This is a genomic window from Caulobacter sp. 17J65-9, assembly GCF_010975005.1.
GTDB lineage: Bacteria > Pseudomonadota > Alphaproteobacteria > Caulobacterales > Caulobacteraceae > 17J80-11.
This window is the reverse complement of record NZ_JAAIVC010000004.1, coordinates 1-55,675: the sequence shown is the minus strand read 5'-3', so window position 1 is coordinate 55,675 and position 55,675 is coordinate 1. Positions and strand designations below refer to the sequence as shown.

At 71.2% G+C, this 55,675-nt stretch carries 52 protein-coding genes, 1 tRNA gene and 1 pseudogene (1 of these 54 cut by a window edge); 23 read left to right on the top strand and 31 right to left on the bottom strand.

Translation table 11 applies throughout. The features are described from left to right. Positions 1-79 carry the 5' portion of a hypothetical protein gene (locus G3573_RS01700; RefSeq protein WP_163259118.1) on the bottom strand. The gene continues 74 nt to the left of window position 1, outside the view, so only the first 79 of its 153 coding nucleotides appear in the window; it begins with the start codon at positions 77-79; its stop codon lies off the left edge, out of view. Between the two features lie 66 nt (positions 80-145). On the opposite strand from G3573_RS01700, the gene G3573_RS01695 reads away from it, so the two are divergent. Next, on the top strand, positions 146-1,042 hold the full coding sequence (locus G3573_RS01695; RefSeq protein WP_163259134.1) for an MBL fold metallo-hydrolase: 897 nt from the start codon (positions 146-148) through the stop codon (positions 1,040-1,042). Here G3573_RS01695 and G3573_RS01690 read toward each other — a convergent pair. The 4 genes from G3573_RS01690 to G3573_RS01675 form a co-directional block, all read right to left on the bottom strand. After that, positions 1,024-1,335, bottom strand: a complete 312-nt coding sequence (locus G3573_RS01690) for a YciI-like protein (RefSeq protein WP_163259117.1) — start codon at positions 1,333-1,335, stop codon at positions 1,024-1,026. The two genes, G3573_RS01695 and G3573_RS01690, sit on opposite strands and share 19 nt — an antisense overlap. Next, a complete protein-coding gene (locus tag G3573_RS01685) occupies positions 1,332-2,105 on the bottom strand; it encodes a DUF1499 domain-containing protein (RefSeq protein ID WP_163259116.1) in 774 nt (257 codons plus the stop codon). The genes G3573_RS01690 and G3573_RS01685 overlap by 4 nt, the downstream gene beginning before the upstream one ends. A 7-nt stretch (positions 2,106-2,112) precedes the next feature. Further along, on the bottom strand, positions 2,113-3,747 hold the full coding sequence (locus tag G3573_RS01680) for a long-chain-fatty-acid--CoA ligase (RefSeq protein WP_163259115.1): 1,635 nt from the start codon (positions 3,745-3,747) through the stop codon (positions 2,113-2,115). Between the two features lie 82 nt (positions 3,748-3,829). Continuing rightward, on the bottom strand, positions 3,830-5,218 hold the full coding sequence (locus G3573_RS01675; protein ID WP_163259114.1) for a bifunctional aminoglycoside phosphotransferase/ATP-binding protein: 1,389 nt from the start codon (positions 5,216-5,218) through the stop codon (positions 3,830-3,832). Positions 5,219-5,384: 166 nt separating this feature from the next. Between G3573_RS01675 and G3573_RS01670 the strand changes: the two genes are divergently transcribed. Both G3573_RS01670 and G3573_RS01665 read left to right on the top strand, forming a co-directional pair. Beyond that, positions 5,385-6,032, top strand: coding sequence for a TetR/AcrR family transcriptional regulator (locus G3573_RS01670; RefSeq protein WP_163259113.1), 648 nt, complete (start codon positions 5,385-5,387; stop codon positions 6,030-6,032). Between the two features lie 50 nt (positions 6,033-6,082). After that, positions 6,083-7,843 (top strand): hypothetical protein, encoded by a 1,761-nt coding sequence (locus G3573_RS01665; RefSeq protein ID WP_163259112.1) that lies wholly within the window; start codon positions 6,083-6,085, stop codon positions 7,841-7,843. 4 nt (positions 7,844-7,847) lie between these two features. Here G3573_RS01665 and pdxH read toward each other — a convergent pair whose 3' ends face one another. After that, positions 7,848-8,519 carry a pyridoxamine 5'-phosphate oxidase gene (pdxH, locus tag G3573_RS01660; protein ID WP_163259111.1) on the bottom strand — a complete coding sequence of 224 codons (672 nt, stop codon included), beginning with the start codon at positions 8,517-8,519 and terminating at the stop codon, positions 7,848-7,850. A gap of 282 nt (positions 8,520-8,801) precedes the next feature. Here pdxH and G3573_RS01655 point away from each other — a divergent pair, with 282 nt between their 5' ends. From G3573_RS01655 to G3573_RS01640, 4 genes are all read left to right on the top strand, one after another. Then, positions 8,802-9,035 carry a hypothetical protein gene (locus tag G3573_RS01655; RefSeq protein ID WP_163259110.1) on the top strand — a complete coding sequence of 78 codons (234 nt, stop codon included), beginning with the start codon at positions 8,802-8,804 and terminating at the stop codon, positions 9,033-9,035. Between the two features lie 154 nt (positions 9,036-9,189). Continuing rightward, positions 9,190-9,909 carry a DnaJ C-terminal domain-containing protein gene (locus G3573_RS01650; RefSeq protein WP_163259109.1) on the top strand — a complete coding sequence of 240 codons (720 nt, stop codon included), beginning with the start codon at positions 9,190-9,192 and terminating at the stop codon, positions 9,907-9,909. 30 nt (positions 9,910-9,939) lie between these two features. Then, the gene (aroC, locus tag G3573_RS01645) at positions 9,940-11,037 is read left to right on the top strand and encodes a chorismate synthase (protein ID WP_163259108.1); all 1,098 of its coding nucleotides are present in this window, start codon (positions 9,940-9,942) and stop codon (positions 11,035-11,037) included. Between the two features lie 79 nt (positions 11,038-11,116). Then, complete coding sequence (locus G3573_RS01640; protein ID WP_163259107.1) at positions 11,117-11,335, top strand: hypothetical protein; 219 nt, start codon at positions 11,117-11,119, stop codon at positions 11,333-11,335. Positions 11,336-11,494: 159 nt separating this feature from the next. Here G3573_RS01640 and G3573_RS01635 read toward each other — a convergent pair whose 3' ends face one another. The 3 genes from G3573_RS01635 to queC are packed head-to-tail and all read right to left on the bottom strand — an operon-like array spanning position 11,495 to position 13,263. Then, on the bottom strand, positions 11,495-11,866 hold the full coding sequence (locus G3573_RS01635; RefSeq protein ID WP_163259106.1) for a 6-carboxytetrahydropterin synthase: 372 nt from the start codon (positions 11,864-11,866) through the stop codon (positions 11,495-11,497). A 36-nt stretch (positions 11,867-11,902) separates the two neighbouring features. Beyond that, a complete protein-coding gene (gene queE, locus G3573_RS01630) occupies positions 11,903-12,538 on the bottom strand; it encodes a 7-carboxy-7-deazaguanine synthase (protein ID WP_163259105.1) in 636 nt (211 codons plus the stop codon). Beyond that, complete coding sequence (queC, locus tag G3573_RS01625; protein ID WP_163259104.1) at positions 12,535-13,263, bottom strand: 7-cyano-7-deazaguanine synthase QueC; 729 nt, start codon at positions 13,261-13,263, stop codon at positions 12,535-12,537. Before queC ends, queE begins: the two co-directional genes overlap by 4 nt. Before the next feature lie 53 nt (positions 13,264-13,316). Between queC and cutA the strand changes: the two genes are divergently transcribed. Beyond that, a complete protein-coding gene (cutA, locus tag G3573_RS01620; protein WP_163259103.1) occupies positions 13,317-13,661 on the top strand; it encodes a divalent-cation tolerance protein CutA in 345 nt (114 codons plus the stop codon). Between the two features lie 169 nt (positions 13,662-13,830). Then, positions 13,831-15,471 carry an ATP-binding protein gene (locus tag G3573_RS01615; protein WP_163259102.1) on the top strand — a complete coding sequence of 547 codons (1,641 nt, stop codon included), beginning with the start codon at positions 13,831-13,833 and terminating at the stop codon, positions 15,469-15,471. A 41-nt stretch (positions 15,472-15,512) separates the two neighbouring features. Here the strand turns inward: G3573_RS01615 and G3573_RS01610 are convergent, their stop codons facing one another. Both G3573_RS01610 and G3573_RS01605 read right to left on the bottom strand, forming a co-directional pair. Next, positions 15,513-15,797 (bottom strand): hypothetical protein, encoded by a 285-nt coding sequence (locus G3573_RS01610; protein WP_163259133.1) that lies wholly within the window; start codon positions 15,795-15,797, stop codon positions 15,513-15,515. Positions 15,798-15,812: 15 nt separating this feature from the next. After that, positions 15,813-16,046 (bottom strand): helix-turn-helix domain-containing protein, encoded by a 234-nt coding sequence (locus tag G3573_RS01605; protein ID WP_163259101.1) that lies wholly within the window; start codon positions 16,044-16,046, stop codon positions 15,813-15,815. Positions 16,047-16,270: 224 nt separating this feature from the next. Between G3573_RS01605 and G3573_RS01600 the strand changes: the two genes are divergently transcribed. Genes G3573_RS01600 through G3573_RS01590 form a run of 3 tightly spaced genes read left to right on the top strand, consistent with a single transcriptional unit; the run spans position 16,271 to position 22,175 of the window. Beyond that, positions 16,271-17,458 (top strand): efflux RND transporter periplasmic adaptor subunit, encoded by a 1,188-nt coding sequence (locus G3573_RS01600; RefSeq protein WP_163259100.1) that lies wholly within the window; start codon positions 16,271-16,273, stop codon positions 17,456-17,458. A 20-nt stretch (positions 17,459-17,478) separates the two neighbouring features. Continuing rightward, the gene (locus G3573_RS01595) at positions 17,479-20,766 is read left to right on the top strand and encodes a multidrug efflux RND transporter permease subunit (protein ID WP_163259099.1); all 3,288 of its coding nucleotides are present in this window, start codon (positions 17,479-17,481) and stop codon (positions 20,764-20,766) included. Further along, entirely contained in the window at positions 20,763-22,175 is a 1,413-nt protein-coding gene (locus tag G3573_RS01590) for an efflux transporter outer membrane subunit (protein ID WP_163259098.1), read from the top strand. The genes G3573_RS01595 and G3573_RS01590 overlap by 4 nt, the downstream gene beginning before the upstream one ends. 25 nt (positions 22,176-22,200) lie before the next feature. Here the strand turns inward: G3573_RS01590 and G3573_RS01585 are convergent, their stop codons facing one another. Next, positions 22,201-23,028 carry an alpha/beta hydrolase gene (locus tag G3573_RS01585; RefSeq protein ID WP_163259097.1) on the bottom strand — a complete coding sequence of 276 codons (828 nt, stop codon included), beginning with the start codon at positions 23,026-23,028 and terminating at the stop codon, positions 22,201-22,203. Between the two features lie 50 nt (positions 23,029-23,078). On the opposite strand from G3573_RS01585, the gene G3573_RS01580 reads away from it, so the two are divergent. Continuing rightward, positions 23,079-23,336, top strand: a complete 258-nt coding sequence (locus G3573_RS01580) for an Lrp/AsnC ligand binding domain-containing protein (protein WP_163259096.1) — start codon at positions 23,079-23,081, stop codon at positions 23,334-23,336. Positions 23,337-23,409: 73 nt separating this feature from the next. Continuing rightward, a complete protein-coding gene (locus tag G3573_RS01575) occupies positions 23,410-23,784 on the top strand; it encodes an STAS/SEC14 domain-containing protein (protein WP_163259095.1) in 375 nt (124 codons plus the stop codon). Between the two features lie 194 nt (positions 23,785-23,978). Here the strand turns inward: G3573_RS01575 and G3573_RS01570 are convergent, their stop codons facing one another. The 10 genes from G3573_RS01570 to G3573_RS01525 form a co-directional block, all read right to left on the bottom strand. After that, on the bottom strand, positions 23,979-24,365 hold the full coding sequence (locus G3573_RS01570; protein WP_163259094.1) for a RidA family protein: 387 nt from the start codon (positions 24,363-24,365) through the stop codon (positions 23,979-23,981). Next, positions 24,365-24,787: a thioesterase family protein gene (locus G3573_RS01565; RefSeq protein ID WP_163259093.1), complete on the bottom strand. Its 423-nt coding sequence runs from the start codon at positions 24,785-24,787 to the stop codon at positions 24,365-24,367. The genes G3573_RS01570 and G3573_RS01565 overlap by 1 nt, the downstream gene beginning before the upstream one ends. Continuing rightward, a complete protein-coding gene (locus G3573_RS01560) occupies positions 24,784-26,385 on the bottom strand; it encodes an AMP-binding protein (RefSeq protein ID WP_163259092.1) in 1,602 nt (533 codons plus the stop codon). The genes G3573_RS01565 and G3573_RS01560 overlap by 4 nt, the downstream gene beginning before the upstream one ends. Positions 26,386-26,398: 13 nt before the next feature. Beyond that, a complete protein-coding gene (locus G3573_RS01555) occupies positions 26,399-27,571 on the bottom strand; it encodes an acyl-CoA dehydrogenase family protein (protein ID WP_163259091.1) in 1,173 nt (390 codons plus the stop codon). Continuing rightward, complete coding sequence (locus tag G3573_RS01550; protein ID WP_163259090.1) at positions 27,571-28,380, bottom strand: enoyl-CoA hydratase family protein; 810 nt, start codon at positions 28,378-28,380, stop codon at positions 27,571-27,573. Before G3573_RS01550 ends, G3573_RS01555 begins: the two co-directional genes overlap by 1 nt. Then, the gene (locus tag G3573_RS01545; protein WP_163259089.1) at positions 28,377-28,877 is read right to left on the bottom strand and encodes a MarR family transcriptional regulator; all 501 of its coding nucleotides are present in this window, start codon (positions 28,875-28,877) and stop codon (positions 28,377-28,379) included. Before G3573_RS01545 ends, G3573_RS01550 begins: the two co-directional genes overlap by 4 nt. Next, positions 28,877-29,647, bottom strand: a complete 771-nt coding sequence (locus G3573_RS01540) for an SDR family NAD(P)-dependent oxidoreductase (protein WP_163259088.1) — start codon at positions 29,645-29,647, stop codon at positions 28,877-28,879. Before G3573_RS01540 ends, G3573_RS01545 begins: the two co-directional genes overlap by 1 nt. Beyond that, positions 29,644-31,923, bottom strand: a complete 2,280-nt coding sequence (locus G3573_RS01535) for a bifunctional salicylyl-CoA 5-hydroxylase/oxidoreductase (RefSeq protein WP_163259087.1) — start codon at positions 31,921-31,923, stop codon at positions 29,644-29,646. Before G3573_RS01535 ends, G3573_RS01540 begins: the two co-directional genes overlap by 4 nt. A gap of 153 nt (positions 31,924-32,076) precedes the next feature. Next, a complete protein-coding gene (locus G3573_RS01530) occupies positions 32,077-33,429 on the bottom strand; it encodes a 3-hydroxyacyl-CoA dehydrogenase (protein ID WP_163259086.1) in 1,353 nt (450 codons plus the stop codon). 83 nt (positions 33,430-33,512) lie between these two features. Then, on the bottom strand, positions 33,513-33,740 hold the full coding sequence (locus G3573_RS01525) for a helix-turn-helix transcriptional regulator (RefSeq protein ID WP_163259085.1): 228 nt from the start codon (positions 33,738-33,740) through the stop codon (positions 33,513-33,515). 242 nt (positions 33,741-33,982) lie between these two features. Between G3573_RS01525 and G3573_RS01520 the strand changes: the two genes are divergently transcribed. Next, the gene (locus G3573_RS01520) at positions 33,983-36,046 is read left to right on the top strand and encodes a S46 family peptidase (protein ID WP_163259084.1); all 2,064 of its coding nucleotides are present in this window, start codon (positions 33,983-33,985) and stop codon (positions 36,044-36,046) included. A 106-nt stretch (positions 36,047-36,152) separates the two neighbouring features. On the opposite strand, the gene G3573_RS01515 is transcribed toward G3573_RS01520, so the two are convergent. Next, positions 36,153-37,004 (bottom strand): dienelactone hydrolase family protein, encoded by an 852-nt coding sequence (locus G3573_RS01515; protein WP_163259083.1) that lies wholly within the window; start codon positions 37,002-37,004, stop codon positions 36,153-36,155. A 404-nt stretch (positions 37,005-37,408) separates the two neighbouring features. On the opposite strand from G3573_RS01515, the gene G3573_RS01510 reads away from it, so the two are divergent. The 4 genes from G3573_RS01510 to G3573_RS01495 are packed head-to-tail and all read left to right on the top strand — an operon-like array spanning position 37,409 to position 45,126. Next, positions 37,409-39,202 (top strand): non-ribosomal peptide synthetase, encoded by a 1,794-nt coding sequence (locus G3573_RS01510; RefSeq protein WP_163259082.1) that lies wholly within the window; start codon positions 37,409-37,411, stop codon positions 39,200-39,202. A 19-nt stretch (positions 39,203-39,221) separates the two neighbouring features. After that, positions 39,222-40,475, top strand: coding sequence for a cytochrome P450 (locus G3573_RS01505; protein ID WP_163259081.1), 1,254 nt, complete (start codon positions 39,222-39,224; stop codon positions 40,473-40,475). A 3-nt stretch (positions 40,476-40,478) separates the two neighbouring features. Beyond that, complete coding sequence (locus G3573_RS01500) at positions 40,479-41,114, top strand: 4'-phosphopantetheinyl transferase superfamily protein (RefSeq protein WP_163259080.1); 636 nt, start codon at positions 40,479-40,481, stop codon at positions 41,112-41,114. A gap of 28 nt (positions 41,115-41,142) precedes the next feature. Continuing rightward, on the top strand, positions 41,143-45,126 hold the full coding sequence (locus G3573_RS01495) for a non-ribosomal peptide synthetase (RefSeq protein ID WP_163259079.1): 3,984 nt from the start codon (positions 41,143-41,145) through the stop codon (positions 45,124-45,126). A 15-nt stretch (positions 45,127-45,141) separates the two neighbouring features. Here the strand turns inward: G3573_RS01495 and G3573_RS01490 are convergent. The 5 genes from G3573_RS01490 to G3573_RS01470 form a co-directional block, all read right to left on the bottom strand. Further along, a tRNA-Leu gene (locus tag G3573_RS01490) sits at positions 45,142-45,227 on the bottom strand. A 207-nt stretch (positions 45,228-45,434) separates the two neighbouring features. Continuing rightward, positions 45,435-46,910: a M20/M25/M40 family metallo-hydrolase gene (locus tag G3573_RS01485; RefSeq protein ID WP_163259078.1), complete on the bottom strand. Its 1,476-nt coding sequence runs from the start codon at positions 46,908-46,910 to the stop codon at positions 45,435-45,437. Between the two features lie 84 nt (positions 46,911-46,994). Next, complete coding sequence (locus G3573_RS01480; protein WP_205598004.1) at positions 46,995-47,897, bottom strand: fatty acid desaturase; 903 nt, start codon at positions 47,895-47,897, stop codon at positions 46,995-46,997. A gap of 164 nt (positions 47,898-48,061) precedes the next feature. Continuing rightward, complete coding sequence (locus tag G3573_RS01475; RefSeq protein WP_163259076.1) at positions 48,062-48,499, bottom strand: hypothetical protein; 438 nt, start codon at positions 48,497-48,499, stop codon at positions 48,062-48,064. 10 nt (positions 48,500-48,509) lie between these two features. Next, positions 48,510-48,767, bottom strand: coding sequence for a hypothetical protein (locus G3573_RS01470; RefSeq protein ID WP_163259075.1), 258 nt, complete (start codon positions 48,765-48,767; stop codon positions 48,510-48,512). Between the two features lie 162 nt (positions 48,768-48,929). Between G3573_RS01470 and G3573_RS01465 the strand changes: the two genes are divergently transcribed. Next, a complete protein-coding gene (locus tag G3573_RS01465; protein ID WP_163259074.1) occupies positions 48,930-49,205 on the top strand; it encodes a hypothetical protein in 276 nt (91 codons plus the stop codon). A gap of 311 nt (positions 49,206-49,516) precedes the next feature. Beyond that, positions 49,517-50,995, top strand: a complete 1,479-nt coding sequence (locus G3573_RS01460) for a DEAD/DEAH box helicase (protein WP_163259073.1) — start codon at positions 49,517-49,519, stop codon at positions 50,993-50,995. A gap of 72 nt (positions 50,996-51,067) precedes the next feature. Here G3573_RS01460 and G3573_RS01455 read toward each other — a convergent pair whose 3' ends face one another. Both G3573_RS01455 and G3573_RS01450 read right to left on the bottom strand, forming a co-directional pair. Next, positions 51,068-52,387, bottom strand: coding sequence for an outer membrane protein transport protein (locus G3573_RS01455; RefSeq protein WP_346427322.1), 1,320 nt, complete (start codon positions 52,385-52,387; stop codon positions 51,068-51,070). Positions 52,388-52,532: 145 nt separating this feature from the next. Next, positions 52,533-53,285 carry a molybdopterin-binding protein gene (locus G3573_RS01450; protein ID WP_163259072.1) on the bottom strand — a complete coding sequence of 251 codons (753 nt, stop codon included), beginning with the start codon at positions 53,283-53,285 and terminating at the stop codon, positions 52,533-52,535. Between the two features lie 103 nt (positions 53,286-53,388). Here G3573_RS01450 and sfsA point away from each other — a divergent pair, with 103 nt between their 5' ends. Together sfsA and map are read left to right on the top strand one after the other, a co-directional pair. Further along, positions 53,389-54,096 (top strand): DNA/RNA nuclease SfsA, encoded by a 708-nt coding sequence (sfsA, locus tag G3573_RS01445; RefSeq protein WP_163259071.1) that lies wholly within the window; start codon positions 53,389-53,391, stop codon positions 54,094-54,096. Positions 54,097-54,112: 16 nt separating this feature from the next. After that, positions 54,113-54,925: a type I methionyl aminopeptidase gene (gene map / locus G3573_RS01440; RefSeq protein ID WP_163259070.1), complete on the top strand. Its 813-nt coding sequence runs from the start codon at positions 54,113-54,115 to the stop codon at positions 54,923-54,925. A gap of 171 nt (positions 54,926-55,096) precedes the next feature. Here map and G3573_RS01435 read toward each other — a convergent pair. Next, a pseudogene (locus tag G3573_RS01435) lies at positions 55,097-55,675 on the bottom strand (DNA repair protein RecN); the annotation flags it as partial.

The following is a 55,675-nucleotide window of genomic DNA, read 5'->3' as shown; positions in this document are numbered from 1 at the left end:
GCGCCGCCATGAGACACAGGAAGGCCGCGGCGGCCTTCTGGAGCCGATTCGACACGAAAAGGGCGGCCGTGATCGCCATGGGAGCCTCCGCAGCTTGGTTTACGAGTCGTAAATGCAAGCCCGGCGCCGCGGCGGAGCGGCCGGCGTGATCCCCTATGTGCGCCAGTTCGACTTCGCCTACGGCCGGGTCGACCAGGTCTCGCCGCGCATCCGGCGGGTGGTGGCCGAGAACCCCGGCCCGTTCACCTTCACCGGCACCGGCACCTACATCGTCGGCCACGGCGAGGTGGCGGTGATCGACCCCGGCCCGGCGCTCGATTCGCATCTCGCCGCCCTGCTGAAGGCGGTCGAAGGCGAACGGGTGACCCACGTCTTCGTCACCCACACCCACCTCGACCACTCTCCCCTCGCCCGCCCGTTCGCGCGGGCGACCGGCGCACGGATCTACGCCGCCCAGCCGCCGGGCGAGGCCGCCCACGCCGAAGCCCCGACGCTCGAGGAAGGCGACGACGAGACCTTCCGGCCCGACGTGGTGCTGACGGGGGGCGAGCGGTTCTCCGGCCCAGACTGGACCATCGAGGCCGTTCCCACGCCGGGACACGCCTCCAACCACATGGCCTTCGCGCTGGAGGAGGAGAACGCCCTGTTCCCGGGCGACCACGTGATGGGCTGGTCGACGACGGTGATCAGCCCGCCCGACGGCGACATGGCCGCCTACTACGCCAGCCTGGAGCGGGTGCGGGCGCGCGGCTTCTCGACCCTGTGGCCCACCCACGGGCCGCCGGTGACCGAGGTCGCGCCCTTCCTCGACGCCTACCTCGCCCACCGCAAGGCGCGCGAGGCGCAGATCCTGGCGCGGCTGGCCGCCGGCGACCGGACGATCGGCGAGATGGTGCCGGTGATCTACGCCGAGGTGGACCGGCGGCTGTGGCCGGCGGCGGCGCACTCGGTGCTGGCCCACCTGATCGGCCTGGTCCGCACCGGCGAGGTCGCGGCCGACGGCGAGCCGGGGCCGGACAGCCTCTACCGGCTGGCGGGGTGAACCGGGCTGGCCGCGGCTTCGCCGGCCACCGTCGTCCATTCGCGAACGCGCCAGCCCGTCACCAGGCCCTCGACGACGTACGGATCGGCTTTTGCGAAGGCCTCGACCACCTCGCGCGTTTCGGCCCTGAACAACAGGACCGCGCCGTCGACCGGGTCGGCCAGCGCCCCGCCCAGCACCAGCTCGCCGCGTTCGGAGGCGGCCCAGGCCTTCTCCAGATGCGCGTCGCGATAGGCCGGGCGCCGGGCCAGATAGTCCGGCCCGGCCTCGTAAAAGAGAAGGAAGTGCTTCACTTCGACAGCGCCTCGACGATCTCGGTGACGCGCTTGCAGTTCATGCCCAGGTCGGAGACGCCCACGCGGCTGATCGAGCGCACGTCGGTGCGGGTCGGGCCCATGCGCACCACCACGTCGTCCTTGAAGCCGAACCAGGTGCTCTCGGCCGTGGCCTCGACCATCCAGGGAGCCGAGCCGAACACGGCCAGGCCCTTGTCCTCCAGCACCTGACGCACGCGCTCGGGCGGGACCATGCGCGGCACCGGCTTGGCCCCGGGACAGGTCTCGGCGTTGATCTCAGCCACCCGCCGCCCCGACCAGGGCGAGCCCGGCTTCTCCGGCGCGCGCGGATCGGTCTCGACCGGGTTGGGCGCGCCCACCCGCTCGAGCTTCATGAACTTCTTGCTGAAGCCCAGCGGCTCTTCCCAGTTGGTCGACACGTCGTGGATCGGCGGCACCGACTGGGCCGTTTGCTTGAAACGGAACAAACCACCCAGGACCGCGGCCGGCAGCAGCAGCGCGATCAGGGCCGGGATTCCCAGCCGGCGGAAGTCGGTGAAAGCCGCCAGCAGGGCCACCAGCCCGGTCGCCACGCCGACTATGGCCGCGATCGAGACCCAGCTGCGGGTCATCACGCCGAGCGCGAACTTCCAGTCGATCGCGCCCGCCTTGGCGCCGAGCGCGGCGACCAAAAGCAGGACCGGCGCGACCAGGCCGACCACCACCGCCAAACCGACGACCAGTCCGGCCGCCTTACGCCCCTTCGACTGTCGTTCGATCCGCGTCATGACCGCCTCACCTCACCGGTTCGGGAAGCCTGTGATCCTTGAACCGCTCCCGCAGAACCTTCTTATCGATCTTGCCGGTGGCGCCCAACGGGATGTCGTCGACGAACACCACGTCGTCGGGCGTCCACCACTTGGCGATCTTGCCCTTCAGGAAGTCGAGGAATTCGTCGCGGGTGGCGCTCTCGCCGTCCTTCAGCTTGACCAGCAGCAGCGGGCGTTCGTCCCACTTGGGATGCGGCACGCCGATCACCGCGGCCAGGGCCGCCTTGGGGTGGCCGACGGCGATGTTCTCGATGTCGATCGAGCTGATCCACTCGCCGCCGGACTTGATCACGTCCTTGGCCCGGTCGGTGATCTGCATGAAGCCGTCGGGGCAGATGTTGGCCACGTCGCCGGTGTCGAAGAAGCCTTCCTTGTCGAGGATGTGGCCGCCCTCGCCGTGGAAGTAGGCGCCGGCGATGAACGGACCGCGCACCATCAGGTGGCCGAAGGTCTTGCCGTCGTGCGGCAGCTTCTTGCCGGCGTCGTCGGTCAGCTTCAGCTCGACGCCCAGCGGCGGACGGCCCTGCTTCAGGCGGATCGGCATCTGCTGCTCGAACGGCAGGGACGCGATTTCCGGGGTCAGGTTGCAGACCGTGCCCAGCGGCGAGGTTTCGGTCATGCCCCAGGCGTGCACCACCTCGACGCCGTAGTCGTTCCAGAAGCTCTCGATGATCGCCGCCGGGCAGGCCGCGCCGCCGATGGTGACGCGCTTCAGCGTCGGCAGCTTCAGTCCCTCGGCCTGCATGTGCTGCAGCAGCATCTGCCAGACGGTCGGCACGGCGGCCGAATAGGTGACCTGCTCGGTGTCCAGCAGCTCGTAGATCGAGGCGCCGTCCATCCTGGCGCCGGGCATGACCAGCTTGGCGCCGACCGCCGGCGCGGCGAAGGCGATGCCCCAGGCGTTGGCGTGGAACATCGGCACCACCGGCAGCACCGCGTCCTTCACCGACACGCCCAGCACGTCGGCCTGCAGGCCGGCCAGGGCGTGGATGAAGTTCGAGCGGTGCGAGTACAGCACGCCCTTGGGATTGCCGGTCGTGCCGGAGGTGTAGCAGAGCCCGCAGGCGGTGTTCTCGTCGAAGCCGCCCCACTCGCACTCGTTCGACTGGTCGCGGATCACCCGCTCGTAGCAGTCGGCGCGCGGCAGCTTGGTCTGCGGCATGTGCCAGTCGTCGGTCATCACGACCACCCGCTCGACCGTCGGGCACTTGGCGATGATGGCTTCCAGCAGCGGCACGAAGGTCAGGTCGACGAAGATGACCTTATCGCCGGCGTGATTGATGATGTAGGCCAGCTGCTCGGGGAACAGGCGCGGGTTCAGCGTGTGGCAGACCGCGCCGATGCCCATGATGCCGTACCAGCACTCCATGTGCCGGTGGGTGTTCCAGGCCAGGGTGGCGACCCGGTCGCCCAGCTTCACGCCCCAGCCCTTCAGCGCGTTGGACACGCGCTTGGCCCGGTCGTGGACCTCGGCGTAGGTGGTCCGCACGATCGGGCCCTCGACCGTACGCGTCACGATCTCACGCTGGCCGTGCCAGTTCTTGGCGTGGTCGAGGATCTTGTCGACCGTCAACGGCCAGTCCTGCATCAGGCCCAGCATCAGCAACCTCCCTGGCGCCGTCTCAATCGCAGCGCTCCAGAGGCAAGCTAGTTAGCTTATCAGTGATAAGCAACGCATCGGATCATAGCCTTTCGCGACGCCAGCCGATCGCGCCCGGATCGCGGGCGAGCTGGGCCTCCAGCACGGCGGCGTCGGCGTCCGACGCGTCGCCGACCCGGGCGGCGACGCGGGCATGCATCACCTCGGCCGGGGCTTCCAGCCAGACGCCGTCGAAGTCGGCGCCGGCTTCGCTCGCCGCCGCCTCGGCCGCGGCCCGCTCGTACGGCCTGAGGAAGACCCCGTCGACCACGGCCGAGCGCCCGGCCGCCAGGCACAGCCGCGCCTCGTGGATCAGGCGCGCATAGACGCGCTCGCTCTGTCCCGCGGCGTAGGCCTCGGGCGGTAGGCGCTCGAGGGCGGCTGCGCCCCACACCCGCTTGCGGATCTCGTCGGAGCGCAGCACCACCGCCCCGGGCGCCGCGCCCAGGCCCGGCGCCGCCCGGCGCGCCCAGGTGGTCTTGCCCGAGCCGGACAATCCGCCCACCGCCGTCAGCGTGGCGGGCGAGGTCTCCAGCAGCGCGATCGCCGCGTCCAGATAGCGGCCGGCCAACTCGCGGTCGCCCATCTGCGCGGACACGTGGCAGCGCACCGCCGCCCGCACCGACAGGAACAGCGGCAGGGCGCGAAGCCCGGTGAAGGCGGCGTCGCCGAAGCCGCGGGCGGCCTCGTCCAGCCAGGCGTTCATCACCCGGTTGGCCGCCTCGACCCGGCCGCGGAAGCTCAGGTCCATCAGCAGGAAGGCCAGGTCGTACAGCACGTCGATCTCGCTCAGCACGTCGCTGAACTCGATGCAGTCGAACATCACCGGCCGCCCGTCCTCGACGAACAGGTTGCCCAGGTGCAGGTCGCCGTGACAGCGGCGCGCCAGGCCCGCGCGCCGGCGCTCGTCCAGCAGGCCCTCGCAGGCGGCGTAGGCCGCCTCGGTGGCGCCCGCCCAGCGCTCGATCCGCTCATGCCCCAGGTCGAGCGCGCGCACGATATTGGCGTTGGAATCCAGCACGTAGCGCAGGTTCGCCCCGCCGGGCGTGACCTTCGCGCCCAGGTGGAAGCGGGCGACCGCGCGGCCCAGCTGTTCGGCCAGTTCGCCGTCGACCCGTTCGGGGTCGCGCGCCAGCACCGCGTCCTCGTCGAACCGGCGCATCTCCAGCACCGGCTCGCCCTCCACCTCGTCCGTGGCCAGATAGATTTCCGGCGCGGTCTCGCGATTGAAGGCCAGCTCGCGGCCGATCGCCCAGCGGCGCTTCTCCAGGGTGGAGAAATCCAGATAGCCGAGGTCGACCGGCTTCTTCAGCTTGCGCGCGCGCCGGCCGGCCAGGAACACCACGGCGCAGTGGGTTTCGATGACGCGTTCGGCCTCCGCCTTCAGGCGGGCCTCGGCGCGGCGCCAGGCGGGATCTTCGACGAATTTCACGCCGGCGCACTTACACGGCGTGGCCCGTCAGCACCACCAGCGATGGTTTGAAACCCAGCGTGTGGACGGTCGCCTTGCACGCCTGAATGGGGAAATCTAAAAGCATGGTTAACAGGCAATAGGGAGGCCGCCTGCGGCGTGGGGAGCGCCGCGGCGGTTCTGGGGAATGCCGATCGAAGACGAGCGGGACGCCCGCTCCGAGCGCAAGCGCCAGGACGTCCTGGACGCCGCGCGCCGGCGCTTCATGACGGAAGGTTACGCCTCCACCGGCATGGAGGCGGTGGCTCGCGACGCCGGCGTGTCTACGGCCACGCTTTACGCTTATTTTCCAAGCAAGTCCGACCTCTTCCACGTCGTGGTCGAGGAGGCCGCCGAGGTGTTCATGCGCCGCGCCGGCGAGACCGCCCACGTCCAGGGCGACGGCGCGACCCAGCTGCGGGCCTTCGCGCTCGCCTATGCGCGGTTCATCAGCGATCCGTTCGTACGCGCCATCTTCCGCCTGGTCGCGGCCGAGCGGCGGCGCTTCGAGACCGTCGCGCGCCGCTTCCACACTCGCCTGAGAGACGAATTCGGCGGGGTGCTGATCGGCATCCTGCGTCGTCTGCACGCGGAGGGTCGGGTCAGCCTGACCAAGCCCTCCTGGGCGGCCGGGCAGCTGATGGGGATGATCGAGCACCCGACCTTCCTGGTCCCGCTCGTCGCCGGCGACGACGCGCCGGTCGAGCGGCCGCTGGAAGACATCTGCGAAGAGGCGGTCGAGACCTTCCTGGCGCGCTACGGCGTGCGCGACGGCGTGGGCGCGGAAGCCGCCTGACGGCGCGACGGACTTCGGCACTCTCAACTCGGCGATAGCGGGGGCTCGCCATGTGGAGATCGATCCTCATCCGGCGGCTGCGGCGGCCGCGTCCGGGGCTGACCGGCCTGGCCGGCGTGCTGTGCGGGTTGATGCTGGCCCTGGTCCTGCCCGGGCGGGCCGAGGCGGCCTTCGGCGACTGCGCCGACCGCAACTACATGGCCGGCTTCGACGAGCGCTATCGCGACGCCGACTTCCTCTGCGTGGAACGCCTGAACGTCGCCGTGCCGTCGGCGACCTCGGCCACCGGCGAGGGCCCGCCGCGCATCCGCATCATCCAGGACATCTCCGCCGACTGGGCCGCCGACGAGGGCCGGATGGCCGACTACCAGCGCGGCGTGCAGGCGGCGATCGACATGCTGGGCCGCATGGGTCCCTACCGCATGCACGACGTCACCATCCTGTTCGCCGACGACTTCGCGCCGCGGCGCGACGCCGAGCGGTTCAGCGGCATCGCCGGCTTCACCTACATGGACCCGCCCAAGTCGGACGAATGCCAGATCGTGTTCTTCCTGCTGGGCGCCGGCGCCACCCACGAGCGCGGCGCCGCCGTCGTCGCCCACGAGATCTTCCACTGCGTGCAGAAGGCCAATCTCAGCCCCGGCCAGATGACCTCCATGACCGAGGCCGGCGACGGCGGGGCCTGGTGGATCGAGGGCTCGGCCGCCTGGTTCGCCTCGGCCGCCCTGCCCGAGGCCGACGCCTACCTGCAGCGCCACCTCGACACCTTCGACGCGAGCTCGCCCGAGACGCCGCTGTTTCGCATGCGCTACGCCGCCGCGCCGTTCTTCTTCTGGCTGGCGGGCGATCGCGGCGAGGACCGCATGCTGAGCTTCCTCAGCGGCATGGCCGACCGGATCGACGAGCGGGCCCAGATCACCGCCATGCGCGAGGCCCTGCCGGGCGACGACTGGCTGCGCTTCGCCCAGGACTACCTGGACCGCCGCATCCCCGGCCCGCGCGGGACCCTGCCCATGACGCCCCAGGACGGCGCGACCTGGAGCTGGACCACGGCCCGGACCGAGCGGATCCCGCTGGAGCCGTTCGTGCTGGCGCGCGGCTGGATCGACTGCGACTGCGGCGACTGGAGCACCGACACCCGGCCCGACGTGCCCCACGCCGCAAGGCCGGCCGCCGGCGGCGACTGGGCCGACCTGCCCGGCCGCATCGCGGTCCCTTCAGGCGAGCACGAACGCTTCCGCTTCGCCGGCTTCAACACTGGCGGCAGGCCTGCGACGCTGGAGATCGAGGCGCGGCAGGAGGCGGCCTGCGCCGAGTGCGCCGCCATCCGAACCGTCGACGCCTGCCTGGTCGGGACCTGGCGGCAGACCGGCGGCGGGCCGGTCGAGTGGATGCGCCGCCACATGCCGGCCGGCGCGTCCATCCCCTCGGCCGAGCGCAGCGGCGACGTGTTCACCCTCAACCACGACGGCTCGTTCACCACCGGGACCTTCCGCGCGTCGGCGACCATCCTGATGGAGCACGCGGACGGCACGGCTGAAGGCCAGGGGCGCCTGGCGGCGCAGGCTGGCGGTTACTGGTCGGCCGCCGACGGCTGGCTCAACCTGTGTCCGCGCGAGCAGAGCCTGGCCGGCCAGGCGCGGGTCACCCTTCCCGCCGGGGGCACGCGCACGACGCCGATCGGCCCCGGCCGGCCGGTGCAGTCGACGCAGACCTACAGCTGCGACGAGACCAGCCTGATCACCTGGATGGACATGCCGGGCTCGGACCCGATGGAGACCAGCTACACTCGGGTGGCGTCGGGCGGCTGACGCCTCAGGGGAACAGCCGCTCGGTCAGCCAGGCGGCGTCGACGCTGTCGCGCCGGAAGGCCAGGCGGTCGTGCAGGCGGAACGGCCGGTCGCGCCAGAACTCCATTTCCAGCGGCAGCACCCGGTAGCCCGACCAGTGCGGCGGCCGCGGCACCTCGCCCAGCGCGTATTTCAGGCCGTACTCGGCGATGCGCTTTTCGAGCGCGAAGCGCCCTTCCATCGGACGCGACTGCTCCGAGGCCCAGGCGCCGATGCGGCTGTCGCGGGCGCGGGTGGCGAAATAGGCGTCGGCCTCCGCCTCGGTCACGCGCTCGACCGGCCCCCTCGCCCGCACCTGCCGGCGCAGCGACTTCCAGTGGAACAGCAGCGCCGCCTGCGGATTGGCGGCCAGCTGCCGGCCCTTGGCGCTCTCGGTGTTGGTGAAGAACACGAAGCCCCGGTCGTCGAGCGCCTTCAGCAGCACCATGCGCACGTCCGGCAGGCCGTCGGCGTCCGCGGTGGCCACCGCCATGGCGTTGGGATCGTTCGGCTCCTTGCGCTTGGCGTCCTCCAGCCAGGCCCCGAACAGGCCGAACGGCTCGTGCCGCTCGAACATCGCCTCGTCGGCGTGCTCGGCGTGAGCGCTCTCGTAGTCGGCGTCCGACGGGCTGGGCGGGATCAGGGTCGAGCGAGTCATGGCGGAGAGCATATAGCGGCTTGTCCGTCGTCCTGCAGGTCCGGCGAAGCACGCGATCCGCCTCAGGCCTCCTCCCGGTCCGTCATCCCGGAAAGCGCGCAGCGCTTATCCGGGCCCCAGCAAGCACGACGCCGACGCTGTGAAGAGCGGCCTGCAACAGGCGTGGCGCCGGCTGGGTCCCGGCTCTCCGCTGCGCTTCGCTCCGCTGCGGCCGGGATGACGAAATGGGTAAGCAATGTCTGCTTTCGCCTCATAGCGGACATCCCAAGCCCATGAGATTCAGTGGCGATGCGCCAATATCAACGACTGATGCGACGGGATGGGCAGACGCTTCACCCGACTGACGAGCAAATCGAGTTGCACGCGGTCTTAGGAGTCGCGCCCGGTGCAACAGATGTCGAAATCGTCGGAGGTCATCCGAAGGGCGGGTATCGGGTGACTTTCGATCTCTCGCCGGAGTGTATCGACGAGTTCATCGCTCATCTCGAACGGCACGGCTGGATGGCGGTGATGTGAGGTGACGCCATCGGGGGCTGCTCGCGCTCCCACTGTGATCCGCTCACCACCCAAAGCGGACATTTCCCGCCCACAGTCGCAACCCGCGATTCACGCTTAACGCGGCGTTGACGATCGCTGCCGCAAACCTGCGGGGATGTCGAAGACCTCCGGTATGACCGCGCAGGAAGCGCGGACCTTGCTCGGCCTTCCCGCTAGCGCCTCGCGCGAGGCGACCGCGGCGGCGTTCCGCACGGCGGCCAAGGCCGCGCGCCCCGACCAGGGCGGCGATCCGGAGCGTTTCCGCCAGGTCATCGAAGCCTACCGCACCCTGCAGCATCTCGACGACGCCCGCGCCACGGTCGCGCGCGCCACCACGTCCGCGGCCGAGCCGGCCTGCGAGGCGCTGGAGATCACCCCGCGCGAGGCCTATGCGGGCCTCGCCCGCAACATCCGCCTGCCCAACGGCCGCAAGCTGGGCCTGCGCCTGCCCGGCGGCCTGCGCAACGGCGCGCCCGTGCGCCTGAAAGGCCAGGCCAAGGGCGGCGAGGACCTGTTCCTGAAGGTGCGCATCACCGCCGAGGACGGCTGGTCGGTGACCGGCGACGACCTGTGGCTGAGCGTCGAGGTCGATCCGCGCACCCTGCGCGACGGCGGGCGCATCGAGGTCGAGACCCTGGCCGGCCCGCAGTCGGTCTGGGTGCCCAAGGGCCTGGCCGAGCCCGCGCGGCTTCGCCTGAAGGGCCTGGGCCTGCCGGCCTCCGGCGGCCACGAGCGCGGCCACCTGTTCCTGAAGCTCAAGCCGGCCGAAGCGGGCGTGATGAGCGGCGCGCGCGAGCGGCTGCGCCGGTTCGCCAGCGCCTGGGCCGACGTTCGCGCGGCGGCGTGTTTGTGAGCGACGCGCGCGTGGGCTAACGGTCGTCCCATGTCGCACAACACCTTCGGCCACCTTTTCCGCGTCACCACCTGGGGCGAGAGCCACGGCCCGGCGCTGGGCTGCGTGGTCGACGGCTGCCCGCCGGGGCTGGCGCTCACCGAAGCCGACCTGCAGGTCGAGCTGGATCGGCGCAAGCCCGGCACCAGCCGCTTCGTCACCCAGCGGCGTGAGCCGGACGCCGCGCGCATCCTCTCGGGCGTGCACGAAGGGCTCACCACCGGCACGCCGATCTCGATCCTGATCGAGAACGTCGACCAGCGCTCCAAGGACTACGGCGACATCTCCCGCCAGTTCAGGCCCGGCCACGCCGACTACGCCTATTTCGCCAAGTACGGCGTGCGCGATCCGCGCGGCGGCGGGCGCTCCTCCGCCCGCGAGACGGCCGCCCGCGTGGCCGCCGGGGCGGTGGCGCGCAAGGTGCTGGGCGCGGCGGTCCAGATCCGCGCCGCCGTCGTCCAGGTCGGCCCGCACAGAATCGACCGCAGCCGCTGGGACTGGGCCGAGACGTCGCAAAACCCGTTCTTCTCGCCGGACGCCGGCGTGGTGGAGGCCTGGGAGGCCTTCCTCGACGAGACCCGCAAGCGCGGCTCCTCGGCCGGCGCCGTCGTCGAGGTGGTGGCCGAGGGCGTGCCGGCCGGCTGGGGCGCGCCGCTCTACGGCAAGCTGGACGCCGAACTGGCCGCGGCCCTGATGTCGATCAACGCCGCCAAGGGCGTGGAGATCGGCGCCGGCTTCGGCTCGGCCGAGCTGTCGGGCGAAGACAACGCCGACGAGATGCGCGCCGGTCCGACCGGGCCGCTGTTCCTGTCCAACAACGCCGGCGGCGTGCTGGGCGGCATCTCCACCGGCCAGCCGATCGTGGCCCGCGCCGCCTTCAAGCCGACCTCCTCCATCCTCACCCCGCGCCGCTCGATCGACGAGGACGGATCGGAAGTGGAGGTGGTCACCAAGGGCCGCCACGACCCGTGCGTGGGCCTGCGCGCCGCCCCGGTGATGGAGGCGATGACCGCCTGCGTGCTGGCCGACGCCTGGCTGCGCCACCGGGCCCAGACCGGCGGGGCCAGCTTCGTTCCCGGCAAGGTTTAAGCCGCGCGGATCGGCCGCCTTCGAACCTTAACGTTCGGCAGGTAGTCTCTGGTCTGCTCTCGCGCCGGAGGCCCGCCATATGAACCGTCCCCTCGCCCGCCTCCTGCTCGCCGCCGCCCTGATCGGCGGAGGCCTGAGCCTGCAGGGCTGCCTGGTCGGCACGGCCGTCAAGGTCGCCGGCGACGTCGTGGTCACCGGCGTCAAGGTGACCGGCGCGGTCGTCGAGACCGGCATCGACGTGGTCACGCCGGGATCTGACAAGGACAAGAAGGACAAGAAGAAAAAGGGCGACGACTGAGCGTCGTAGATCTCCCCCCGAGCGGAGCGCTGGGGGGAGCAGGCGGCGTCAGCCGCCGTGGGGGGCTCCAGCGGAGCGCGCGGCTTCCGTCGCGCCCAGACGAGCCCCCTCCACCACGCTTCGCGTGGTCCCCCTCCCCCAGAGGGGGAGGATCTAAGCTCAGAGGTTGAGCGCGCAGCTCTCGCCGATGGTCGGGCGCGACAGCACCACCCGGCACAGGCCCGGGAAGCGCGGCTTCAGGCGCTCGGCGAAATACAGGCACAGGTGCTCAAGGCTCGGCACCTCCAGCCCCGGCTTCTCGTTGAGCAGGCCGTGGTCCAGCTCGCCGGCCACCGCGCGCAGCTCGGCGTCCAGCTCGCCGAGGTCGGCGACGAAGCCCATCACGCCCTGGGCCGGGCCGCGCACCGTCGCCTCGACCTTGAACGAGTGACCGTGCAGCCGCCGGTACGGGCTCTCTTCAGGCCCGTTCGGGAAATGGTGGGCCGCGTCGAAGTGGGCGGCCTTGGTGATCTCGAAAAGCGGCTCGGTCATAACTTCAAGTCTGAGGGCCCGCGTGCGCGCCGGCGCTCACGGAACTCCGATGTATTTGTGGGTCTGCACGCTTAAACGCCACCGCGGGTGTGCGAGGCAATAGGCGACGGCCGCGTGCGTGTTCGCGTCGCGGTCCGGGCCGTCCATCGGCTGCAGGTAGAAGCGCTCAAAATCCAGCCCCTCGAAGCGGGCCGGATCGACGCCCTTCTGCGGGAAAACCAGCTTCAGCTCCTGGCCCGAGGTCTGGGCCAGGGCCGCGTCGGCCTTGGGACTGACGCAGATCCAGTCGATGCCCGCCGGCGCCTTCAGCGTGCCGTTGGACTCCACCGCGATCTCGAAGCCCTTGGCGTGCAGGGCGTCGATCAGCGGCGCATCCAGTTGCAGCAAGGGCTCGCCGCCGGTGCAGACCACCAGCTTCGGCTCGCCGTCCGGCCCCAGCCACTTGGCGGCGACCGCGTCGGCCGCGGCCTCGGCCGTCGCGAACTTGCCGCCGCCCTCGCCGTCCGTGCCGACGAAATCCGTGTCGCAGAAGGTGCAGACCGCGGTCGCCCGGTCCTGCTCGCGCCCGCTCCACAGGTTGCAGCCCGCGAAACGCAGGAACACCGCCGGCCGGCCGGCCTGGCCGCCCTCGCCCTGGACGGTCAGGAACATCTCCTTGACGGTGTAGGTCACGCGCTCACCGCCGCCCATTCGGCATGGCCCTTGGCGCGCAGATCGCACGCCGGGCAGACGCCGCAGCCATAGCCCCAGGCCCGCCGCTCGCCGCGCTCGCCGAGATAGCAGGTGTGGGTGTCTTCCAGCACGAGATCGACCAGGGCACGGCCGCCGAGCGCCTCGGTCAGGGCCCAGGTCTGCGCCTTGGTCAGCCACATCAGCGGGGTCTCGATGCGGAACGGCCGGGCCATGCCCAGCCGCAGCGACTGCTCCATGGCGTCCATCGTGTCTCGCCGGCAGTCCGGATAGCCGGAGAAGTCGGTCTCGCACATGCCGCCGACCAGCACGTCGATCCCCCGCCGGTCGGCGAGCGCCGCGGCGTAGGTCAGGAACACCAGGTTGCGCCCCGGCACGAAGGTCGAGGGCAGGCCGCGTTCGTCCATCTCGATGGCGCGCTCGCGGGTCAGCGCGGACTCCGCCACCTCGCCGAAGCCGCGGATGTCGACGCGGTGGTCGGGGCCGAGCCGCTCGGCCGCCTCCGGCATCACCTGGAGGATGTGGGCGCGCACGGTGTCGCGGGCCTGAAGCTCCACCGAATGGCGCTGGCCGTAGTCGAAGCCGACCGTCTCGACCCGGCCATAGCGCTTCAGCGCCCAGGCCAGACAGACGGTGGAGTCCTGGCCGCCGGAAAACAGGACGAGCGCCGCGGCGGCGGGATCGAATTCAGATGCGTTCAAGGTCATGGGCAGTCGCGGGTCCGCCGTACATATAGGGACGGACCGGAGCGGAAACGGATATGTCGGACGTCGTCCTCCTCTACACCACCTGGCCCGACGCCGAAACGGCCGAGGCCTTCGCGGCCGAAGTCGTGGCCGACCGGCTGGCCGCGTGCGCCAACGTGCTGGGGGCCATACGCTCGGTCTATCGCTGGCAGGGCGCGATCGAGCGCTCGGTCGAGACGCCCATGCTGCTGAAGACCAGCGCCGCGGCGGCCGAGGCGCTGAAGGCGCGCCTGGTCGAGCGTCACCCCTATGAAACGCCCTGCGTGCTGGCCCTGCCGGTCGACCGCGCGCGCTCGCACGCCGGCTTCGTGGACTGGATCCTCGACGAGGCGGTCGGGCCGGGCGAGGACGCCTCCTGAACGGCGAAGATTACAACCACCACACGAATATTTACGCCCGTTCATCCTTTCCGTCGAAAATCAGACGAATTTCCGTGGGAAATCCACCAGTCCGGGCCGCCGACTTAACCACTCTGCAAAAGTGTAGCCGTTAGATCGTCGGGTAATTGGGGAACGGCGGGCGTAGTAGATGCCGACGATCGACACCTTGACGGAGCGGGCGACGCCGATTTCGCCCGAGACGCTCGGCGCGGACGTCTACGCTCGTTTCGAGCGTGAACCCGACACCCTGGTCATCCCCGTCGTCGAAGGCGACCGCCCGGTCGGCCTGGTCGAACGCAACGCCTTCCTCGTGCGCATGTCGGCCCAGTTCGGCCGCGAGCTGTTCGGCAAGCGGGCCATCACCGCCCTGATGGACGTCGAACCCGTGGTGGTGGAGGCGTCGACCGCCATCTCCACCTTCTGCGACGCCATGCTGACCGAGCGCGCCTCGACCCTGATGCGCGGCTTCATCGTCACCGACCAGGGCCGTTACCTGGGCGTCGGCACCGTGCTGTCGCTGCTGCAGGCGACCAGCGCCGCCAGCCGCGCGCGCGCCGACGAACTATCCGAAGTGGTCCGCTCGCTAGGCGAGGCGCAGACCCTGGCCCAGGCCTCGGCCCGGGCGAAAAGCCAGTTCCTGGCGGTGATGAGCCACGAGATCCGCACGCCCATGAACGGCGTGCTGGCCGTCGCCGAACTGCTGCAGCGCCAGCCGCTGGGCCGCGACGCCCAGGCCTACGTGCAGACCATCGTGGACTCCTCGGAGACCCTGCTGCGCATCCTGTCGGACGCGCTGGACCTGTCGCGCGCCGAGGCCGGCGAGCTCGCCTTCTCGCCGCAGCCGACCTTCGTGCGCGAGCTGATGGACGACGTGCAGGCCCTGTGGGCGCCGCGCGCGGCCCAGGACAACGTCTCGCTGCTGGTCAGCTTCGACGGCGACCCGGACCTGGCCGCCAGCTTCGATTCCGCGCGCCTGAAGCAGGTGTTCAACAACCTGATCGGCAACGCCCTGAAGTTCGCCCGCAACGGCGTGGTCGAGGCCAGCCTGCGCGCGGTGGCCGACGGCGCCGACGTGCGTCTGGAGGGCAGCGTCCGCGACAACGGCCCGGGCATTCCCAAGGACAAGCTGGCGACCATCTTCGAGCCCTTCGTCCACGCGCCGGGCCAGCAGTACGGCGGCTCGGGCCTGGGCCTGGCCATCTGCCGCCAGATCGCCGAGACCATGGGCGGCCGCATCTGGGCCGACTCCAACCCGGGCCGCGGCTCGACCTTCGCCTTCGAAGCCCGCGCGCCGCTGGCGCGGCTGGAGCGCGCCGGCGAAAGCAACGTGGCCCAGCTCGAAGAGCTGCAGCTGCAGGCCCAGCCGCACATCCTGATCGTCGACGACAACGCCACCAACCGCGTGGTCGCCCAGGCGCTGTGCGAAATGTTCGGCTGCACCTCCGAGTGCGCCGAGGACGGCCTGGAGGCCGTGGAAGCGGTGAAGAGCCGCCGCTTCGACCTGGTGCTGATGGACATCAAGATGCCGCGCATGGACGGCGTCCAGGCGACCAAGACCATCCGCGCCCTGACCGGCCCGGAAAGCGAAGTGCCGATCATTGCGCTGACCGCCAACGCCGATCCGGACGACGCCAAGCACTACACCTCGATCGGCATGGCCTGCGTGGTCGAAAAGCCGATCAAGCCGGAGCGCCTGCGCGCGGCCATGAACCTGGCCCTGGCGGGCGAGGCGGAAGCCGAAGCGGAAGTCGAAGAGACCGGCCGCGGCCGCCGAGCCGCCGTCGGCTGATCCGTTCCTTCGAGCCCTCCGGGCTCGGTTGATCTGACGCCCTATTCTTCCAGCGGACGCTCGACCAGCGCCTGAATGTCGCGGGCGAAGCGGTCGCAGAAAGCCTGCGTCTGCTCGGGCGTGCACGGCGCGGCGGTGGTCATCATGGCGCGCGTCACCGCCACCCCCATGACGTAGGCGAAGATCAGCCGCGCCTGCGTCTGGTGCTCGGGGCCGCCCAGCCATTCGGTCAGGGGCGCGACGAAGCGCTGCTCGACCGACTCGCGAAGCATGTCCGACGCCTTCGGCGACGAGGCCGAGTGCAGGCAGATCAGCAGCGCCTCCAGGCCTTCCGGCCCCTTCTAGTCGAGGGCGACGGCGCGCGCCACCCGCTCGCCGATGTCGGCCCGGTCGCCGACGAACAGCTCCTTCGGGTCGTGCGAGGCGGCCAAGACTGCGGCGAACAGCCCCTCCTTGCCGCCGAAGTAGCGGACGATCAGGGCCGGATCGACGCCGGCCGCCGCGCCCACGTCGCGCATGCCGACCTGCTCGTAGCTGTCGCGCGCGAACAGTCGGCGCGCGGCCGCCAGGATCAAGGCGCGGGTCTCGGTGGAGTTGCGCGCACGCGCAGGCGGACAAAGCGGTTTCACGTCGTCCGGTTTACCATTGTCAACACCGGTTGACAAACGTGGCGCGACTCGGCAATTGATACGTCACCAACCGTTGACTTAGCTCGCCCACGCCCCGCCGCCCCCCTCCCCCGGGTCCCCATCGGCGCCGCGTCGGGCGAGCTTCCCTTTGAAAATACAGGACTTCGCTGATGCGACGGCTCCCCACGCTCGCCTGCGCGCTGCTCGCCGCCACGGCCCTTTCCGCTTGCGGCGCCAAGAAGGCGGACGGACCGCCGGCCGGCGGCATGGCCCCGCCGGTCTCCGTGGCCGCTCCCCTCATGCAGGACGTGGTGGACTGGGACGACTATGTCGGCCGCTTCGAAGCGGTGCAGCGCGTCGAGGTGCGCCCGCGCGTGTCGGGCTATCTGCAGCAGATCCACTTCCGCGACGGCCAGTTCGTGAAGAAGGGCCAGCTGCTGTTCAGCCTGGACGCCCGGCCCTTCCAGGCCCAGCTCGCCGCCGCCAAGGCCGAGGAGGCCCGCGCCCGCGCCGGCCTGACGCTCGCCCGCGCCGAACTTGAGCGCGCCCGCCGCCTGCTCGACGCCAAGGCGGTGTCGCAGCAGGAGGTCGACCAGAAGCAGGCCGCCGTCGCCCAGAGCGAAGCCGGCCTCGCCGCCGCCCAGGCCGCCGTGCAGTCGCGCGCGCTCGACGTCGAATTCACCCGCGTGGTGGCCCCGGTGTCCGGCCGCGTGTCCGATCGCCGCGTCGACGCCGGCAACCTGGTCGCCACCACCGGCGAGCCGCTGACCACCGTGGTCTCGACCGAGCCGATCCACTTCACCTTCGAGGCGTCCGAAGCCCTGCTGCTGAAGTATCAGCGCCAGAGCCGCGCCGCCCAGGCCGCGCCCGTGCGCATCCGTCTGCAGGACGAAGGCGACTACCGCTGGAGCGGCCAGCTCGACTTCTCCGACAACGCGCTGGACGCCAGCTCCGGCACGGTGCGGCTGCGCGCGGTCGTGAACAACCCCGGCGGCTTCATCAAGCCGGGCATGTTCGGCCACGCCAAGCTGCAGGGCTCGGGCGCCTACCAGGCCATGCTGATCCCCGACGCGGCGGTCGTCACCGACGGCCCGCGCAAGGTGGCCCTGGTGGTCGGTCCGGACGGCACGGTCGCGGCCAAGCCGCTGAAGCTGGGCCCGCTCAGCTCGGGCGGCCTGCGCGTCGTGCGCGGCGGTCTGGCCCCGAACGACAAGGTGATCGTCGACGGCGTGCAGCGCGCCCGCCCCGGCCAGAAGGTCACGCCAAAGCCCACCACGGTGAAGGCCGACGCCAAGACCGACGCGCCCCTGCCGGTCGCCTCGGTCGCCCCGGCCGCCTCCGCCACGCCCGCCCTCTGATCTGAGGCGAACGGACAATCATGCGTCTCTCACGGTTCTTCATCGACCGGCCGATCTTCGCGGCGGTGATCGCGGTGTTCATCACCCTGATCGGCGCCTTCGCCTATCCGCTGCTGCCGCTGGCGCAGTATCCGGAGATCGCGCCGCCCACCATCGCCATCCGCGCCGCCTATCCGGGCGCCTCGGCCGAGACCCTGGCCGAGACCGTCGCCGCGCCCCTGGAGCAGGAGATCAACGGGGTCGAGGGCATGCTCTACATGTCCTCGTCCTCGACCTCCGACGGCACGGCCCAGGTCACCGTCACCTTCAAGCCGGGCACCGACCTCGACGCCGCCCAGGTGCTGGTCCAGAACCGCGTCGCCTTGGCCGAACCGCGCCTGCCCGAGCAGGTGCGCCAGATCGGCGTGACGGTGAACAAGCAGTCCACCGGCTTCCTGATGATCGTGGCCCTGAAGTCCAAGGACCCGGGCCTCGACGTCGACTATGTCGGCAACTACGCCAACTCGGTCCTGCGTGACCGCCTGCTGCGCCTGGACGGCGTGGGCGGGGTCAACGTGTTCGGCGGCGGCAACTACGCCATGCGGGTCTGGATCGACCCGAACAAGGCGGCCGCCCACGACCTGACCGCCCCCGAGATCGTCACCGCGCTCCGCGGCCAGAACGTGCAGGTCGCCGCCGGCGCCATCGGCCAGCCGCCCTTCGCCACCAACGCCGCGGCCTTCCAGCTGCCGGTGCAGGTCGAAGGCCGCCTGAGCGACCCGCGCCAGTTCGAAGACGTCGTCGTGAAAACCGACGCGCAGGGTCGAGTGACCCGCGTGCGCGACATCGGCCGGGTCGAGCTGGGCTCGCAGGACTACGGCATCCGCGCCTACTTCGGCGGCGAGCGGGGCGTGGCCCTGGCCGTCGTCCAGCAGCCGGGCTCCAACGCGCTCGCCACCGCCGACCGCGTGCTGAAGAGCATGGAAGAGGCCAAGGGCTCGTTCCCGCCCGGCCTCGAATACTCCATCCCCTACAACCCGACCGAATACGTCGCCGCCTCGGTGGAGTCGGTGCAGCACACCCTGCTGGAAGCCGTGCTTCTGGTCGTACTCGTGGTCGTGGTCTTCCTGCAGTCCTGGCGGGCGGCGGTGATCCCGATCCTGGCCATTCCGGTGGCCCTGGTCGGCTCCTTCGCCGTGCTGCTGGGCCTCGGCTTCTCGCTGAACTCGCTGTCCCTGTTCGCCCTGGTGCTGGCTGTCGGCATCGTCGTCGACGACGCCATCGTGGTGGTCGAGAACGTCGAGCGGAACATGCGCGAGGGGCTCACCCCGCGCGAGGCCGCGCGGCGCACCATGGACGAAGTGTCCGGCGCCCTGGTCGCCATCGGCCTGGTGCTGACCGCCGTGTTCGTGCCCAGCGCCTTCCTGCCGGGCGTGCCGGGGATCTTCTACCGCCAGTTCGCGGTGACCATCTCGGCCGCCTCGATCTTCTCGCTGCTGGTGTCGCTGACCCTGTCGCCGGCGCTGGCCGCCCTGCTGCTGAAGCCGCACGCGGACCACGGCCTCGACCACGGCCCGCGCTGGCTGAAGCCGCTGCGGATCGCGGCGCACAAGTTCAACGCCGGCTTCGACTGGCTGTCGGACCGCTACGGCCGCATGACCGCGCGACTGGTGCGCACCGGCGCCATGGTGCTGATCGTCTACGTCGGCCTGCTGGCCCTGACCGGCTGGCGGCTGGCCGCCACCCCGACCGGCTTCATCCCGGAGCAGGACCAGGGCGTGCTGATCGGCGTCGTGCAGCTGCCGCCCGGCTCGTCGCTGGAACGCACCGACGCGGTGCTGCAGCAGGCCGTGTCGCTGGTCCGCCAGACGCCCGGCGTGAAGGAAGCCTCGGTGTTCGCCGGTCTCGACGGCGCCAGCTTCTCCATGCAGTCCAACGCCGGCACCATGTTCGTGAAGCTGGACGACTTCGCCAATCGCGAAAAGGCGGAGCTGACGGCGAACGCCCTGTCCCAGGCCCTGAGCCAGAAGCTCGGCTCGATCGAGGCCGCCAACATCATGGTCATCGCTCCGCCCGCGGTCCCCGGCCTCGGCAACGGCGGCGGCTTCAAGATGATGGTCCAGGACCGTTCCGGCGCCGGCTACCGCGCGCTGGAGGGGGCGACCATGGACATGATGATGTCGGCCCAGGGCGTGAAGGACGTCCAGCAGGTCTTCACCCTGTTCAACACCGGCTCGCCGCGCATCACCGCCGACGTCGACCGCGACAAGGCGCAACTGCTGGGCGTGCAGCCCGGCCAGGTGTTCGACACGCTGGGCGTCTACCTGGGCTCGTCCTACGTCAACGACTTCAACCTGCTGGGCCGCACCTTCCGGGTGACCGCCCAGGCCGAGCCGGCCTTCCGCGACGACATCTCCGACATCGCCTCGCTCAAGGTGCGCTCCAACTCCGGCGGTATGGTCCCGCTGGGCTCGGTGGCGACCCTGAAGGACGATAGCGGCCCCTCGCGCGTGGTCCGCTACAACCTGTTCCCGGCCGCCGAACTGCAAGGCTCCGCCGCGCCGGGCGTGTCCAGCGGCCAGGCCCTGAAGTCCATGGAAGAGCTGGCCGCCCAGCGCCTGCCCGACGGCATGAGCTACGAGTGGACCGACCTGGCCCTGCAGGAGAAGCAGGCCGGCTCCGGCTCCGCCCTGGTGTTCCTGCTGGCGGTGGTGTTCGTCTTCCTCGTCCTGGCCGCCCAGTACGAGAGCCTGACCCTGCCGCTGGCGGTCATCCTGATCGTGCCGATGTGCATCCTGGCGGCCATGATCGGCGTGAACCTGCGCGGGATGGACAACAACATCCTGACCCAGATCGGCCTGATCGTGCTGGTCGCCCTGGCCGCCAAGAACGCCATCCTGATCGTGGAGTTCGCCAAGCAGGCCGAGGAGGATCAGGGCCAGGACCGGTTCGACGCCGCCATCAGCGCCGCGCGCACCCGCCTGCGTCCGATCCTGATGACCTCGATCGCCTTCATCCTGGGGGTGCTGCCGCTGGCCATCGCCACCGGCCCCGGCGCGGAGATGCGTCAGGCGCTCGGCACCGCGGTGTTCTTCGGGATGATCGGGGTGACCCTGTTCGGCCTGGTGTTCACGCCGGTCTTCTACGTGGTCTGCCGCAAGCTGGCCGGCCTGCTGCCCAAGAAGGCGGCGAAGGAGCGCGAGATCCCCTCGGCCTTCGGCGAGGCGGTGCACGCCCCGTACGAGCCCGAAGACCTCTCGCCGACCGCCGACAACGACGAACCCGACTACGAACTGCGCATGACCAAGGAAGGACGGATCGCCCGATGAGCCGCCCCCTCTTCGCCCTCGTCTCCGCCTCCGTCCTGGCCCTGGGCGCCTGCGCGGTCGGCCCCGACCACAAGGCCCCGGTCACCCCGATCAGCGCCCAGGGCGCCTTCGTCAGCGCGGCCCAGGGGCCGTACTCGGCGGAAGCCCCTCGGGACGACTGGTGGCGGCTGTTCCAGAGCCCGGCGCTGGACGGCCTGATCGCCGAGGCCCTGCAGAAGAACAAGGACCTGGAGATCGCCGCGGCCAACCTGGCCCGGGTGCGCGCCGTGCTCGGCGAGAGCCGCGCCGCGCGCCTGCCCTCCACCACCCTGTCGGCTTCGGGGAACTGGGGCCGGACGGCGGCCACCACCACCGGCGCGCCCGCGCCGCTGGACGAGGTGGAGACCTACGGCACGGGCCTGGACGTCTCCTACGAGGTCGACCTGTTCGGCCGCGTGCGTCGCTCGATCGAGGCGGCCCGCGCCGACGCCGACGCGGCTGAGGCGGCGCTGGACGTCACCCGCGTCAGCGTCGCGGCCGAGACCGCCCGCGCCTTCGCCGACGCCTGCTCGGCCAACGCCCAGATCGCGGTGGCCAAGCGTACGCTGGAGCTGCAGCAGGAGACCTACGACCTGACCGAACGCCAACTGGCGGCCGGCAAGGGCACGGGCCTCGACGTCGCCCGCGCCCGCACCCAGCTGGAGAGCGCGCGCGCCACCCTGCCGCCGCTGAACAGCCAGCGCGACGCAGCCCTGTTCCGCCTGGCGGTGCTGACCGGCAAGCCGCCGGCCGAGGTCCCGGCCGGCGTGGCCGACTGCGCCCAGGCGCCGAAGGTGGCCAGCATCCTTCCCGTCGGCGACGGGGCCAGCCTGCTGCGCCGCCGCCCCGACGTGCGCCAGGCCGAACGCCAGCTGGCCGCGGCCTCGGCCCGGGTCGGCGTGGCGACCGCCTCGCTCTATCCCAGCGTCGTGCTGGGGGGCTCGGTCGGCGGCGTCGCGCCGGGCGTGAGCGACCTGAACGACGACCGCGCCCTGCACTTCAGCGCCGGGCCGCTGATCTCCTGGAGCTTCCCGAACGTGACGGTCGCGCGCTCGCGGATCGCCCAGGCCCAGGCCGGGACCGACATGGCGCTGGCGCAGTTCGACAAGACGGTGCTGACCGCGCTGGAAGAAGTCGAAGGCGCCCTGACCCGCTACGCCGATGAACTGGAACGCCACGCCGCGCTGCAGACCGCCCGCGACCAGTCGGCCGAAGCCACCCGCCTGGCCCGCCTGCGCTATGAAGAAGGCGCCGACAGCTTCCTGTCGGTGCTGGACGCCCAGCGCAGCCTGGCGGTGCTGGAGGCCGAACTGGCCCGCAGCGACGCGGAGCTGACCAACCAGCAGATCGCTCTGTTCAAGGCGCTGGGTGGGGGTTGGGCGCGGACCTGACCCTCTCCCCTTGCGGGGGCGGGGCTCAGTGCGCAGCCAGCTCCGCCACCCGCGCCACCATGGCCGAGTCCGGCTCCGCCAGGCCTGCGATGACGGTGAAGTGGTTCGCGCCCTCGATCGCCTCGTAGCGGGTGGTCACGCCTTGCCCGCTCCAGCGCTCGGCCATGCGGCGGCTCTGGCGCAGGTACTCGCCGCTCTCCGCCCCGCCGACAACGGCGTCCAGGCGGCTGCCGGCCGGCGGCGTCCAGTGCAGCGGGCTGAGCCGGCTCGCCTCGGCCGCGTCCAGGCCGAGCGCCCGGTTGATCGAGGTCGGCACCAGCGGGTTCAGGTCGAACAGGCCGGAGATGGCGTAGGCGGCGTTCACCGGCCGCACCGGCGTGCCCAGCTCCGCCCAGTCGGTGGCCAGCAGGCAGGCCGACAGGTGCCCGCCGGCCGAGTGCCCCGCCGCCACGAACGAGCGGGCGGTGTGGGCGGCCAGGGCCTGGCCCGCGGCGCGCATCTGCTCGACGATCCGGCCGACGCCGACGTTCGGGCACAGGTCGTAGCTCGGCACGGCGACCCCGATCCCGCGCGCGTTCAGGCCGCGCGCCATGTGGCTGAACCAGGAGCGGTCCAGCGCCTGCCAGTAGCCGCCGTGGATGAACAGGACAGTCGGCCCCTCGCCGGCCTCGAACAGGTCCATGACCTCGCGCTTGCCGGGGCCGTAACGCAGCTCCACCGGCGCATGCTGATCGCGATAGGCGGCCGCGTCGGCGGCCCAGCCCTGCATGATCCCGGGGTGCTCGGGCACACGGGCGCGGTTGTTGTATTCGGCCTCGAGATCCAGGTCGGCGAGCGGATCGGCTTGGTGCATGGCGAGCCTTGCGCTAGGGGTGCCCCGCACGACCGGGAGAACCACACGTCATGATGACGGCCATCTTCGTCTTCATCAAATGCGAGCTGGGCAAGGCCAACGACGTGGCGGCCGACATGGTCGACAACGTCGAGAACGTGTCGGAGGTCTATTCGACCTCGGGCCAGTACGACCTGCTAGCCAAGTTCCACCTAGCCAAGGACGAGGACATCGGCACCTTCGTGACCAAGAAGGTCCAGACCCGCCCGCACATCCGCGACACCTTCACGGTCATCACCTTCTCGCCCTTCCTGCCGGGCAAGGGCTGACCTACGCGTTTTTCCGGAGATGCGGCCGCGCCGCGCGTGGCCGTAGGGTGAGCTCCACTTTCGGAGACCCCGGATGATCGAGATCCTGCCCGCCCCCGACCACGTGGCCGCCTACCGGCTGAGCGGCGAGCTCACCGGCGAGGACTACGACAAGGTCGTCGCCGACCTCGAGGCGCGCCTGAGCCGCCACGACAAACTGGGCGTCTATGTCGACATGGTCGACTTCACCGACATGACCGCCGAGGCCCTGATCAAGGACCTGCGCTACGCCTTCAGCAAGTTCGGCGAGCTGAAGCGCTTCCCGCGCGAGGCGGTGGTCACCGACCGCGGCTGGGTTAAGGCCCTGGTCGGCCTGGTCGACCCGATCTACCGCCACACCGAGATCCGCACCTTCGCGCCAGACGAGCGCGAGGCGGCCCTGGCCTGGGCGCAGGCCATCCCGGCCTGAGCTGGCCTCTCCTCCCCTGCGCAGCGGGGGAGGGGGACCATGCGAAGCATGGTGGAGGGGGCGAACCGCAACCGCACCCTCTAGGATTTTCGTCGAACAAGGGATGGCCCCGCCGTGCGCCGGCCCGCCCCCTCCACCGCCCTTCGGGCGGTCCCCCTCCCCCGTTCCGCTGCGCTCCACAGGGGAGGAGACGTTCACACCACCGCCGTCGTCTCGATCTCCAGTCTGGCCGCGTCCTCGACCAATCCCTTCACCTCGACCACGGCCATGGCCGGATAGTTCGCGCCCATCAGCTCGCGCCAGGCGGCGCCGACCTCGCGCAGGGCGGCCAGGTATTCGCGCTTGTCGACCACGTACCAGGTCATGCGCACGACATGCTCGGGACCCGCGCCGCCGGCCTTCAGGACGGCCAGGGTGTTGAGCAGGGTCTGGCGGAACTGGCCGGCGAAGTCGGCCGCCTCGAACACGCCCTCCGGCGTCCAGCCTATCTGGCCGGCGACGAAGATCATCTTGCCCTCGGCGGCGACGCCGTTGGCGTAGCCCTTCGGCCGCGGCCAGCCTTCGGGAAGCAGGGTCTGCATCAGGCGGTCTCCAGGGCGAGGAAGGGCGCCATGGCGGCGCGCAGGTCGTCCGGCCAAGGGGTGGGCTTCATGGTCGCTTGCTCGACGAAGACGATGGTCTGCTTCACGTCCAGCCGCAGTTCGTCGCCGCAGCGCACCTGGACACGCAGGCCGCAGGACGCGCGGCCCAGGCTTTCGATCGCCAGCGCGAACTCCAGCACGTCCTCCATGCGCGAGGCCTTGCGGAAGTCGACCTCGAAGCGCGCGGTCGGCACGCTGAAGCCCTCTTGCAGGTGCAGGGCCCGGAACGGCCGGCCCAGTTCCTGGCCGAACCAGTCCTCGACCACCCGGTTCAGCATCTCGAAATAGCGCGGGTAGAAGACGATGCCGGCGGCGTCGCAATCGCCGAAGCGGATGGGGATCTGGACGGTGAAGGCGTTCATGCGGTCTCACGCAACTTGAAGCGCTGCAGTTTCCCGGTCTGGGTCTTGGGCAGCTCGCGGACGAACTCGACCGCGCGCGGGTACTTGTAGGGGGCGATGGCGCCTTTGACGAAGGCCTGCAGTTCGGCCGCCAGTTCCGGGCCCGGTTCGGCGCCGGGGTGCAGCACGACATAGGCCTTGCAGATCTGGCCGCGCTCCTCGTCCGGCACGCCGATGACGGCGCACTCGGCCACCTTCGGGTGCTGCAGCAGCGCGTTCTCCACCTCGGCGGCGGCGATGTTGTAGCCGGAGGACACGATCATGTCGTCGGCCCGCCCGACGAACCAGAACCAGCCGTCCTCGTCCTGGCGGTAGACGTCGCCGGTCAGGTTCCAGCCGTTCGCGACGTAGACCTTCTGCCGCTCGTCGGCGAGGTAGCGGCAGCCCGTCGGGCCGCGCACGGCGAGGCGCCCCGTGCTTCCCAGCGGCAGCGGCCGGCCGGCTTCGTCCAGCACGCGCGCTTCGTAGCCCGGCACCGGCCGGCCGGTCGCGCCGGGGCGAATGTCGTCGCCGGCGGCGGAGATGAAGATGTGGATCATCTCGGTCGAGCCGATGCCGTCGATGATCCGCACGCCGGTCGCCTCGAACCAGGCGTCGGAGGTGGCCGCCGGCAGGGCCTCGCCAGCCGAGACGCACTTCTTCAGCGACTTCAGGTGCCAGCCGTTCTTCAGCTTCAGCAGGGCGCGATAGCCGGTGGGCGCGGTGAACAGGGTGGTCACCCCGTGCCGGTCGATGGTCTCGGCCAAAGCGTCGAAGCCGGGCTTCTCCGTCAGCGCGATGGTCGCGCCCGCCGCAATCGGAAAGATCACCACCCCGCCCAGGCCGAAGGTGAAGGCCATCGGCGGCGTGCCGCAGAACACCTCGTCCGGCTGAGGCTTGAGCACATGACGCGAGAAGGTGTCGGCCATGGCCAGCACGTCGCGATGGAAGTGCACGCAGCCCTTCGGCTTGCCCGTCGTGCCGGAGGTGAAGGCGACCAGCACCGGGTCGTCCGACGCGGTGTCGACATTGGCGAAGTCGGCGGGCTTGGACGCGGCGCGTGCCTCCAGCTCGCCGCCGTCGAAATAGACGACCTGCTCCAGGCCGGTCTGCGCCTTCGCCCCTTCGACCGCTTCGGCCAGGGCGGCGTGGGCGATGGCGAGCGTCACCTTGGCCTTGTCGATCACGGTCGACAGCTCGCCGGCCCGCAGCATGGGCATGGTGGCGACCACCACCCCGCCAGCCTTCACGATCCCGAACCAGGCGGCGACCGCCCAGGCGCAGTTGGGCGCATGCAGCAGCACCCGCCCGCCCGGGACCAGGCCCATGTCCTCGACCAGCACGCGGGCGATCTGGTTGGCGTGGGCCAGCAGCTGGGCGTAGCTCCACGCCTGGTCGCCCCAGACCACCGCGGCCTTGTCACTGAGCCCGGCCGCGACCGCGCGGTCGAGCAGGCCCCCGGCGTTCAGCCGCGGCGGATAGTTGAGCTCCGGCAGGTCGAAGCGGAACTGGGGAAGCTGGTCGGGCGGGGGCAGATGGTCCCGGACGAAGGTGTCGACGTGCGCCGTGTACTCGTCCATGGCCTCGTCCTCCTCAGGCCCGCCCGGCCCAGGCGGCGAGCGCCTGGCGGGCGATGACGATTTTCTGCACCTCGGAGGCGCCCTCGTAGATCCGCAGCGCCCGGATCTCGCGGTAGAGCCGCTCGACCGGATGCCCGGCCATGACGCCCATGCCGCCGTGCAGCTGGACGGCGGCGTCGATCGCCTTCTGGGCCGTCTCGGTGGCCTGAAGCTTGGCCATGGCGGCCTCGCGCGTGACCCGCGCCGCCCCGGAGTCCTTGGCCCAGGCCGCGCGGTAGATCAGGAGCGCGGAGGTGTCGATGTCGAGGGCCATGTCGGCCAGGCTGGCCTGAACCAGCTGCAGGTCGGCCATCGGCGCGCCGAACAGCTCGCGCTTGGAGGTGCGCGCCAGCGCCTCGTCGAAGGCCCGGCGCGCGAAGCCAAGGGCCGCGGCGCCGACCGTCGAGCGGAACACGTCCAGCGTCGCCATGGCCAGCCGGAAGCCCTCGCCCGGGGCGCCGATCAGCCGGTCCTTCGGCACCCGGCAGCCGTCGAAGCGCAGGGTGGCCAGCGGGTGCGGGGCGATCAGCGGAATGCGCTCGACCACGCTGAAGCCGGGCGTGTCGGCGTCGACGATGAAGGCCGACAGGCCCTTGGCCCCGGGCGCCTCGCCGGTGCGGGCGAACACCACGTAGAAGTCGGCCAGGCCGCCGTTGGAGATCCAGGTCTTGGTCCCGTCCAGCACGAACGCGTCGCCGTCGTCGCGCGCGGTCATGGCCAGGGCGGCGACGTCCGAGCCGGCCTCCGGTTCGGACAGCGCGAAGGCGGCGATCTTCTCGCCCCGCGCCACGGCCGGCAGGTAGGCGGCCTTCTGCGCGTCGGTCCCGAACAGGCTGATGGGTCCCGAGCCCAGGCCCTGCATGGCGAAGACGAAGTCGGCCAGGCCCGAGCGGCGCGAAAGCGTCTCGCGCGTCAGGCACAGCGTGCGCACGTCCAGCGGACGGCCTTCGCCCGGCACGGCGTTTTGCAGCCAGCCGCCGGCGGCCAGACGGCCGAGGATCTCGCGGCAGGCGTGGTCGAGGTCGGCCTCGGCGTGGTCGCCCTCCAGCGGCGCGATCTGCGCGTCCGCGAAGGCGTCCAGCTTGTCGGCGTAGGCGCGGTGGCGGTCCTCGAAGAACGGCCAGGCGAGGAAGCTGCGGTCGGCCATCAGTCGCCCTCGAACACCGGCTCGCGCTTGGCCGCGAAGGCCTCGTAAGCGCGGCGGAAGTCGTTGGTCTGCATGCAGATGGCCTGGGCCTGGGCCTCGGCCTCGATGGCCGCGTCCAGGCTCATGTCCCACTCCAGGTTCAACTGGTTCTTGGTCATGCCGTGGGCGAAGGTCGGCCCCGCGGCTAGGCTCCGCGCCAGCGCCTGCGCCTCGGCCAGCACCGCGTCGGACTCGACCAGGCGGTTGAAGAAGCCCCAGCGCTCCCCCTCCTCCGCGTTCATCACCCGGCCGGTGAACAGCAGGTCGCTGGCCCGGCCCTGGCCGATGATGCGGGGCAGGATGGCGCAGGCGCCCATGTCGCAGCCGGCCAGGCCCACGCGGGTGAACAGGAAGGCGGTCTTGGTCTTCGGCGTGCCGATGCGCAGGTCCGAGGCCATGGCCATGATCGCCCCGGCCCCGACGCAGATGCCGTCGATGGCGGCGACGATCGGCTGCGGACAGCCGCGCATCGCCTTCACCAGGTCGCCGGTCATGCGGGTGAAGCGCAGCAGCTCAGGCATGCGCATCTGCGTCAACGGCCCGATGATCTCGTGCACGTCGCCGCCCGACGAGAAGTTGCCGCCGGCGCCGGTCACCACCAGCGCCTTGCAGTCGTCGGCGTAGACCAGATTGCGGAACAGGTCGCGCAGCTCGGCATACGACTCGAAGGTCAGCGGGTTCTTCCGCTCCGGCCGGTTCAGGGTGATGGTCCCGACCCCGTCCTGGAAGCTCCAGAGGAAGTGTTCAGCCTTGTAGTCGGCGGCCTTCATCCGGCGAGCTCCTCGGGGGTGGTGCGTTGCAGCGACCGCTTGGTGCGGTCCAGCAGGATCATCAACTGTTCAGCCTCGCTGTCGGCCAGATCGGCGAACAGGGCCTCGATCCAGCCCTCGTGGGCCCGGGCCATGGCGGCGAAGCGGTCGCGCCCCAGCGCGGTCAGGCGCACGCGCCGCACGCGCCGGTCGGCGCTGTCCAGCGTCTCGATCAGGCCGTCGGCCTTCAGCCCGGAGGCCAGGCCCGTGACCGCGCCGTTGGTGACCAGCAGCATGCGCGAGACCTCGCCCAGCGGCAGGCCCTCCGGCCCGGCCCGGTCCAGCGCCGACAGGAAGTCGAAGCGCGGCAGGGTCGTCTCGAAGTCGTCGCGGAAGCGCGCCGCGATGCGACGCTCCACCATCGACGCGCAGGTCAGAAGGCGCAGCCAGACCCGCAGCGAGCGCTTGCCGTCGGGCGCGCCGCCCAGCTTGTCGGGAAGGCTGAGGGCCGGCTCCATCAGCCGACCTCGCCGCCGGCGACCGGGATGGCCGCGCCGTTCACCGCCGCGCTTTCCGGCAGGCACAGCCAGGCCGCCGCCGACGCCACCTCGGCGGGCTCGACCAGCCGGCCCTGCGGGTTGCTCGCCGCCAGCGCGGCCTTGGCGGCCTCGGGCTCGCGGCCGGTCTTGGCGGAGATGGCCTCGACCGCGCGGCCGACCAGATCGGTGTCGGTGAAGCCGGGGCAGACCGCGTTCACGGTCACGCCGCTCTTGGCCACTTCCAGCGCCAGCGCGCGGGTCAGGCCGACCAGGCCGTGCTTGGCCGCGACATAAGCCGACACATAGGGATAGCCCTTCAGGCCGGCGGTCGAGGCGACGTTGACGATCCGGCCCCAGCCGGCCGCCTGCATGCCCGGCAGCGCCGCCTGCGAACACAGGAAGGCGCCGGTCAGGTTGACCGCCATCACCTCGTCCCAGGTCTCGCGCGAGGTCTTGGCGAAGGGCGCGGAGGGCGCCGCGCCGGCGTTGTTGACCAGAATGGACACCGGCCCGAACCGCTCGGCCGCCGCGGCGAAGGCGTGGCTGACAGCGTTGTCGTCCGTAACGTCGCACACCGCTGCGAAGGCGTTGGGCATGCGCGCATGCTGGCGCTCCAGCCTGGCGAGGTCGCGCCCAAACAGGCTGACCGACGCCCCCAACGCCGACAGCCGCTCCGCCACGGCGGCCCCGATCCCGCCGCCCCCGCCGGTGATCACCGCGTGCCGGTTCTTCAACGGTTGCTGGCTCATGAGGCCCCCCGCGTCAGGTTGCGCTTCAACTGGGCGTGGCCGGCGGCGTACTGCACCGGCGGCTTCAGCCCGTCGAAGCCGAGCTCGGCGGCCGCGCGCAGACTCCACGCGGGATCGGCCAGGTGCGGCCGGGCCAGCGCGCACAGGTCGGCGCGGCCGGCGGCCAGGATGCTGTTGACGTGGTCGGCCTCGAAGATGTTTCCGACCGCCATGGTGCGCACCCCGCCCTCGTTGCGGATGCGGTCGGCGAACGGGGTCTGGAACATGCGCCCGTAGACCGGCTTGGCCTCCGGCCAGGTCTGGCCGCAGGAGACGTCGATCAGGTCGGCGCCGGCTTCGGCGAAGGCCTTGGCGATGGCCACCGAGTCTTCGTTGGTCAGGCCCTCGTCGACCCAGTCGGTGGCCGAGACGCGCACCGACATCGGCTTGTCGGCCGGCCACACGGCGCGCATGGCCTCGAACACCTCCAGCGGGAAGCGCAGGCGGTTCTCGACCGGGCCGCCGTACTCGTCCGTGCGCCGGTTCGACAGCGGGGTCAGGAAGGACGACAGCAGATAGCCGTGGGCGCAGTGCAGCTCCACCATGTCGAAGCCGGCCTGCTGGGCCATTTCGGTCGCGCGCACGAAGTCGGCCTTCACCCGGTCCATGTCGGCGCGGGTCATCTCGCGCGGGACCTGGTTGTGCGCCGACCAGGGGATCGGCGAGGCCGCGATCAGTTCCCAGTTCCCCTCGGCCAGCGGCAGGTCGTCGGCGCCGCCTTCCCACGGCACCTGCACCGAGCCCTTGCGGCCGGCGTGGCTGAGCTGGAGGACGATCTTGGCGTCGGAACTGGCGTGGACGAAGTCGACGATGCGCTTCCAGGCCGGGACGTGCTCGGGCGCGTACATGCCGGTGCAGCCGGGCGTGATCCGCCCGTCGGCCGAGACGTCGGTCATCTCGGTGAACACCAGGCCCGCCCCGCCCATGGCGCGCGCGCCCAGGTGCACCAGGTGGAAGTCGTTCGGCGCGCCGTCGACCGCCGAGTACATGCACATCGGCGAGACCACGACGCGGTTCTTCACCTCCATGTCGCGCAGGCGTAGCGGCGCGAACATCGGCGGCGTCGGGCGCGCCGGCGGCGTTCCGGTGGCGTGCTCGGCGAACCAGCGCTCCACCCCTTCCAGGTAGCCACGGTCGCGCACGCGCAGGTTCTCGTGGCTGACCCGCTGGCTGCGGGTCAGCAGGGCGTAGGCGAATTGCTCGGGGGCGAGCGCGGTGTAGCGCTCCAGGTGCTCGAACCATTCGGTCGAGTTGCGGGCCGCGCTCTGCAGCTTGAACACCTCGACTTCGCGCTCGGCCTGGTAGGCGTCGAGCTTCTGGTCCAGCCCGCCCGGCCCCTGCAGCACCTCGGCCAGCTTGATGGCGTCCTCCAAGGCCAGCTTGGTGCCGGAGCCGATGGAGAAGTGGGCGGTGTGGGCGGCGTCGCCCATCAGCACGACCTTGCCGTCGCGCCAGGTCTTGCACAGCACGCGCGGGAAGTTCAGCCAGGCCGAGCCGCGCAGGTGGCGCGCGTTGGACATCAGGGGCTGCCCGTCCAGCCAGCGGGCGAAAATCCGCTCGCCCGCCCGGCAGGTCTCGTCCTGGTCCATCCGGTCGAATCCCAGGCCCCGCCAGGTCTCTTCCGAGCACTCCATGATGAAGGTCGAGGCGCCGTCCTCGAAACGGTAGGCGTGCGCCCAGATCCAACCGGCTTCCGTCTCTTCGAAGATGAAGGTGAAGGCGTCGAACGCCTTGTGCGTGCCCAGCCAGACGAACTTGTTGGCCCGCACCTCGACGTCCGCCCCGAACACGTCCGGCTTGGCGTTGCGCACCTTGCTGTTCAGGCCGTCGGCGGCGACCACCAGGTCGCAGTCGGCGAATTGGGTGAGGTCAGGACCGACGTCGGTCTCGAACTTCAACTCCACGCCCAGTTCGCGGGCGCGGTCCTGCAGCAGGTTGAGCAGCCGCTTGCGCCCGATCCCCGAGAAGCCGTGGCCCGACGAGGTGACCTTGGCCCCGCGGTAGAAGACGTCGATGTCGTCCCAGTGGGCCAGCGCGTCGGCGATCGACCGGGCGCTGACCGGATCGTTGGCCAGCAGGTTCTCGAGCGTCTGGTCGGAGAACACCACGCCCCAGCCGAAGGTGTCGTCCGGCCGGTTGCGCTCGTAGACGGCGACCGCGCAACCGGGGTCGCGCAGCTTCATCGAGATCGCGAAATAGAGGCCGGCGGGACCTCCGCCGAGGCAGGCGATCTTCATCCGTGGCTCCGACGAGCGGGGAGATAGTTTAAACCTAAAATATCTGCCCGCGAGTCGTCCAGTGCGATCTCTAACCCTCTCCCCCACGGGCGGAGAGGGCAGGGTGAGGGGCCGTTCCGCTGCACGACGGCTGATGTCGAGTTTCCCCTACCCTCACCCTGCCCTCTCCCGCCCAGGCGGGAGAGGGTTCAAGAAATCAGATCTTTCCAGCGTCCCCTCGAAGCTCGACCCTTCCGCCGCCAGCCGTTCCAGCAGCGGCGCGAGGCGCCAGCCGTACACCCGCACCCGCTCCGCCACCGTCGGCAAGCCGACCGTATCGGCGTAAAACATCGGGCCGCCGCGGGCCTTGGGGAAGCCGTAGCCGCGGGTCCAGACCACGTCGACGTCCGACGCTCGCAGCGCGATCCCCTCCTCCAGCAGCTGCGCGCCCTCGTTGATCAGGGCGTACAGGCAGCGCTCGCGGATCTCGTCGTCCGTCACCGCGCGCCGCTCGATCCCGAGCCCGGCGGCGGCTTCGGCCAGGACGGCGTCGACCTCCGGATCGGGCGTCCGAGCGCGCGTCGCCGCGTCGTAGCGGTAGAAGCCCGCCCCGGTCTTCTGGCCGTAGCGGCCGCGCTCGAACATCAGCCGCGCTGGGAGGAAGAAGCTGGGATCGCTCGGCGGGTTCGGCTGCTCGGCGCGCACGCGCACGCCGACGTCGATGCCGGCCAGGTCCGCCACCGCCAGCGGGCCCATGGCCATGCCGAACGCCTCCAGCGCACCGTCGACCTGGGCCGGCGAGGCGCCCTCCAGCAGGAGGCGCTGCGCCTCACGGCCGTAGGGCTGCAGCATGCGGTTGCCGATGAAGCCGAAGCCCACGCGCGAGACCACGCCGACCTTGCCGATCGCCTCGGTGACCGCGAAGGCCGACGCCAGCGCCGCGTCCGACGTCTTCTCCGCGCGCACGATCTCGACCAGCGGCATGACGTTGGCCGGGCTGAAGAAGTGCAGGCCCAGCACCCGCTCGGGATGGCCCGTCGCCGCCGCGATCCCGTCGACGTCGAGGCTGGAGGTGTTGGTGGCCAGCAGCGCGTCGGGACGGCAGACCGCCTCCAGCTCGCCGAACACCTCCTTCTTGAGCGCCATGCCCTCGAACACCGCCTCGATCACCAGGTCGGCGTCGGCGAAGCGGGCCCAGTCCTGGGTCGCCTCCAGTCGGCCCAGGCGCGCCTGCGCCTCGTCGGCGCTCAGCCGGCCGCGCTCGACCGAGCGCTGGAAAATTCCGGAGATGGATTTCTGCCCGCGCGCAAGGCCGGCCGCGTCGACATCCAGCAGGACGACCTCGAAGTCCGCGTTGAGGAAGCTGGCCGCGATCCCCGCGCCCATCGTACCGGCACCGACCACGCCCACGCGCCGGACCGGCGGCGCTTTCGGCGCGGTCCAGCCGGGCAGCGTGCGGGCGGCGCGTTCGGCCGCCTCCAGATGGCGCAGGGCGTCAGCCTGTCGTTCCGGTGTGATCTCCAGCATCGCCTCGCCTCCCCAAGCCGCCCCTGTCTAGCGTCGGGGCGGCGGCGCGGTCGAGACCAAGGCTCGGTATCAGACCAGAGGATTTAGGCTGGCGTGATGAGGCCGATGCGGATCGCCTCGACCACCATGTGCGTGCGGTTGCGCGCGCGGGTCTTCAGGCGGACCTGATCGATGTAGCGCTCCACCGTCCGGGGCGCGATGGCCAGTTCCTGCGCCACCTCCTTGGACGAGAGGCCGGCCGCCAGCAGGCGCAACACCTGTGACTCCCGCTGGGTGAGTTGAGCGAGCAGTTGCGGCTCCCGGCTCAGCATGAACTTTCTCTCCATCCACCTGGAAGCGGAAAAGGAACCAAGGTCATTCACGAAGAACCATGGCCGTAATGGAAGCGGTAAGCTTCACCGTTCGCCACTTCGCCGCCACATTCGTGCGGCGCAGGCAGTCTAACCGGAGCCGACGAGCGCAGGTTCCTTGGCCGTCATAATCGCAACACCTTGAGCATTCGGGGTTTGCGGCCACGCTGGCGGCGACCGTCCGGCCACGCTAAGCAGACGGCATGACCGTTCGCACCCTCGCGGCCGCCGCCGCCCTGCTCGCCTTCGCCGCCCCCGCCATAGCCGGGGAAGGCATGTGGACCTTCGACGCCTTCCCGATCGCCAAGGTGAATCAGGCGCTGGGCACCAAGATCGACCAGGCCTGGCTGGACCGCGTGCGAAGCGCCTCGGTGCGCATTCCGGGCTGCTCGGCGTCGCTGGTGTCGCCGGACGGCCTGATCCTGACCAACAACCACTGCGTCATCTCCTGCGCCCAGAACCTGTCGACGCCGCAGCAGGATTTCGTGGCGAACGGCTTCTCGCCGAAGACCCGCGAGGAGGAGCGCAAGTGCCCCGGCATGACCGCCGAGGTGCTGACCGAAATCACCGACGTCACCGCCCGGGTGCAGGGCGCGGCGGCCGGCAAGACCGGCAAGGCCTTCACCAAGGCCCGCGACGCCGAAATGACCGCCATCGAGCAGGAGGCCTGCGGCGCCGACAAGACCACCCGCTGCCAGGTGGTCAGCCTGTACCGCGGCGGCCAGTTCAAGCTGTATCGCTACAAGCGCCACACCGACGTGCGTCTGGCCTTCTCGCCGGAGCACGCGGCGGCGGCGTTCGGCGGCGATCCGGACAATTTCAACTTCCCGCGCTTCGCGGTCGACGCCGGCTTCCTGCGCATCTACGGCGCCGACGGCAAGCCGCTGTCCACGCCGGGTCACCTGAAGTGGAACGCCTCCAGGCCGACCGCCGGCGAGCCGGTGTTCATCGCCGGCAACCCGGGCGCCACCTCGCGCCTGCTGACCCAGAGCCAGCTCTCCACCCTGCGCGACGTCACCCTGCCGCTGGAGCAGACCACCCGCTCGGAATTCCGCGGCCGGCTGCTGCGCTTCCGTGAAGAGAGCGAGCAGAACCGCTTCATCTCGGCCGACACGCTGGACGGCGTCGAGAACCGCTACAAGCGCGGCCGCGGCCAGCAGCGCGCCCTGATCGACCCGGCCTTCATGGCCGGCAAGGCGCGCGAGGAGGCCGACCTGATCGCCCGCGTCCAGGCCGACCCGGCGCTGAAGGCCGAGATCGGCGATCCGTGGACGGACATCGCCGCGGTGCAGGACGACTACGCCGAGCTGTATCCCGCCTACTACTTCCTGGAGTCCGGCGCCGGCGGCGGTTCGGACCTGTTCGCCAAAGCGCGCGACCTGGTGCGCGCCGCCCAGGAGCGGGCCAAGCCGTCGGCCGACCGCCTTCCGGAATACGCCGACTCCCGCCTGCCCCTGCTCGAGAAGCAGCTGCTGGACGCCAAGCCCTCCTATCCGGAGCTGGAGGCCCTGCAGCTCGGCTTCTGGCTGTCGAAGACCCGTGAATTCCTGACGGCCGACGATCCGCGCGTGCGCCGTCTGCTGGGCAAGGAGTCGCCCGAGGCCCTGGCCCAGCGCGCCGCGCAAGGCACCAAGGTCGGCGACCCGGCCTTCCGCAAGGCGCTGTGGGACGGCGGCCTGGCCGCCGTGCAGGCGTCGGACGATCCGATGATCCGCCTGGCCCTGGCCATGCAGGACGACGCCCGCACCGCCCGCAGCCAGTGGGAGGAGCGCGTCCAGGGCCCGACCGACCGCGCCGCCGAGCAGCTGGCCCGCGCCCGCTTCGCCGTCTACGGCACCGACGTTTATCCCGACGCCACCGGCACGCTGCGTCTCTCCTGGGGCCGTATCGAAGGCTGGGAGCAGGACGGGAAAATGATCGGTCCGTTCACCACCTGGTCGGGCCTGTTCGACCGGGCGACCGGCTCGGAGCCGTTCGTGCTGGCCAAGCAGATCGAGGCCGCCAAGGGCAAGCTCCCGGCCGACGGCGTGATGGACATGACCGTGTCGACCGACACCATCGGCGGCAGCTCCGGCTCGCCGGCGGTCAACGCGAAGGGCGAGCTGATCGGGGCCAACTTCGACTCGACCTTCCTGACCCAGCGCAACGCCTTCGGCTACGACCCGCGGGTGAACCGCTCGGTCGTGGTCTCGGCCGCGGCGATCACCGAAGCGCTCGACAAGGTCTACGGCCAGCAGCGGCTGGTGAAGGAGCTGACCGGGCGGTGATGTCCCGTCGAAGACCGCTCGTGATCGCCGCCGGACAATCCGGGTAGCGCGCACGCCTGGTCTTCGAGGCGGCGCAACCGGGTCGCCGGCGCGCGAGAGGGAAAGCTCAATCCTGGCGCCCGGAAGGCGGTGGCGCCGGGGTCTTCAGCCAGGTGATGAACTCCGCATGGGCGCGGTCAGTGGCGGCGGGATCGAACTTGAAGGTCGAGCCCGCCGACTGGACCCGTTCGTCGAAGGCGTGCGTGACGCCTGGAAACACGACCGTCTCGACCTTGGAGCCCCCGTTGCGCGCCCGTTCCACCATCGGGCCGCAACCCGCCGCGCTCTGCACCGTATCGTGCTCCGCAAACACGAAGCGGACGCCACCCTTCCACGTCCAATCCCGGCGGCCGCCCTGGGAAGGGAAGCCGCACCAGGGGTAAGTGAAGTAGGTGGCCTCGACATCGGCCATGGTCGTGCTGAAGCTTCCGTCGCCTGGGTCACGCAGCGTGACCAGATCCCCGACCGCCCAGCCGCCGTGGCTCCAGGACGCGATGCGCAGGTGCTGATGGTCGACCCGGGCGTCAGCCTCCAACAGGTCGAGGGCGGCCAGGACGTCGGCGGCGCGGCGATAGCCCTGGAGCCGGAGACCTGTGCACACCCGCCTTCGGGCCCAGGGCGCCTCCCACTCGCGGGGCGCATAGCTGTCGAGAATGGCTGCGGCCCATCCGGCCTCGACAGCCGAGCGGGCGTATTCGTCCATGATCGGGTTCGGACCTTTCTCTCCGTGCAGTCCCCCGCACCCATGAACGAGCAGAACGGTCGGGAACGGGCCGGCCCCCGGCGGCGTCACCAGTTCCAGCCCCGGAGCCAGAAGCCGTGCGTGGCTCGCCCGGGCGGGAGCCGCGAGGAACCGGGGATTTCTCATGTACCGGTCGTAGGTAACGGCCGCAGCGCCCGCCGCGGCCAGCAGCGCCAACCCGAGCGCCGTCACCACCCACCTGCGGATAGGTCTCACGAGTCTCTCCTGGCTCCGCGCTTCAGGAAGGACGATCCCGAACGCCGCGGGTCAACCGCCCGGTCGTCGTCTCGGTCGCGGCGATCACCGAAGCGCGCGGCCAGCCCCCGGCGCGCAAGCGGAGCGGCGTCACGCGTTACGATCTGCAACATGCGTAACACTGTGGCGCCGGCGCCCGCCGCCATTTGAACTCGCGGTGCGGTGGAACCCGCTGGTTTCAGCGACGGTTAGCAGCACAGTTTCAGTCGCGTCGCCTTCCGCGTGGTCAAAACCCGTAAAGAGGGGCGTCCAGCATGCTTTCAGGGGGTTTCGCGTCCGGAATCCGGGCGGCGGCTGAACTTGCGCCCGCGCCACCCGAAACAACCGTGCCGCAACGCGTCGCGGCCTGCTCCAGACAGGCGCCGGAGGCGCCGGCCCTGGAGTCCGGCCACGGACACATGACCTACGGCGAACTGGTCCGCGCGGCGGACCGGCTGGCGGCCTATCTGCGCCGCCTGGGCGCCGGGCCCGACGTGCCGATCGGTCTCTGTCTTCCCCGCTCGTTCGAGCGCGTCGTCGCCGCCCTGGCGATCTGGCGCGCCGGCGCGGCCTTCGTGGCGCTGGACCCGGACTGGCCGAAGGACCGTATCCGCGCCCTGCTCGACGACGCCGGCGCGCCGGTGGTCGTCGCCGAACTGTACATCGCCGACCAACTGGCGGGTCCGGGCCGCGCGTCCGTCGCGTTCGAGCGGGACGCCTCGGCCATCGACGCCTGCCCGCCGTTCGAGGCCGTCTCGCCTGAGGCCGACGCCCTGGCCTATCTGGTCTACACCTCCGGCTCGACCGGCGCCGCCAAGGGCGTGGAGATCACGCACGGCGCCCTGCTCAACCTGGTGCTCTGGCATCAGGCCGCCTTCGGGACCGGCCCGAACGACCGCGCCAGCCACGTCGCCGGCCTGGGCTTCGACGCCGCGGTGTGGGAGCTCTGGCCCGCCCTGGCCGCCGGCGCCACCGTGGTGCTGGCCGACGACGACGTGCGCACCTCGCCGCAGGCGCTGGGCGACTGGCTGGTCCGGCAGCAGATCAGCACCGCCTTCGTGCCGACCACCCTGGCCGAGCCGCTGCTGACCCGTTCCTGGCCGGCCGACACCGCCCTGCGCTTCCTGCTGACCGGCGCGGACACGCTGCACAGCTATCCGCCGGCCGGCCTGCCCTTCGCCCTGGTGAACAACTACGGCCCGACCGAATGCACGGTGGTGGCGACCTCCGGCGTGATCGCGCCCGAGGCCGGCGACGCCGTCCTGCCGTCGATCGGCCGCCCGATCGCCGAGACCCAGATCCATCTGCTCGATTCCGACGGCGAGCCGGTGGCCGACGGCGGGGTCGGCGAGATCTACATCGGCGGCACGGGCGTGGGTCGCGGCTATCGCAACCGCCCGGACCTGACCGCCGAGCGGTTCGTGCCCGATCCCTTCAGCGACCGGCCCGGCGCGCGACTCTATCGCACCGGCGACCTCGGCCGGCGGCGCCCGGACGGCCAGATCGAATTCCACGGCCGGATCGACGACCAGGTGAAGATCCGCGGCCACCGGGTCGAGCCCGACGAGGTCGCCGCCGCCCTGAACCGCCACCCCGGCGTGGCCGCAAGCGCTGTCGTGGCGCGCGAGGTCGGCTGCCAGCGCAGCCTGGCGGCCTACGTCGTCGCGGCCCAGGCCCCGCCGCCCGATCCGACGGCGCTGCGCGAATTCCTGGCCGTGCTGCTGCCGGAGTACATGCTGCCGGGCAGCTTCACCGCGCTTTCCGCCCTGCCGCTCACCGCCAACGGCAAGCTGGACAAGGCGGCCCTGCCGGAGCCCGGCTACGCCGACCTGGCCGGCCTCGCGCCCACACGGGAGCCGCAGACCCCGACCGAAGCGCGCCTGGCGGAGATCGTCGCGGCGGTGCTCGGCCTGGAGCGGGTCGGCGTCGACGACAACTTCTTCCTGCTCGGCGGCCACTCCCTGCTGGCCACCCAGGTGGTGATGCGCGCCCGCGAGGCGTTCGGGGTGGAGGTGACGCTCCGCCACCTGTTCGAGGCCAAGACCGTGACCCGGCTGGCCGAGGCGGTCGAAGGCCTCCTGCTCGAAGCGCTGGAAGCCATGAGCGACGAGGAAGCGCTGCGCCTTGCGGCGGCGGACTGACGAAGCGGAGCCGGACCGGATGAACATTCACCCGCGCGCCCAGTCGGACGACGCCGACCTGAGCCTCTACCAGCTGCTCGACCCGCAGGTGCTGGCCGACCCCTATCCGCTCTACCGGACGATGCGCGAACGCGACCCGGTGCACTGGGACCCGTTCCTGCACGCTTGGGTGGTGACCGGCCACGCCGAGGTGCAGGCGGTGCTGCAGAAGTGCTCGTCCGAGCGCACGCCCACCCCGGAGCAGCTGGAGGCCATGGGCCTGCACGCCCTGACTCCGATCGCCCAGGTGCTGGTGCGCCAGATGCTGTTCAAGGACGGCGACGCCCACACCCGGCTGCGCGGCCTGTGCCTGGCCGCCTTCACGCCCAAGCGCGTCGCGGCCCTGCGCCAGCAGGTCCAGGACATCGCCGACGACCTGATCGACAAGGCGGCCGACAAGGGCCGCATGGACGTGATCGCTGACTTCGCCAGCCCGTTGCCGGCGATCGTCACCGCCGGCCTGCTGGGCGTGCCGGCCGCCGACTGGGAGCAGTTGAAGACCTGGTCCACCGACTTCGCCGAGGTGCTCGGCAACCTGCAGCACAATCCCGACCGGGCCGAACGCAGCCTGAACTCGATCGAGGAGATGACCGCCTACTTCCGCGCGGCCCTGCGCAACCAGCAGAGCTCCCCGCGCGAAGGCCTGCTGCACGCGCTGGCCACCGCCGAGGTCGACGGGGCGCGGCTCAGCGAAGAGGAAGTGGTCGCCAACGCCATACTGATCATGACCGGCGGCCAGGAGACCACCACCAACCTGATCGGCAACGGCTTGCTGACCCTGCTGCGTCGGCCCGAGGAGCTGGCCCGGCTGCGCGACTGTCCGGCGATCATGCCGACCGCGATCGAGGAGCTGCTGCGCTTCGAAAGCCCGACCCAGCACACCGCCCGCATGGTCGCCGAGGACATGCTGGTCGGCGGCAAGCTGCTGCGCAAGCGCGACGCGGTGATGGCCGTGATGGCCGCCGCCAACCGCGACCCGGCCCGCTTCCGCGATCCGGACGAGCTGGACCTGACGCGCGCCGACAACAAGCACCTGTCGTTCAGCTGGGCCGCGCACTTCTGCTTCGGCGCGCCGCTGGCCCGGATGGAGGGCCAGATCGCCTTCACCACCCTGCTACGGCGGCTGCCCGACCTGGCGCTGGAGCCGCAGCCCCTGCACTGGCGCGAGAACCTGGCTCTGCGCGGGCTGAAGGCGCTGCACGTGTCGTTCGGCCCGGCCCTGCCCGCGGCCTGACCGGTGTCCGCCGCCGTCCACGCCTACTGGGTCGACCTCGACGCGATGCGCGGCGATCTCGCCCGGTTCACCGACCGCCTCGGCCGCGACGAACAGGAGCGGGCGGAGCGATACCGCTTCGACCGCGACCGGCGCCGCTTTCTGCTGCGCCGCGGCGTGCTGCGCGAGCTGCTGTCGCGCTACGTCGACGTCGCGCCCGAACGCCTGGTCTTCGACCACAACGACTTCGGCAAGCCGTCGCTGCCGCACTGCGACGTGCGCTTCAACCTCTCCCATTCGCACGGCCTGGCGCTGTTCGCGGTGGCGCGCGGCCGCGAGGTCGGCTGCGACGTCGAGCGACGCGATCCCCGCCACGCCTCGGCCGAGATCGCCGAGCGCTGGTTCCCGCCGGCCGAGGCGCGGGCGCTGCACACGTTGGAGCCGGGCGGGCGGCTGCGCCGGTTCTTCGAGAGCTGGACCTTGATGGAGGCGCTGGGCAAGGCCCGCGGCGTCGGCCTGGCGGAGGCGGCGGCGGACGGCGCGGACGCCGACGGCCAGGACTGGACCACCCACCCGTTCGAACCGGCCGCGGCCTTCCAGGCCTGCGTCGTCGCACAGGGGCGCTGCGCGGTGCGGGTCGAACGGCTGCAGCTGGACTGAACCCACGGGATCTTTCGACGGGGCTGGCATGACGGAGTCGATCGCGCTTTCGGCGGGCAAGCGCCTCCTGCTGGAGAAGCTTCGGCGCGGCGAGGGCGCGCGGACGGCGGACGTCCTGCCGACCCGGCCGGCCGGCGAGCCCCTGCCCCTGACGCCCGAGCAGACCCACGTCTGGCTGCACGGGTCGATGGCCCCGCACCTGCCGCTCTACAACGAGCCGATCACCATTCATCGTCGCGGCGCCTTCGACCACGCGGTGTTCGAGGCGGCCTTCAACGAGCTGATCCGCCGCCACGAGATCTGGCGCACCGCCTTCGTCGCCACCAACGGCGAGGTGGTGCAGGAGGTCCGCCCCCAGCTGCGCGTCGAGCTTCCGATCACCGACCTGACCCACCTGCCCGAGCGCGAGCGCGAGGCCGAGGCCGTGCGGCTTGCGACCGAGGAGGCGCGCCGGCCGATCGACCCGACGCGGGCGCCGCTGATGCATCCGCGGCTGGTGAAGCTCGCCGACGACGATCACCGGCTGTTCCTGCCGCTGCACCACCTGGTGTTCGACGGCGTGACCCTGAACCGGGTGCTGCTGCCCGAGTTCGCGGCCATCTACGCGGCGCTGGCCGCCGGCCGCGAACCGGACCTGCCCGCGCTTCCTCTGCAGTACGGCGACTACGCTTGCTGGCGGACGCAGCGCCTCGAAGGCGCCGCCCTGGAGATGCAGCTGTCCTACTGGCGCGAGCGTCTGGCGGACTTGCCCGCGCTGGAGCTGGCCGGCGACCGGCCGCGCCCGCCCGCGACCAGCCATGCGGGCGGGTCGGAGACCTTCAGCCTGACGCCGGACTTCACCGCCAGCCTGCGCGAGTTCTGCCGACGCGAAAACGTCACCGCCTACGCGACCCTGCTGGCCGCCTTCAAGGCGCTGCTGCACCGCTACACCGGCCAGGACGACCTGGCCGTCGGCAGCGTCGTCGACACCCGCACGCGCCCCGAGCTGCAGCGGCTGATGGGCTATTTCCTGAACAGCGTGGTGCTGCGCACCCGACCCGCCCGCGACCGTCCGTTCCGGGACTATCTGGCCGAGGTGCGCGAGACGGCGCTGGCCGCCATGGCCGCGGCCGAGGCGCCGTTCGACCGGGTGGTGCGCGAGCTGGCGCCGCAGCGCGATCCCGGCCGCCATCCCCTGTTCCAGGTGATGTTCTCCATGCAGCCCCAGGCGCCCAGCATCGACGGCTGGGACCTGACCCAGATGGAGGTCGACACCGGCGTCTCGAAGTTCGACCTGTTCCTCGAGGTCGAGGAACGGCCTGACACGGTGATCGGCCGGTTCGTCTACAGCGCCGACCTGTTCGACGCGGCCACCGTGCGGCGCATGATCGACGGCTGGACCGCCCTGCTGGAGGCCGCCGTAGCCAGGCCCGACCGTCCGCTGGGCGATCTGCCGGCGGCGCCGGACGCGGAGATCCGGCGGCTGCTGGTCGACTGGAACGACACCGCCCGCCCCTGCCCGCAGACCACCGTCCACGGCGCGATCGAGGCGCAGGCCCTGCGCACGCCCGACGCCGTAGCCGTGGAATTCGAGGACGGCGCGACCTGGACCTACGCCCAGCTGGACGCTCGGGCCGAGCGGCTGGCGGCGCGCCTGGCCGCGGCGGGCGCGAAGCGTGGACAGCTGGTCGCGGTCTGCCTGGAGCGCTCGTTCGACCAGGTCGCCGGCCTGCTGGCGGTGATGAAGACCGGCGCGGCCTACCTGCCGCTGGATCCCGCCCTGCCGCCGGCCCGCCTGGCTTTGCTGACGGAAGAGGCCGGGGCCATGCTCGCCCTGACCCAGCGCAGCCTGGCCCCGCAACTGCCGAAGACCGTGCGCACGGTGCTGTGCGACGCCCGCGCCGCCCTGCCGGCCCTGGGCCGCCCGAGCGTCGAGGTCGGGCCGCAGGACGTCGCCTACGTGCTGTTCACCTCGGGCTCGACCGGCAAGCCCAAGGGCGTCGAGATCCCGCACCGGGCGGTGGTCAACCTGACCCGCGCGCTGCAGGAAGCCCCGGGCTTCGGGCCGGCCGACACCATGCTGGCCCTGGCGCCCCTCACCTTCGACGCGTCGGTGGCCGAGCTGTTCCTGCCGCTGGTCACGGGCGGGCGCACCATCCTGGCCACGCGCGACACCGCCGCCGACCCGGCCCGCCTGGCGACCCTGATCCAGGCCACCGGCGTGACCACCGTGGCCGCCACGCCCACCACCTGGCGCTCGCTGCTGGACGAAGGCTGGGCCGGCGGAGCGGGCCTGCGGATCTTCTGCGGCGGCGAGGCCCTGACCCGCGAGCTGACCGAGCAGCTGCTGCCGCGCTGCGCCGAGCTTTGGAACATGTATGGGCCGACCGAGGCGACGGTCTATTCGGCCATCCAGCGGATCACGGCGGGGGAAGACGGCCCCGTGCCGATCGGCCGGCCGATCGCCAACGCGCGGCTGTTCGTGCTGGACGCGGGCGGCGCCCCGGCGCCGGTCGGCGTGCCGGGCGAGCTCTACATCGGCGGCGCGGGCGTGGGCCTGCGCTATCGCAACCGCGAGGACCTGACGGCCGAACGCTTCGTCACCCGCGCGGTCGCGCCCGGCGACACGCTCTACCGCACCGGCGACATCGCCCGCTGGCGGGCCGACGGCACGGTCGAGTGCCTGGGCCGGCGCGACGACCAGGTGAAGGTGCGCGGCTTCCGCATCGAGCTCGGCGAGGTCGAGGCGGCGGTGGCCGCCTGTCCGGGCGTCGGCGCCGCCGCGATCAAGGCCTCGCCCGACGTCAGCGGCGCGCTCAGCCTGACCGCCTTCGTGGCCGGCCGCCCCGGCGCGGCGACGCCCGATCCCGGCGAACTGCGCCGCCGGCTGGCCGAAGCCCTGCCCGACTACATGGTTCCCGCCCGCGTCGTGGTGCTGCCGGCCCTGCCGACCACCAACAGCGGCAAGGTCGACCGGCAGGCGCTGAAGGCGCCCGAGCCGACCGCCGCGCCGGCCGCCGACTTCATCGCGCCCAAGGGCAATATGGAGCGCAAGCTGGCCGCGATCTGGGCCGAGGTGCTGGGCGTCTCCAGGGTCGGCGCGCTGGACAGCTTCTTCGCCCTGGGCGGCCACTCGATCCTGGCGGCCAAGCTGCTGCGCCGCATCGAGGTCGCGTTCGGCAAACGGCTGACCTTGTCCGACGTGTTCCGCGCGCCCGACGTGCGCCGCATGGCCGGCGTGCTGGCCGCCGCCGGCGCCCCGGCGCGGCCGCGGGTGAACGACATCCAGCCCGGCGGCACGCGCCCGCCGCTGTTCTGGCTGAACGGCGGGGCGCTGTTCTGGCCGCTGGCCAACGCGCTCGGCAAGGACCAGCCGTTCCTGGGCCTGCGCCGCGACACCGCCGTACCCCTGCCGGAGAACTTCAGCCTGGCCGAGCTGGCCCCGCAGATGATCCAGGCCATGCGCGCGATCCAGCCGCAGGGCCCCTACTTCGTCGGCGGCTGGTGCGCCTGGGGCGTGCTGGCCTACGAGACCGCCCGCCAGCTCACAGCCGAAGGCCAGGACGTCGGCCTAGTGCTGATGCTGGACCCGCCGCATCCGGGCGAGCGGCGCGCCGTGGGCCGCATGGCCATGGCCGCCAGTAAGCTGCGCCTGCACGCCGGCCAGATCGCGCGCCGGCGCGGGACCGAGCGCTGGGCCTACCTGCGCGACCGGCTGGACGGCGCGGTCGGGCGCCTGGAAGAAGCGCTGGACCCGGCCGAGGTCGGCCAGCAGTCGCGGTTCGGCGCCACCATCGGCAAGGCCTGCCTGCGCTACGAGCCGCAGCCCTACGACGGCGCCGTCGCCCTGTTCATTCCCGAGGAGCGGCCCGACGTCGAAGATCCCGGGCGCGCCTGGGCGCCGCTGGTCAGCGGCCCCTACTCCGCGCTGGACCTGCCCGGCGACCACGGCTCCATGCTCAAGTCGCCCCAGGTCGAGGTGCTGGCCTCGGCCATGGACGAGGCGCTGCGCGCCGCGCGGCGGGCCAGATAGCACTCAGATTTCAGGTGGTGCGGACGGTCGGACTCGAACCGACACTCGCTTACGCGAAGCGGATTTTAAGTCCGCTGCGTCTACCATTTCGCCACGTCCGCTGAGGCCCCCGGCTCCGGTGATCACACCAGAGCCGTGCGGCGCGGACGCTAGCAGGGCGGCCCGTCCGGCGGAAGCGTGGCGACGGCCGAAGCGTGGGCAAAAAAAAGAGGCCCGATACGCTTGGAGCGCCGGAGCCTCGGAGAGTTTATGCACAGCGTCATCAGAACGCCCGAAGGCTCGGTGCGTTCCGCGATTACCTGCGATTTCTAGTGCGCAGCCGCCGGGGCTGGCGCCGCATTGCGGAAGTCCACGTCGCTGTCGGCGATCAGCCACAACAGGGCGGCCCACGCGGCGACGTTCTGGTCCAGAGACTTAGGATCGACCCGGTCGATTACGTCGTCCGGCGTATGGTGTACGTCGAAATAGTCAGACCCGTCTTGGTTGAGGCGGAAGGCGGGCACGCCCAGCTTGGCCATCGGGCCGATGTCGGGGCCGCCGCCTTCGCCCGGCTCGTTGCTCGGGATCACCTTGATCGGGGCCAGCACCTGGGCCGCGGTCTTGGCGAAGTCGGCCGGGGCGCCGGCGGGCAGGCCGAAGCTGTAGATCACGTTGGCGCCGAAGTCGCTCTCGCTGGCCGCCACGTGCTTGCCCAGGCTGTCCTTGTGGGTGTTGGCGTAGGCGTTGCCGCCCGACAGGCCCGGCAGCGGGAACGGCTGGCTCAGCTCTTCAGAGCCGAACCACACCACGCGGATGGTGCGCTTGGGCGCCTGCGGCAGCTCGGCGATCAGCTTGGCGGCGGCGGTGGTGATGGCCACGCCCGAGGCGTCGTCGATCGCGCCGGTGCCCTTGTCCCAGCTGTCCAGGTGGCCGCCGATGACGATCACCTCGTCCGGACGCTCGCGGCCGCGGATTTCGGCCACGACGTTCTGCGAGCGGCCGATCTGGGCCGGCGAGCTGGCTTCCGAGTACAGGCGCAGCTTCACCGGGCCGCCGCGGGCGGCGACGCGGGCCAGCTGCTCGGCGTCCGGCGGCGACACGGCGAAGGCCGGGATGCCGCCCTCGACCCGCTTGGTCGAGCCGGTGTGCGGGAAGCGGTGGTCCTCGGTGCCGGCCGAGCGCAGCACGAAGGCGATCGCGCCGCGCTCACGGGCGGCTTCCGGGCCGTTGGAACGGATGTTGGAGATCGGGCCGTAGCCGGCGCCGTCGGTCACCCGGGCCATCGGCTGCAGCACCACGGCGATCTTGCCGTTGAGCGAGCCCTTCGGCGCGTCCAGCAGGGCCTGGTAGGTGTCGAACAGCACGGCCTCGGCTTCGATGCCGCCGGCCGGGGTGGCCGGCGAACCGCCGAGCGCGGTGATCACCAGCGGCTGCGGGAAGGGCGCGACGATCTCGCCGTGCTCGGCCCCGCGCACCCAGGTGTGCAGCGGGAAGTCCTGGATCTCGACGTTGGTGAAGCCCAGCTTCTTCAGCTCCTGGGCGCCCCACTCGGCCGCCGACCGCTCGGCCGTGCCGCCGGCCGGACGCGGGCCGAAGCGAGTGGTGATCTCTTCGACCAGCGAATAGGCGATCGAGCCCTTCATGGCCTTGTCGCGCAGCTGGGCCGCGGTCTCGGCGTAGGGCAGCGGCGCCTGGGCGGCGGCCGCGGCCGGCGCGGTCTTCTTCGGCTTGGCCTCAGCGACCGGCGCGGCGAGTACGGCGCCGGCGGCGAGCGCCAGCGCGAGACGAGAAACTTTCACGGACACGCGTCCCTCCCGAGAACTTGTTGGCAGGGAACCTATTCGGCTCCGCCGTCTCCCCGCAAGGGCGCGCGGCGTCCCGCCTGTTCGTCAGGCCGCCGGGCTCGAGGTCGCCCGCCCGCGCAGGTCGCGGAAGGCGATCAGGCGCCCCGTCTCTTCATCCCACAGCGCCAGCCGGACGCTGCGCACGCTCTCGATCAGGCCGAGCCGACCGCACGTCGCCAGCTCCGGCCGGTCGCGCAGCACCTCGCGCAGGCGGTAGAACGGGATGCGGCTGTTGAGGTGGTGGACGTGGTGCACGCCGATGTCGGCGGTGAACCAGCGCAGAGGCTGGGGCAGGTCGTAGTACGAGCTGCCGTGCAGCGCGGCCACGTGCAGGTCCCAGTCGGCGTCCCGGGCCCAGAAGGTCCGCTCGAACTGGTGCTGCACGTAGAACAGCCAGACTCCGGCGGTGGCGGCCAGCATCAGGGTGACAAAATAGGCCAGCAGGAACGCCTTCGCCCCGAACAGCGCGGCGCCCGCGGCGGCGAAGCCGACGAACGCCAGGTTCGTGCCCATGGCGCTGCCCCACGGGCGCCAGCCCTTGCGCATCAGCCCGAACGGCACCCGTTGCTGCAACAGGAACAGGTAGGCAGGCCCCAGGCCGAGCTGCACCAACGGGTGGCGGAACAGGCGGTAGCGCAGCCGCCGCGGCCACGACAGGGCGAGGTAATCGGCCACGGCAAGGGTCTCGATGCCGCCAAACGCGTCCCGCTCCAGATTGCCTGAACCGGCGTGATGCGAGGCGTGCAGCCGTCGCCAGCAGTCGTACGGGGTCAAGGTGAGCACCCCGGCGACACGCCCGACCCAATCGTTGGTCGCGCGCCGGCGGAAGAAGGCGCCGTGACCGCAGTCGTGCTGGATCATGAACAGCCGCACCAGGAAGGCCGCGGCCGGAATCGTCAGCAGCAGTCCCCACCACCAGTCCCGGGCTAGCGCCGCCCAGGCGAGCATCCAAAGCAGCGCCAGGGGCCCGGCGGTGAGCGCGAGTTCTGTCCAGCTCCGGAGTGGGTCAGGATCACGGTAGCGGACGAGGTCACGGGCGAGTTCGCGCGGGTCGACTGGGACCGCGCGCGGCCTACCGTCGGTGTGAATGGTCGGGCTTTCGCGCGAGCCGCTCAGCGGGGTCGATGGTCCCAGGCGTCCCATAGGCGCTTGGCTTCGTGGATGAATTGGTCGGCGTAACCGGCGGTGTCCGTATAATCCTGCTCGTACGCCCCCAGCGGCGGATGCGGAGAGAACACCTCCTGTAGATGCAACAGAAGGTCGGGCCGCTCGCGGGCCAGTTCGGCGATCAGCACCGCCAACACCCGCTCGTGCGCGAGAACGCGCCGTTCCAGATCGGTCTCTTCCCGAGGCTTGAAGCTCTTCGGCGGAACTGGGCTCGCGGGCGCGGGTTCAGGAGCCCGGTTCGCCGATAGACGGCTTTTCCGCTCGGCTTCGTTGCGTGCGTCGCGGCGATCGGTTTCAGCGTAGCGGGCGTCCTCCTGGGCCGTGCCGCGCCTTGCATGTTCGCCTTCGCTCTGGTCGCGCGGGTCGTCTTGCATGATGCGCACCTCAAACTCGTCACTCGACGGCGGGCCACGGTCCCTTGTCGCCGTGGACGAGGGATCGGGTGGCCGCGAGGCCTCCAGAGATCCTCCGCCAGGTCTCGGTCGCCGCTCGGCCCGCCTTGTCCGAAGCGAACTCCGGCTTGGCGAAAACCGCTTCCAGATCGTCGAGCAGACCGGGGTCCCGAACCGACAGGACGGCCACCAAAGTGCTCAGGAGCCGCTCAGCCGCCACGAGTCGCTGTTCCAGGTCGGGGATGCTCTGTTGCTCCATCGGTGCTCCAGCCCGCCGGTCAATCAATCAGGCTCTGATGAGAACGCCCGGCCGCGTGGACCGTTCGTAACGAAGGGCGGGAATTGCACGCCTGCTGGCGCCGTCGCCGGGCGAGGCCACTTGAGAAACGACGGCAGGGGCGTCTGCCCCGGAAAGGCGTTCATGCGCTACGAGATACAGTTTCAGTATCGCCGCAAGGGCGGCGCCTTGCCGGAGCGGCTGGACGTGCCGTTCGCGTTCAGCCCCGAAGCCCTGCCGGCGCTGCTGCCGGCCGCCGGCGACCACGTCATGCTCGGCGGCGAGGATCCTCTCGTCCGCTATGTCGAGAGCCGAATTTACATGTACGCTGGCCAAGGCGCCGAGCAGACCTGTACGATCAACATCGTCCTCACGGATTCGGAGATGGAAGGCCTCGCTTCGCTCATCGCCAAGGGCTGAGCCGACGTTCGCGTCGCGCGGCGGCGCCCGGCAGGCGACGGGTGCGCGCCGACCGCCGCGCCGCTTTTCTTGACTTTCCGACCGTCAGGGTCCATTTGGCCCCCATCGCATTTTGCGAGCCTCCGGTGCTCCAGCCGCGTGAGGGTCGACGACGCTTCGTCGACTTGCCTGTCGAGCGCCGTATCCATCCAAATCTTCGATCGCCCATGCACGCGGGGCGTCGCCCCGAAACGCCCCGACGCTCGGAATCCTTCGAGCCAGCGGGGACGCCGGCGCGTTCGCGCGTCCGGCGCATGCGAAAGACATTCATTTTGAAGACGTTCCAAGACCTCGGCCTGTCGAAACCCATCCTCCAGGCCCTGGCCCAGGAAGGCTACGAGACGCCGACCCCGATCCAGACCCAGGCCATCCCGCTGGTGGCCTCCGGCCGCGACCTGCTGGGCATCGCCCAGACCGGCACCGGCAAGACCGCGGCCTTCGCCCTGCCGATGCTGCACCGCCTGGCGGCCGACCGTAAGGCGCCGCTGCCGCGCACCTGCCGGGCGCTGATCCTGTCGCCCACCCGCGAACTGGCCAGCCAGATCGCCGAGAGCTTCAAGTCCTACGGCCGCAACCTCGGCATGAGCGTCGCGGTGGTGTTCGGCGGCGTGAAGTACGGCCCGCAGGAGCGCGCCATGTCGCGTGGCGTGGACGTGCTGGTGGCCACCCCCGGCCGCCTGCTCGACCACATGTCGCAGCGGACCATCGACGTCTCGGCCACCGAGATCTTCGTGCTCGACGAGGCCGACCAGATGCTCGACCTCGGCTTCGTGAAGCCGATCCGCCAGGTCGTCGCCAAGCTGTCGAAGAACCGCCAGAACCTGTTCTTCTCGGCCACCATGCCGGGCGAGATCGGCAAGCTGGCCGGCGAGCTGCTGAAGGACCCGGCCAAGGTCGAAGTGAAGCCGGCCGCGACCACCGCCGAAAAGGTCGAGCAGCAGGTGCTGTTCGTCGAGCAGGTGCGCAAGCGCGCCCTGCTGTCGGAGCTGTTCTCGGATCCGAAGTTCACCCGCACCCTGGTCTTCACCAAGACCAAGCACGGCGCGGACAAGGTCGCGGCCTATCTCGAGGCTGGCGGCGTCGAAGCGGCGGCCATCCACGGCAACAAGAGCCAGGCCCAGCGCGAGCGCGCCCTCCAGGCCTTCAAGGACGGCCGCGTCCGCGCCCTGGTGGCGACCGACATCGCCGCCCGCGGCATCGACGTCGACGGCGTCACCCACGTGGTCAACTTCGAACTGCCCTACGTGCCGGAAGCCTACGTCCACCGCATCGGCCGCACCGCGCGCGCCGGCGCCTCGGGCGTGGCCGTCAGCCTGGTGGCCGACGACGAGCGCAAGCTGCTGAAGGACATCCAGCGCGTCACCCGCCAGACCATCCCCTCGTGGGATCGTCGCAACGACCGCGCGCTGGGCGCCCTGGACGCGGCCATCCTGGCCGCCAATCCGGGCCGCAAGCCCAAGACCCCGGAGCTCGTGGAGCAGCCGCGCGGCCAGGGTCGTCCCAAGCGCGACCGCACCCACCACGCCGAAGGGCGCGACCGCACCCACCACGCTGAAGGCGCGCCGCGGGCCAAGTACGACCCGATGGCCGGCGAGTTCGGCGCGGCCAAGCCGGAAGGCGGCCGTCCCGAAGGCCAGCGCGCTCCCAAGCGCGGCGGCAGCTACCGTCCCAAGCGCCGTCGCTTCGGCCAGGGCGGCGGGAACGGCGGCGGCGGCGGCGGCGGCCAGGGCCGTCGTAACGCGGCGGACTGATCAGTCCCTGCAAAGCAAAAAGGCGGCGAGAGCGATCTCGCCGCCTTTTCTTTTGGCCCGACGCCCGCGCCCTCAGAACCGCCAGCGCCCGCCGACGGCCATGACCACGGCGTGGCCCTCCACGGTGCCCGCCAGCACCACCGGCGTGGCGGCGGGCGTACCCTCGTAGAAGGTGGTCTCGCGGTTGATGTTCGACTCGTCGAAGTGGACGTAGGCCAGGCCCGCGTCGACCAGCACGTTCTCGACCGGGGTGAAGGTGCCGCCGACGCCGAACAGCAGGCGGTCGCCGTCGGGCACGCGCGGCGAGCGGTTGCCGTCGGGCGTCGGCGTCGGGTCGTACTGGATGCCCGCGCGGCCGGTCACCGTCGGCGTGAAGGCGTAGTCCACGCCCAGCGCCACGGTGGTGGTGTCGTCATAGTCCTGCGGCGACACCTGCTGCGTCGTCCCCAGGTCGATGCGGATGGCGTCGAACTCGCTCCAGCCGACCTCCTGCACCTGCAGGCTGATGGTGGCCTGGTCGGTCGCCGCCCAGCGCCCGCCCAGGGTGGCGATCCACGGCGTGGAGAAGGTGGCGGTCGCCGAGCGGGCGCCGTTCTGGCCGGCCAGCGACCCGAGGAAGTTGGTGAAGGTGGCGGTGCCGTCGAGTTCATGGTCCAGGCTCGACCGGTAGCTCGCGCCGATGTCGACGGAGCCGATCTTGCCCATCACGCCGGCCGTCCAGCCCCACTCCCAGCCGTCGCCCGACAGCTCGACGAAGGCGTCGTTCGGGATCACCAGACGGCCGCCCACAACCGTCGGCAGGTTGGGCGAAGCGTTCGAAAGGGTCGCGTCGGCGTACTGGGCGTCGGCGGCGAGGGCCACGGTCCAGGCGTCAGTGATCCGCCAGGCGCCGGTCATCTGGATGTCGACCGTGTTCAGGCGCGACTTCACCGCCTCGTAGCGGGCCCACGAGTCGAAGCTGTACTTGGTGGTGAAGTTGAAGGGCGCGTTGACCGACAGGCCCAGGGCGAACTTGTCGCCGACCGGCGTGGAGACGGCCAGGTTCGGCACGACGCCGTTCAGCAGCGGGCCGAACGCGCGGGGCTGGCCGCCCACCGGCGCGACCGGCACCACCGGCCGGTCGATGGTCGAGCCCTGGTCGTCGACCTTGGTCTCCGGCAGGACGCCGAACACGCCGGCGTAGACCTCGCGCGGGGCGCCGCCGATCGCGGCGGGGTTCCACCACAGCGAGGCCGGGCCAGCGTCGGCCGCCTCGCCGGAAAAGGCCCGGCCGAGGCCGCGCACGGACTGTTCCTGGATGTAGAAGCCGGCCGCCTGGGCCTGACCCGCGAGGAGCGACGCGCCCCCGATCAGGGCGGCGACGGATACGGACCGACGTACGAGACTGGACACTGGGCGCTCCCTCCTACAGGCGGCGCGCCCCCTACGCTCGCATTGAGGTACAAACCTCCGCGACTCGGCGCCGGTTGCGCGCGAGGACGTCGGAGCTCAGCGTCTGTGGCGCGGCGGACGCACCCCGCGTGGCGCTCGCGAGTCCTCAGGCGTCCACGACCTCCGCCTTCGGCACGCCGGCTTCGCGCAGCAGGTCGAGCAGCTCCCGCGTGGCCGCGTCCACCGCCGCGACGTCTCGACCTCCGACGACCAGTTTCACGCCCCAGCCGCCCTCGGCGAAGCGGGGGTAGCTGCCGAAGGACAGGTCGGGGCGAGCCCGGGCCGCCGCCTCGAGCGGGGCGGCCAGCAGGCCCTCCCCTGCCCCGCTCACCACCGCCGCGCGTTCGACCTTCACCCGCCCGGTCCGCATCCGCGGGCGCACGTCGTCCAGCATGGCCGTCATGATCTGCGGCACGCCGGCCAGGACGAAGACGTTGTCGATCTGGAAGCCCGGCGCGTCGCTGACCGGATTGCGGATCAGGGTCGCCCCTTGCGGGATGCGCGCCATGCGCCGCCGCGCGGCGTTGAAGTCGCCGTCATAGCGCCGCTCGAGGATGGCCAGGGCCTCGGGGTGGAACGGCAGGTCCACGCCGAAGGCCGCCGCCACCGCTTCGGCCGTGACGTCGTCGTGGGTCGGGCCGATGCCGCCGGTGGTGATCACGTAGTCGTAGCGGGCGCGCAGGGCGTCGAGCGCCTCCACGATCCGGTCGTGGCCGTCGCCGACAGTGCGGGCCTCCTGCAGGTCGACGCCCAGGTCGGCCAGAAAGCGGGCGATGACGTTGAGGTTGGTGTCCTGGGTGCGGCCGGAGAGGATTTCGTCGCCGATGATCAGGACGGCGGCGCTGGGCTGGTCGGACATCGTTTCGTTTCGCAAAGACACGGGGCTCGCTTCGCTCCGGCGCGGGCGGGCCGCGTCGTCAGGCGGGGATGACGGGACGAATAGTGGGGGCTAACACCCAGCCATGCAATTCGCCTCCCCCCTGGTCCGCGGCCGCCTGGTCCAGCGCTACAAGCGCTTCTTCGCCGACGTCGAGCTGGACGGCGGCGGGCTGGTCACCGCCCACGTGCCCAATCCGGGCGCCATGCTGGGCCTGAAGGCGCCGGGCCAGGCGGTCTGGCTGTCGAAGAGCGACGATCCCAAGCGCAAGCTGGCCCACACGCTGGAGATGGTGGAGGCCGGCCCGGGCCTGGTCGGGGTCAACACCATGCATCCCAACCGGCTGGGCGCGGAGGCCATCGCCGCCGGCCTGATCCCGGAGCTGGCCGGCTACGCCCGGCTGCGGCGCGAGGTGAAGTACGACACGGACAGCCGCATCGACATCCTGCTGGAGGACGACGCGCGGGCGCCCTGCTACGTCGAGATCAAGAACAGCCACTTCCTGCGCGAGCCGGGCGTGTCGGAGTTTCCCGACTGCGTCACGGTGCGCGGCGTGAAGCACCTGAAGGCGCTGGAGCGCATGGTCGAGGCGGGCCATCGGGCGGTCATGCTGTTCGTGATCCAGCGCACCGACTGCGATCTGTTCGACACGGCCGACGACATCGACCGCGCCTATGGCCCGGCCCTGCGCGACGCAGCCGCGCGGGGGGTGGAAGTTCTGTGCTACGGATGCCATCTGAGCCCCGAAGCCATCCGCCTGGAGCGTCCGCTCCGCTGGCGGTCGCGCCCGTAAGTCACCGGAAGCCGTCATGGAAACCGTCGAAGCGTCCGCCGAAGCGACCACCCGCACCAACGGCATCAAGCTGCACAAGCCCGAGGACTTCGAGGGCATGCGCCGCGCCGGCAAGCTGGCGGCGGACTGCCTGGACATGCTCACCCCCCACGTCGTGCCGGGGGCGAACACCGAGGCGCTGGACAAGCTGGCCCGCGACTTCGTGCTGGACCACGGCGGCCTGCCGGCCTGCCTCGGCTATCGCGGCTACCACCACACGGTCTGCATCAGCCCCAACCACGTGGTCTGCCACGGCATTCCGGGCGAGCGGAACCTGCGCGAAGGCGACATCGTCAACATCGACGTCACCGTCATCGTCGACGGCTGGCACGGCGACACCAGCCGCATGTACCCGGTCGGCGAGATCGCGCCCAAGGCGCGCCGCCTGATCGACATCACCTACGAGGCGCTGGACCTGGGCCTGGCCCAGGTGAAGCCCGGGAACACCTTCGGCGACATCGGCTGGGCCATCCAGCAGTACGTCGAAAGCCAGCGCTGCTCGGTGGTGCGCGACTTCTGCGGCCACGGCCTGGGCCGGGTGTTCCACGACAACCCCAACGTCCTGCACTTCGGCCGCAAGGGCGAAGGCGCGGTGCTGAAGCCGGGCATGTTCTTCACCGTCGAGCCGATGGTGAACCTGGGCAAGCCGCAGGTGAAGGTGCTGAACGACGGCTGGACCGCGGTGACCCGTGACAAGTCGCTGTCGTCGCAGTGCGAGCACTCGGTCGCCGTGACCGAGGACGGCGTGGAGATCTTCACCGCCAGCCCGATGTTCCGGCCGACGTTCTAAGCATCTCCTCCCCTGCGAAGCGGGGGAGGGGGACCATGCGAAGCATGGTGGAGGGGGCGAACCGCGCACGCGTAGTTCGCCCCTTATTCGTATCGGCAGCCGCTCGCCCCCACCACCGCCCTGCGGGCGGTCCCCCTCCCCCGCGGCTCCGCCGCAGGGGAGGAGAAAAGCTCACGCCATCAGCGCCCGCGCCGCCGCTCGCGCGGCTTCGGTGACCTCGGCGCCAGCCAGCATTCTCGCCAGCTCTTCCAGGCGCTCCTCGGCGGTCAGGGTGGCCACCGAGGTGCGCACGACGCCGGAAGCTTCGCGCTTGGCCACCTTCCAGTGGGCGTCGCCGCGGGCGGCCACTTGGGGCGAGTGCGTGACCACCAGCACCTGGCCGGCGCCGGCCAGGCGCTTCAGGCGCAGGCCCACCGCGTCGGCCACGGCGCCGCCGACGCCTTGATCCACTTCGTCGAAGATCATGGTCGCGCCCGCGCCACGGCCGGCCAGGGCCGCCTTCAGCGCCAGGGCGAAGCGGGCCAGTTCGCCGCCCGAGGCGATCGCGCCCAGGCCGCCGAACGGCGCGCCGGGGTTGGTGGCGATCTCGAACTCGATCCGGTCGGCGCCGTCGGGGCCGGCGCGCTCGGCCGCCAGCGGCTCGACCGCCACGCGGAAGCGCGCCTTCTCCAGTTTCAGCGGGGTCAGTTCGCCCATCACCACTTCGGCCAGGCGCGCGCCGGCGTCAGCCCGCGCCGCCGACAGCGTGCC

What these genes read in the sequence shown, in the direction of transcription:
- G3573_RS01685 (WP_163259116.1), bottom strand. Translation starts at nt 2,105, where the DNA reads ATGACGCGGATCGAACGACAGTCGAAGGGGCGTAAGGCGGCCGGACTG.
- G3573_RS01680 (WP_163259115.1), bottom strand. Translation starts at nt 3,747, where the DNA reads ATGCTGGGCCTGATGCAGGACTGGCCGTTGACGGTCGACAAGATCCTC.
- G3573_RS01670 (WP_163259113.1), top strand. Translation starts at nt 5,385, where the DNA reads ATGCCGATCGAAGACGAGCGGGACGCCCGCTCCGAGCGCAAGCGCCAG.
- G3573_RS01665 (WP_163259112.1), top strand. Translation starts at nt 6,083, where the DNA reads ATGTGGAGATCGATCCTCATCCGGCGGCTGCGGCGGCCGCGTCCGGGG.
- pdxH (WP_163259111.1), bottom strand. Translation starts at nt 8,519, where the DNA reads ATGACTCGCTCGACCCTGATCCCGCCCAGCCCGTCGGACGCCGACTAC.
- G3573_RS01650 (WP_163259109.1), top strand. Translation starts at nt 9,190, where the DNA reads ATGACCGCGCAGGAAGCGCGGACCTTGCTCGGCCTTCCCGCTAGCGCC.
- aroC (WP_163259108.1), top strand. Translation starts at nt 9,940, where the DNA reads ATGTCGCACAACACCTTCGGCCACCTTTTCCGCGTCACCACCTGGGGC.
- G3573_RS01640 (WP_163259107.1), top strand. Translation starts at nt 11,117, where the DNA reads ATGAACCGTCCCCTCGCCCGCCTCCTGCTCGCCGCCGCCCTGATCGGC.
- G3573_RS01635 (WP_163259106.1), bottom strand. Translation starts at nt 11,866, where the DNA reads ATGACCGAGCCGCTTTTCGAGATCACCAAGGCCGCCCACTTCGACGCG.
- queC (WP_163259104.1), bottom strand. Translation starts at nt 13,263, where the DNA reads ATGACCTTGAACGCATCTGAATTCGATCCCGCCGCCGCGGCGCTCGTC.
- cutA (WP_163259103.1), top strand. Translation starts at nt 13,317, where the DNA reads ATGTCGGACGTCGTCCTCCTCTACACCACCTGGCCCGACGCCGAAACG.
- G3573_RS01615 (WP_163259102.1), top strand. Translation starts at nt 13,831, where the DNA reads ATGCCGACGATCGACACCTTGACGGAGCGGGCGACGCCGATTTCGCCC.
- G3573_RS01600 (WP_163259100.1), top strand. Translation starts at nt 16,271, where the DNA reads ATGCGACGGCTCCCCACGCTCGCCTGCGCGCTGCTCGCCGCCACGGCC.
- G3573_RS01595 (WP_163259099.1), top strand. Translation starts at nt 17,479, where the DNA reads ATGCGTCTCTCACGGTTCTTCATCGACCGGCCGATCTTCGCGGCGGTG.
- G3573_RS01590 (WP_163259098.1), top strand. Translation starts at nt 20,763, where the DNA reads ATGAGCCGCCCCCTCTTCGCCCTCGTCTCCGCCTCCGTCCTGGCCCTG.
- G3573_RS01585 (WP_163259097.1), bottom strand. Translation starts at nt 23,028, where the DNA reads ATGCACCAAGCCGATCCGCTCGCCGACCTGGATCTCGAGGCCGAATAC.
- G3573_RS01580 (WP_163259096.1), top strand. Translation starts at nt 23,079, where the DNA reads ATGATGACGGCCATCTTCGTCTTCATCAAATGCGAGCTGGGCAAGGCC.
- G3573_RS01575 (WP_163259095.1), top strand. Translation starts at nt 23,410, where the DNA reads ATGATCGAGATCCTGCCCGCCCCCGACCACGTGGCCGCCTACCGGCTG.
- G3573_RS01570 (WP_163259094.1), bottom strand. Translation starts at nt 24,365, where the DNA reads ATGCAGACCCTGCTTCCCGAAGGCTGGCCGCGGCCGAAGGGCTACGCC.
- G3573_RS01565 (WP_163259093.1), bottom strand. Translation starts at nt 24,787, where the DNA reads ATGAACGCCTTCACCGTCCAGATCCCCATCCGCTTCGGCGATTGCGAC.
- G3573_RS01560 (WP_163259092.1), bottom strand. Translation starts at nt 26,385, where the DNA reads ATGGACGAGTACACGGCGCACGTCGACACCTTCGTCCGGGACCATCTG.
- G3573_RS01555 (WP_163259091.1), bottom strand. Translation starts at nt 27,571, where the DNA reads ATGGCCGACCGCAGCTTCCTCGCCTGGCCGTTCTTCGAGGACCGCCAC.
- G3573_RS01550 (WP_163259090.1), bottom strand. Translation starts at nt 28,380, where the DNA reads ATGAAGGCCGCCGACTACAAGGCTGAACACTTCCTCTGGAGCTTCCAG.
- G3573_RS01545 (WP_163259089.1), bottom strand. Translation starts at nt 28,877, where the DNA reads ATGGAGCCGGCCCTCAGCCTTCCCGACAAGCTGGGCGGCGCGCCCGAC.
- G3573_RS01540 (WP_163259088.1), bottom strand. Translation starts at nt 29,647, where the DNA reads ATGAGCCAGCAACCGTTGAAGAACCGGCACGCGGTGATCACCGGCGGG.
- G3573_RS01535 (WP_163259087.1), bottom strand. Translation starts at nt 31,923, where the DNA reads ATGAAGATCGCCTGCCTCGGCGGAGGTCCCGCCGGCCTCTATTTCGCG.
- G3573_RS01530 (WP_163259086.1), bottom strand. Translation starts at nt 33,429, where the DNA reads ATGCTGGAGATCACACCGGAACGACAGGCTGACGCCCTGCGCCATCTG.
- G3573_RS01525 (WP_163259085.1), bottom strand. Translation starts at nt 33,740, where the DNA reads ATGCTGAGCCGGGAGCCGCAACTGCTCGCTCAACTCACCCAGCGGGAG.
- G3573_RS01520 (WP_163259084.1), top strand. Translation starts at nt 33,983, where the DNA reads ATGACCGTTCGCACCCTCGCGGCCGCCGCCGCCCTGCTCGCCTTCGCC.
- G3573_RS01505 (WP_163259081.1), top strand. Translation starts at nt 39,222, where the DNA reads ATGAACATTCACCCGCGCGCCCAGTCGGACGACGCCGACCTGAGCCTC.
- G3573_RS01495 (WP_163259079.1), top strand. Translation starts at nt 41,143, where the DNA reads ATGACGGAGTCGATCGCGCTTTCGGCGGGCAAGCGCCTCCTGCTGGAG.
- G3573_RS01480 (WP_205598004.1), bottom strand. Translation starts at nt 47,897, where the DNA reads ATGCTCGCCTGGGCGGCGCTAGCCCGGGACTGGTGGTGGGGACTGCTG.
- G3573_RS01470 (WP_163259075.1), bottom strand. Translation starts at nt 48,767, where the DNA reads ATGGAGCAACAGAGCATCCCCGACCTGGAACAGCGACTCGTGGCGGCT.
- G3573_RS01465 (WP_163259074.1), top strand. Translation starts at nt 48,930, where the DNA reads ATGCGCTACGAGATACAGTTTCAGTATCGCCGCAAGGGCGGCGCCTTG.
- G3573_RS01450 (WP_163259072.1), bottom strand. Translation starts at nt 53,285, where the DNA reads ATGTCCGACCAGCCCAGCGCCGCCGTCCTGATCATCGGCGACGAAATC.
- sfsA (WP_163259071.1), top strand. Translation starts at nt 53,389, where the DNA reads ATGCAATTCGCCTCCCCCCTGGTCCGCGGCCGCCTGGTCCAGCGCTAC.
- map (WP_163259070.1), top strand. Translation starts at nt 54,113, where the DNA reads ATGGAAACCGTCGAAGCGTCCGCCGAAGCGACCACCCGCACCAACGGC.